The sequence below is a fragment of the Pantoea sp. C1E2 genome, from assembly GCF_056491465.1.
In genome coordinates this window covers 1,723,113-1,780,783 of record NZ_JBSZHT010000002.1, presented here as the reverse complement: position 1 = coordinate 1,780,783, position 57,671 = coordinate 1,723,113, and the positions used below count along the sequence as shown (strand labels likewise).

45 protein-coding genes (2 of these 45 cut by a window edge) are annotated in these 57,671 nt (G+C 53.8%); 16 read left to right on the top strand and 29 right to left on the bottom strand.

Annotated features, from left to right (window positions below; all coding sequences use genetic code 11):
- The 5 genes from ldtD to cmoM form a co-directional block, all read right to left on the bottom strand.
- Window positions 1-1,810 carry the 5' portion of a L,D-transpeptidase gene (ldtD, locus tag ACXI0A_RS08545; protein ID WP_476149376.1) on the bottom strand. Its footprint begins 5 nt before the window's first position, so 1,810 of the gene's 1,815 nt are visible here — the first part of the coding sequence; its start codon is at window positions 1,808-1,810; its stop codon lies off the left edge, out of view.
- A 156-nt stretch (window positions 1,811-1,966) separates the two neighbouring features.
- Entirely contained in the window at window positions 1,967-6,433 is a 4,467-nt protein-coding gene (gene mukB, locus ACXI0A_RS08540; protein WP_476149377.1) for a chromosome partition protein MukB, read from the bottom strand.
- On the bottom strand, window positions 6,430-7,164 hold the full coding sequence (gene mukE, locus ACXI0A_RS08535; RefSeq protein ID WP_476149379.1) for a chromosome partition protein MukE: 735 nt from the start codon (window positions 7,162-7,164) through the stop codon (window positions 6,430-6,432). Before mukE ends, mukB begins: the two co-directional genes overlap by 4 nt.
- Window positions 7,145-8,467 (bottom strand): chromosome partition protein MukF, encoded by a 1,323-nt coding sequence (mukF, locus tag ACXI0A_RS08530; RefSeq protein WP_224929529.1) that lies wholly within the window; start codon window positions 8,465-8,467, stop codon window positions 7,145-7,147. The genes mukE and mukF overlap by 20 nt, the downstream gene beginning before the upstream one ends.
- An 11-nt stretch (window positions 8,468-8,478) precedes the next feature.
- Complete coding sequence (gene cmoM / locus ACXI0A_RS08525) at window positions 8,479-9,252, bottom strand: tRNA uridine 5-oxyacetic acid(34) methyltransferase CmoM (protein WP_224929532.1); 774 nt, start codon at window positions 9,250-9,252, stop codon at window positions 8,479-8,481.
- 124 nt (window positions 9,253-9,376) lie between these two features.
- Here cmoM and elyC point away from each other — a divergent pair, with 124 nt between their 5' ends.
- Window positions 9,377-10,162, top strand: a complete 786-nt coding sequence (elyC, locus tag ACXI0A_RS08520; RefSeq protein ID WP_476149381.1) for an envelope biogenesis factor ElyC — start codon at window positions 9,377-9,379, stop codon at window positions 10,160-10,162.
- Here the strand turns inward: elyC and ACXI0A_RS08515 are convergent.
- The 12 genes from ACXI0A_RS08515 to serC all read right to left on the bottom strand — a co-directional run bounded on the left by ACXI0A_RS08515 (window position 10,142) and on the right by serC (window position 24,149).
- Window positions 10,142-11,035 (bottom strand): phosphotransferase, encoded by an 894-nt coding sequence (locus tag ACXI0A_RS08515; protein ID WP_476149383.1) that lies wholly within the window; start codon window positions 11,033-11,035, stop codon window positions 10,142-10,144. The genes elyC and ACXI0A_RS08515 overlap by 21 nt on opposite strands.
- A gap of 110 nt (window positions 11,036-11,145) precedes the next feature.
- The gene (gene kdsB, locus ACXI0A_RS08510; RefSeq protein ID WP_166936449.1) at window positions 11,146-11,895 is read right to left on the bottom strand and encodes a 3-deoxy-manno-octulosonate cytidylyltransferase; all 750 of its coding nucleotides are present in this window, start codon (window positions 11,893-11,895) and stop codon (window positions 11,146-11,148) included.
- Window positions 11,892-12,074 (bottom strand): Trm112 family protein, encoded by a 183-nt coding sequence (locus tag ACXI0A_RS08505; protein ID WP_007887424.1) that lies wholly within the window; start codon window positions 12,072-12,074, stop codon window positions 11,892-11,894. The genes kdsB and ACXI0A_RS08505 overlap by 4 nt, the downstream gene beginning before the upstream one ends.
- A 94-nt stretch (window positions 12,075-12,168) precedes the next feature.
- Window positions 12,169-13,386: a DNA glycosylase AlkZ-like family protein gene (locus tag ACXI0A_RS08500; RefSeq protein WP_476149385.1), complete on the bottom strand. Its 1,218-nt coding sequence runs from the start codon at window positions 13,384-13,386 to the stop codon at window positions 12,169-12,171.
- 23 nt (window positions 13,387-13,409) lie between these two features.
- Window positions 13,410-14,411 carry a tetraacyldisaccharide 4'-kinase gene (lpxK, locus tag ACXI0A_RS08495; protein ID WP_476149387.1) on the bottom strand — a complete coding sequence of 334 codons (1,002 nt, stop codon included), beginning with the start codon at window positions 14,409-14,411 and terminating at the stop codon, window positions 13,410-13,412.
- On the bottom strand, window positions 14,408-16,156 hold the full coding sequence (gene msbA, locus ACXI0A_RS08490) for a lipid A ABC transporter ATP-binding protein/permease MsbA (protein ID WP_476149389.1): 1,749 nt from the start codon (window positions 16,154-16,156) through the stop codon (window positions 14,408-14,410). Before msbA ends, lpxK begins: the two co-directional genes overlap by 4 nt.
- A gap of 34 nt (window positions 16,157-16,190) precedes the next feature.
- Window positions 16,191-18,449, bottom strand: coding sequence for a DNA internalization-related competence protein ComEC/Rec2 (locus tag ACXI0A_RS08485; protein WP_476149390.1), 2,259 nt, complete (start codon window positions 18,447-18,449; stop codon window positions 16,191-16,193).
- 201 nt (window positions 18,450-18,650) lie between these two features.
- Window positions 18,651-18,935, bottom strand: a complete 285-nt coding sequence (gene ihfB, locus ACXI0A_RS08480; RefSeq protein WP_003849360.1) for an integration host factor subunit beta — start codon at window positions 18,933-18,935, stop codon at window positions 18,651-18,653.
- Between the two features lie 86 nt (window positions 18,936-19,021).
- The gene (gene rpsA, locus ACXI0A_RS08475) at window positions 19,022-20,695 is read right to left on the bottom strand and encodes a 30S ribosomal protein S1 (protein ID WP_034820570.1); all 1,674 of its coding nucleotides are present in this window, start codon (window positions 20,693-20,695) and stop codon (window positions 19,022-19,024) included.
- 122 nt (window positions 20,696-20,817) lie between these two features.
- Window positions 20,818-21,498, bottom strand: a complete 681-nt coding sequence (gene cmk, locus ACXI0A_RS08470) for a (d)CMP kinase (protein WP_224929551.1) — start codon at window positions 21,496-21,498, stop codon at window positions 20,818-20,820.
- 197 nt (window positions 21,499-21,695) lie between these two features.
- Window positions 21,696-22,982, bottom strand: a complete 1,287-nt coding sequence (aroA, locus tag ACXI0A_RS08465; RefSeq protein WP_476149393.1) for a 3-phosphoshikimate 1-carboxyvinyltransferase — start codon at window positions 22,980-22,982, stop codon at window positions 21,696-21,698.
- A gap of 81 nt (window positions 22,983-23,063) precedes the next feature.
- Window positions 23,064-24,149, bottom strand: a complete 1,086-nt coding sequence (gene serC / locus ACXI0A_RS08460) for a 3-phosphoserine/phosphohydroxythreonine transaminase (protein ID WP_476149395.1) — start codon at window positions 24,147-24,149, stop codon at window positions 23,064-23,066.
- Window positions 24,150-24,462: 313 nt separating this feature from the next.
- On the opposite strand from serC, the gene ycaO reads away from it, so the two are divergent.
- The 4 genes from ycaO (at window position 24,463) to pflA (ending at window position 30,689) form a co-directional block, all read left to right on the top strand.
- Window positions 24,463-26,223 carry a 30S ribosomal protein S12 methylthiotransferase accessory factor YcaO gene (ycaO, locus tag ACXI0A_RS08455; protein ID WP_224929560.1) on the top strand — a complete coding sequence of 587 codons (1,761 nt, stop codon included), beginning with the start codon at window positions 24,463-24,465 and terminating at the stop codon, window positions 26,221-26,223.
- A 355-nt stretch (window positions 26,224-26,578) separates the two neighbouring features.
- Complete coding sequence (gene focA / locus ACXI0A_RS08450) at window positions 26,579-27,439, top strand: formate transporter FocA (protein ID WP_476149397.1); 861 nt, start codon at window positions 26,579-26,581, stop codon at window positions 27,437-27,439.
- A 67-nt stretch (window positions 27,440-27,506) separates the two neighbouring features.
- Window positions 27,507-29,789: a formate C-acetyltransferase gene (pflB, locus tag ACXI0A_RS08445; RefSeq protein WP_224929566.1), complete on the top strand. Its 2,283-nt coding sequence runs from the start codon at window positions 27,507-27,509 to the stop codon at window positions 29,787-29,789.
- A gap of 159 nt (window positions 29,790-29,948) precedes the next feature.
- Window positions 29,949-30,689, top strand: coding sequence for a pyruvate formate lyase 1-activating protein (gene pflA / locus ACXI0A_RS08440; RefSeq protein ID WP_224929568.1), 741 nt, complete (start codon window positions 29,949-29,951; stop codon window positions 30,687-30,689).
- A 53-nt stretch (window positions 30,690-30,742) separates the two neighbouring features.
- On the opposite strand, the gene ACXI0A_RS08435 is transcribed toward pflA, so the two are convergent.
- From ACXI0A_RS08435 to ACXI0A_RS08405, 7 genes are all read right to left on the bottom strand, one after another.
- Window positions 30,743-31,894, bottom strand: coding sequence for an MFS transporter (locus tag ACXI0A_RS08435; RefSeq protein ID WP_476149399.1), 1,152 nt, complete (start codon window positions 31,892-31,894; stop codon window positions 30,743-30,745).
- A 313-nt stretch (window positions 31,895-32,207) separates the two neighbouring features.
- Window positions 32,208-33,500, bottom strand: coding sequence for a serine--tRNA ligase (gene serS, locus ACXI0A_RS08430; RefSeq protein WP_476149401.1), 1,293 nt, complete (start codon window positions 33,498-33,500; stop codon window positions 32,208-32,210).
- Window positions 33,501-33,596: 96 nt separating this feature from the next.
- Window positions 33,597-34,943, bottom strand: a complete 1,347-nt coding sequence (locus tag ACXI0A_RS08425) for a replication-associated recombination protein A (RefSeq protein ID WP_224929579.1) — start codon at window positions 34,941-34,943, stop codon at window positions 33,597-33,599.
- A 7-nt stretch (window positions 34,944-34,950) separates the two neighbouring features.
- Entirely contained in the window at window positions 34,951-35,562 is a 612-nt protein-coding gene (lolA, locus tag ACXI0A_RS08420) for an outer membrane lipoprotein periplasmic chaperone LolA (RefSeq protein WP_034820613.1), read from the bottom strand.
- A 175-nt stretch (window positions 35,563-35,737) separates the two neighbouring features.
- Window positions 35,738-39,208, bottom strand: a complete 3,471-nt coding sequence (locus ACXI0A_RS08415) for a DNA translocase FtsK 4TM domain-containing protein (RefSeq protein WP_476149404.1) — start codon at window positions 39,206-39,208, stop codon at window positions 35,738-35,740.
- A gap of 119 nt (window positions 39,209-39,327) precedes the next feature.
- Window positions 39,328-39,822 (bottom strand): leucine-responsive transcriptional regulator Lrp, encoded by a 495-nt coding sequence (gene lrp / locus ACXI0A_RS08410; protein WP_006118610.1) that lies wholly within the window; start codon window positions 39,820-39,822, stop codon window positions 39,328-39,330.
- Window positions 39,823-40,088: 266 nt separating this feature from the next.
- Complete coding sequence (locus tag ACXI0A_RS08405; protein WP_200570762.1) at window positions 40,089-40,310, bottom strand: hypothetical protein; 222 nt, start codon at window positions 40,308-40,310, stop codon at window positions 40,089-40,091.
- 32 nt (window positions 40,311-40,342) lie between these two features.
- Here ACXI0A_RS08405 and trxB point away from each other — a divergent pair, with 32 nt between their 5' ends.
- From trxB to infA, 5 genes are all read left to right on the top strand, one after another.
- Window positions 40,343-41,308 (top strand): thioredoxin-disulfide reductase, encoded by a 966-nt coding sequence (gene trxB, locus ACXI0A_RS08400; protein ID WP_476149406.1) that lies wholly within the window; start codon window positions 40,343-40,345, stop codon window positions 41,306-41,308.
- 146 nt (window positions 41,309-41,454) lie between these two features.
- Window positions 41,455-43,224, top strand: a complete 1,770-nt coding sequence (gene cydD / locus ACXI0A_RS08395; RefSeq protein WP_476149407.1) for a heme ABC transporter permease/ATP-binding protein CydD — start codon at window positions 41,455-41,457, stop codon at window positions 43,222-43,224.
- Window positions 43,224-44,954 carry a heme ABC transporter ATP-binding protein/permease CydC gene (gene cydC, locus ACXI0A_RS08390; RefSeq protein WP_476149409.1) on the top strand — a complete coding sequence of 577 codons (1,731 nt, stop codon included), beginning with the start codon at window positions 43,224-43,226 and terminating at the stop codon, window positions 44,952-44,954. The genes cydD and cydC overlap by 1 nt, the downstream gene beginning before the upstream one ends.
- A 33-nt stretch (window positions 44,955-44,987) precedes the next feature.
- The gene (gene aat, locus ACXI0A_RS08385) at window positions 44,988-45,680 is read left to right on the top strand and encodes a leucyl/phenylalanyl-tRNA--protein transferase (protein WP_034820657.1); all 693 of its coding nucleotides are present in this window, start codon (window positions 44,988-44,990) and stop codon (window positions 45,678-45,680) included.
- Window positions 45,681-46,027: 347 nt separating this feature from the next.
- On the top strand, window positions 46,028-46,246 hold the full coding sequence (infA, locus tag ACXI0A_RS08380; protein ID WP_002211347.1) for a translation initiation factor IF-1: 219 nt from the start codon (window positions 46,028-46,030) through the stop codon (window positions 46,244-46,246).
- A 95-nt stretch (window positions 46,247-46,341) separates the two neighbouring features.
- Here infA and clpA read toward each other — a convergent pair whose 3' ends face one another.
- On the bottom strand, window positions 46,342-48,621 hold the full coding sequence (gene clpA / locus ACXI0A_RS08375; protein WP_100702570.1) for an ATP-dependent Clp protease ATP-binding subunit ClpA: 2,280 nt from the start codon (window positions 48,619-48,621) through the stop codon (window positions 46,342-46,344).
- Window positions 48,622-48,676: 55 nt separating this feature from the next.
- On the bottom strand, window positions 48,677-48,997 hold the full coding sequence (clpS, locus tag ACXI0A_RS08370; protein WP_039332380.1) for an ATP-dependent Clp protease adapter ClpS: 321 nt from the start codon (window positions 48,995-48,997) through the stop codon (window positions 48,677-48,679).
- A gap of 322 nt (window positions 48,998-49,319) precedes the next feature.
- On the opposite strand from clpS, the gene cspD reads away from it, so the two are divergent.
- Window positions 49,320-49,541 (top strand): cold shock-like protein CspD, encoded by a 222-nt coding sequence (gene cspD / locus ACXI0A_RS08365; RefSeq protein ID WP_100702568.1) that lies wholly within the window; start codon window positions 49,320-49,322, stop codon window positions 49,539-49,541.
- An 87-nt stretch (window positions 49,542-49,628) separates the two neighbouring features.
- On the opposite strand, the gene ACXI0A_RS08360 is transcribed toward cspD, so the two are convergent.
- Window positions 49,629-51,269 (bottom strand): DUF2813 domain-containing protein, encoded by a 1,641-nt coding sequence (locus tag ACXI0A_RS08360; protein WP_476151112.1) that lies wholly within the window; start codon window positions 51,267-51,269, stop codon window positions 49,629-49,631.
- Between the two features lie 135 nt (window positions 51,270-51,404).
- On the opposite strand from ACXI0A_RS08360, the gene ACXI0A_RS08355 reads away from it, so the two are divergent.
- The 3 genes from ACXI0A_RS08355 (at window position 51,405) to ltaE (ending at window position 55,201) form a co-directional block, all read left to right on the top strand.
- Complete coding sequence (locus tag ACXI0A_RS08355; protein WP_476149413.1) at window positions 51,405-52,301, top strand: LysO family transporter; 897 nt, start codon at window positions 51,405-51,407, stop codon at window positions 52,299-52,301.
- A gap of 110 nt (window positions 52,302-52,411) precedes the next feature.
- The gene (gene poxB, locus ACXI0A_RS08350; protein ID WP_224929599.1) at window positions 52,412-54,133 is read left to right on the top strand and encodes a ubiquinone-dependent pyruvate dehydrogenase; all 1,722 of its coding nucleotides are present in this window, start codon (window positions 52,412-52,414) and stop codon (window positions 54,131-54,133) included.
- 69 nt (window positions 54,134-54,202) lie between these two features.
- Window positions 54,203-55,201 carry a low-specificity L-threonine aldolase gene (gene ltaE, locus ACXI0A_RS08345; RefSeq protein WP_476149415.1) on the top strand — a complete coding sequence of 333 codons (999 nt, stop codon included), beginning with the start codon at window positions 54,203-54,205 and terminating at the stop codon, window positions 55,199-55,201.
- A 139-nt stretch (window positions 55,202-55,340) separates the two neighbouring features.
- Here ltaE and ACXI0A_RS08340 read toward each other — a convergent pair whose 3' ends face one another.
- Window positions 55,341-56,165, bottom strand: coding sequence for an N-acetylmuramoyl-L-alanine amidase (locus ACXI0A_RS08340; protein ID WP_476149416.1), 825 nt, complete (start codon window positions 56,163-56,165; stop codon window positions 55,341-55,343).
- Window positions 56,165-56,485: a heavy metal-binding domain-containing protein gene (locus ACXI0A_RS08335; RefSeq protein ID WP_476149418.1), complete on the bottom strand. Its 321-nt coding sequence runs from the start codon at window positions 56,483-56,485 to the stop codon at window positions 56,165-56,167. The genes ACXI0A_RS08340 and ACXI0A_RS08335 overlap by 1 nt, the downstream gene beginning before the upstream one ends.
- Before the next feature lie 233 nt (window positions 56,486-56,718).
- Between ACXI0A_RS08335 and ACXI0A_RS08330 the strand changes: the two genes are divergently transcribed.
- Window positions 56,719-57,258, top strand: coding sequence for a lipoprotein (locus ACXI0A_RS08330; protein ID WP_224929607.1), 540 nt, complete (start codon window positions 56,719-56,721; stop codon window positions 57,256-57,258).
- 239 nt (window positions 57,259-57,497) lie between these two features.
- Window positions 57,498-57,671: the 5' portion of an arginine ABC transporter ATP-binding protein ArtP gene (gene artP, locus ACXI0A_RS08325; protein WP_045834084.1), read on the top strand. 555 nt of this gene lie beyond the right edge of the window; 174 of the gene's 729 nt are visible here — the first part of the coding sequence; it begins with the start codon at window positions 57,498-57,500; its stop codon lies off the right edge, out of view.

The following is a 57,671-nucleotide window of genomic DNA, read 5'->3' as shown; positions in this document are numbered from 1 at the left end:
GGAGAAGTTTTCCTGCTTTTGACAACACCTGGCTGCCGGAGCGCGCAGGGTTATCATAATTGTAAATATCTGTACGATACTGCGGCTGCCCATCCGCAGCGACCCACGCGGTTAAATAATAGAGATTCACCGGGATACGGTGGCGAATCGGCACGTAGCGTGTGTCGCCCTGTTTCAACGTGTCGGTGATCCGGCTGTCATTCCAGCCCACATCCTGCAGCAGCAGATCGGCAAGTTCAGAAGCCTTGTTTACGCGCACACATCCTGAACTCAATGCACGAATATCACGCTGGAACAGGCCGTGGTTCGGCGTGTCGTGCAGGTAGATGGCATCTGAACTCGGCATGTTGAACTTATAACGCCCCAGCGAGTTCATCGCACCTGGCGCCTGACGAATGCGATACGGGAAACTGGCTGCCGACACCATATGCCAGTCGATCATTGAAGGATCGATGACTTCCGCATCCGCACTCCAGCCCGACAGCAAGGTATAGCCGTGCTTATACAGATATCCGGGATCTTGTTTCACCTTCGGCACGATATCCTGACGCACCAGCGTGGTGGGCACATTCCACGGTGGATTCAGCACCACATTATTCAGCGCACTGCGCATCAGTGGGGTTTTACGATCGGGACGACCGACAATCACCCGTGATGAAAGAATGGTGGCGCCGTTGTTGTAATAGGTGAGTGAATAGTTAGGAATGTTCACCATGATGCCGTTGTGCATATCATCCGGCAGCAGACGCAGGCGCTGGATATTGAGCGCCAGTAGCGACGCTCGCATTTGCGGTGACACATTCAGCCACTCACGCGTGCGGGGGCCAATTGCGCCATCATCCGCTAAGCCTTGCCAGTGCTGGAAGCGTTTGACCCCTTCCACCAGCGCGGCATCATAAACATTGTCACCAGCTGGCGTCGAACTCGCCACCACGTTGCCGGTTGGCGCAGGTGCCTGCGCGGATAAGTCATTGACGCTGGCCGCCGATGGGCTCACCGCAATCGGCTGGTTGCTCTGGCTGACCGGCACAGGTGCTGTCGGAACCGCGTCATCAGCTGGGGTCGGTGTGCTGCTGTGCGTCGCAGCAGTCAGCATGCCGGTGCGCTGCAAAATCTCTTTGAGCGCAGGTACATCATTGCTGATCTGGCCTGGCCGCAGCGTACCGCTGTCGCGCAGCTGCGGCCACGGACGGTTATCGGTCAGCAGTGCCTTGAGCGCACTGTGCATGGGTGCATATTGGGGATGCTGAGGCGCCAGCGACACAACAAACGCGCGGCTGCCGCCACCGTTCACCGCATTCTGCCACTGGTTAATGGCGGCAACGCCCGGCATCGTCAGCTTGTAAGGCACATTACTGTACAGCCAGGTTTCGCCCTGGGTCGGTACATTGGCGACAAACTGCAGGTAGCCTAGCATGGCATCGCTCAGCACGATGTCGCGCGCCATGCCAGTAACATTGGGATTGGTGAGTAATTCAACCCAGCGGGTAAACTGTGGCTGTACGCCAGAGAGCGCGACTTCTGCCAGCTGCTGCTGGAAAGCCTGCACCGCTAGCTGATCTTGCCAAAGTGGCGCCATATTACGCGCGGCGTAGATGCCGGCTAATCCGGGTAAATAGAAAGGTTGCTGACTGGGGCTAAAAGCCTGCTGAATCTGATGCTGACTCGCCGCCACAGACATGGCGCTATGCGACGTTCCGGGTAATGCGGCAATAATCGCGGCATGGCTGGTGGCCAGCGGCGACAATACCAGTGAAACACTGAGTGCGAATACCGCACGATTCATTCTGCTTCTTTTATTCAGCCACATCCCTGCCCCCTTCTCACCTAAGACACAGCGCCCTGTTATCGCCGTGTACAGCCTTACTCTTATTGTTGAGTATACAAATAAAAAACGGCATCTGCCTGAGTGTGCAGATGCCGCTTACAGATTAAACGGTGCGCTGTTTTTTAACCAGATTCAGCGTCAGGTATTTTCTGTTTCTAAATCGATATCGCTGGTCTCACGTTTCGCTGGTGCAGGGTCCGCCGAGAAACCACGCAGACCGACCACATGCACGTGTTCCGTGTTGTTAAACACTTTACGTACCAGTTTGTAAGTGGTGCCTTTTTCCGGGCTGATGTTTTCTGGTGCCGCGATCACCAGCTGCATTTCCAGACGCTCACACAGCTCGAACAAGGTGGCGATAGATCGGGCATCAAGACGCGCTGCTTCATCCAGGAACAGCAGTCGGCATGGCGAAATATCTTTGCCACGCAGACGACGTGATTCCTCTTCCCAGCTCTGCACCACCATCACCAAAATCGACATACCAGTACCGATCGCTTCACCGGTCGACAATGCGCCACTCTCTGCGCGCAGCCAGCCGTCAGAGCCACGGTTGACTTCCACTTCCATCTCCAGATAGTTGCGGTAGTCGAGCAGCTCTTCGCCGATGGTTTGCGGGGTGCGCTGTCCCATATCGATTTGCGGATTAAGGCGCTGATACAGTTTCGCCAGCGCTTCGGAGAAGGTCAGACGGTTACTGGTAAACAGATCCTGATGCGCTTCATGCTGTTCCGACAAGGTATCGAGCAGCGTGGAGTGCGCCTCACGAACATTGACGTTAAGACGCACACTGCGCACCTGACCAAAGCTCACGGCCTGCAAGCCTTGGTTCAGCTGACGAATACGGTTCTGTTCACGCTGAATGGTTTTGCGAATAATATTCGCCGCACTGCGTGAACTGATGGCCAGCGTCTGCTCGCGAGCAGTCAGCTCTTCCGTCAGACGATTCAGCTCAATTTCCATCTGTTCGATGGCTTCAACCGGATCGTCAGTACGAATGATGTCCTGACGAATACGCTCGCGCAGATGCTGATACACCGCGATAAAGAACTGCACTTTGCGCTCAGGACGTTTTGGATCTTCCGACATGCGCAGCACATCTCGCAGATGTTCGTTATCCGCCACCGCCAGACGCAATGCACCCAATGCCTTATCCGACATTGAACGCAGCTCGTCTCCGCCAAGATAGGCCATCTCACGACGATGCAGTCGACGCTCCATGCCGTTCTCTTTCACCAGACGCAGCACGGTGCACCAGCCCGCTTTGGCGCTGACCACTTGCTCACGGATCTGATGATAATCCCGCTCCAGCTTACGCAGTTTCTTCTGCAGGCTGTCCATTTCGGCTTCGCAGAACGTCAGCTGTTTCTCCAGCTGATTACGACGGGCACGGTTATGGCTTAATGCGGTATAGAGTTCATCGCGTCGTGCACGCGCGCGCTCTTCGGCGCTGGCATCGGCATGCACGCCGATATCCTGCATCTCCTGCTGCAACTCTTTCAGCATGTCGCGCTTGGCGTCATAGGAACTTTTCAGTGACGCCAGCACTTGTGAATATTGCGTCAACTGCGCCTGATGTTCGCGCAGACGTTCACGCGCACGGCTGCGTTCGCCTTCCGCTTGCTCCAGACGCTGACGCAGTTTCTCATTCAGATCGCTATTGCCCGTCAGCATGCCGGCAGAATCTTCATAGCTGAAGTGGGCGCGACGCTGCACCACTTCGGTCAGCGCAAAGGCCTGCTGACGCGCATCACGCTGTTGCTGCTGCGCTTGCTGGTAATCGCGTTCCAGCTGATCGTGCTGCTGAGGATCGCTCTGCAACACCGACACCAGCGGCTCCAGCTTGCTGATTTTCGCGCCATGCTGATGCAGGAAACGTGCAGCTTCCTGTGCTTCTTCAACACGTTCACGAATCTCTTCACAGCGATCGCCAAGGGAATCATCCAACAGCAAATTCACACGCGGCAATAAGCGGTTCAGCTGGCTAACGCCCTCTTTCGCCTGTTCAAACTGCGCACGCTGCTGCTGGTTATCGTTTTCATGCTGAGCCAGACCACGCTCCAGCTCGCCACGGCGGCTGTTCAACTGACGGATCAGCGCTTCCGGATCTTCATCAAAGGCCACCGCTAAGTGACTGCCGATAAAGCGGCTGAAGGATTGATGCAAACGCTGGGTTTTCTGCACATCAAACGACAAGGTGGCAAAACGCTCTGCCAGCTGGTCGCGTTCATTATTGAGCAGTTCCAACTGGTTTTCACGCGCGGCACGGCCAAACAGCGGCACTTTCGGGAAGCGGGAGTAGCGCCACTGGCGCTCAGCCACTTTCACCACCACGGCATTTTCCAGCTCATCGACGCTGAAGACGCTGTCATCAAACGCCTGCGGATCCCCTTCAATCAGATAGAGATCTTCCGGGCAATCATCAAGGCCATCCAGCAGGTCACGTACTAATGATAAATCCGGTACGACGATAGCGTGGCGTGATGGACCATACAGCGCCGAGAAGTACGGTGCGTCATCCAGCGTGACGTCATCATAGATTTCAGACAGCAGCACGCCGCCAAAACGTTCTGCCAGTTGCGTCAGCCGTGCATCTTCCGCGCCGCCAGGTTGACTTAAACGCTCGATCTGCTGCTCAACTTCACGTTTACGGGCCGCCACATTGTCACGTTCAACGGTGGTTTCGCGCTCACGTTCCAGCAACTGCTGCATGAACTCAGTGATCTGCTGGCTGTTGGTCAGCTCCTGCCCGGTCTGCTCGCTGAGCTGCGTCAGGATTTCCTGTGCGGCCAGCCAATGCGGTGCACGCGCCGTCAGCGCAGTAATACGTTCACGCAGTTGTTCCAGTTCCTGGCGCATCAGCATGCGACGCTCACCGGCATCGGACACGCTTTCGTTCAGCTGTTCAATCTGCGCTTCCAGCTCACGCTGCAGCCCTTCCAGCGCGTCGGCATCGTATTGCTGACCCTGACGTTTGCAGAAATCAGCCAACAGACGTTCGGCCTCGTGCTGCTCGCGCAGGCGGGTTTCCAGTTCATTGAGACGCAGACGCAGTGAGGAGAGTTGATCGGCATGATGGCGCTGGTTAGCGGCATCACGCAGTAAGTTGCGTCCTACCTGCCATGCATCCTGACGGCTCACTTCTCCAGCGATGCTGGTCACCAGCGCTAATGCCTGGTCAAACTGGCTATGCGCCGCTTCGGCCACACTCAGTTTCTGTTCCAGACGCAAAAGTTGCTCAGTGGATTCTTCTTCGCGTGCCTGGAAGGTTTCCTGCCATTCGGCGGCGTTAGCGATGGTGAGATCCGGCAACTGACACTGCGCACGCGCTTTTTCCAACGCCTGCAGCGCCTGCTGATATTGGATGGCACGGGTCTGCTGCACATCGAGCGCCTGCTGGAAATCGGCTAACTGGCTTTTCAGCTCATCGACTTCAATTTCAGCGGCTTCAGATCGCGCTTCGTTCTCTTCCTGCACTTCACGAGCTTCCGCCACCACTTCGTTCTGCTCTTCCAGACGATAGGTCAGCTCTTCGAGATCGGCATCGTAACGCTCGATCTTCTCCTGCTGACGCATGGCCGTCTGGACCAGATTCAAATGGTCACTGGCGCCCTGATAATCGGTTTCCAGATCGCTTTCAGCACCGTTGTGCTCAGAAAGTTCACGCGCCATTTCGATGTGACGATACTGCTCGGAAGCCAGCTGGTTACGACTGGTGAACAGTTCATTACGCAGTTGCAGCGAGCCGTCGAGATGAATGCGGCGCTCGTTGGCGTGACGCATATAATCTGCCGACACATAGCTGGTGGCTTCTGAGATCAAATGCTTGAACAGGTCGCGATCGGACTGCGTGACGCGAATCGCTTCCAGCGTCATGCGGTTTTCACGCAGCGCCGCTTCCATATCCTGGAAGGCTTTACGCACGCCGCCGTTTTCCGGCAACAGGTAATCGCGCAGTGAACGGGTAATGGCGCTGGAGATACCGCCGTACAGCGAAGCTTCAATCAGGCGATAGAACTTACTGCGATCGCTGGCGGTACGCAGACGACGCGGCACCACGCCCAGCTCAAACAGGACGGCGTGATAATCAGTGACCGAGTTGTACTGGCGGAACTGCACGCCTTCCTGCGCTTCAACGCGTTCTTTCACTTCCGCCAGCGGTAACACGCGCGCCTGACGGCTGTTAAAGATCTCGGTCAGCATATCCGTCGGCAGCGAATCGGTCGGCAGGCCATGAATACTGAAAGGTTTGATATCGACTTTCTTGTCGCGTCCTGCAACCTGTTGCAGACGTACGCCGACCACCACACGCTGATGGCGAGAGTTGACCACATCCAGCACCGCATAACAGACGCCCGCGCGCAGCTTGCCGTGCAGGCCTTTGTCGCGTGAGCCAGACGTCGCGCCCGCTTCCGTGGTGTTACGGAAGTGCAGCAGGGTTAAATCGGGGATCAACGCCGTGACGAAAGCCGCCATGGTGGTGGATTTACCGGCACCGTTACCACCGGAAAGTGTGGTCACCAACTCATCAAGATCAAAGGTACGCGCAAAGAAGCCGTTCCAGTTGATCAGCGTTAGCGAACGAAATTTACCGCGTTCAATCATTCCTGTTCATCCTCCGCGTTATCACTCGCATCGCTTTCAGCGTCATTGTCATTATCCGCCTCATCACTTTCATTAGCTGCGGGCTTAGTTTCTAGCGTCATCGCTTCACCATCGCGGATCAAACGCAGCTGTGCTTCACGGGCATCGTCACCACTTCGCACATCCGCGCCGAAGCGGAATACCGATTCCATAATGCGGAACTTGCTGCTGTCGTTGCCCATGTACCACACCATGCCTAAACGGCGCAGGCGACTGAGTGACGCACGCATTTTTTCCTGCAGCTTGGCGCGGTCCACATCAGAACCGGTTGAACGCTGATTCACCAGCTTGAGCAATTTACTTTCATCAGCCAGCGACAGCAGTTCATCGTAAAGCTCCTGCTGGGTGAAAATCCCTTCGTTGGCCAGACGCTCTGGGCTGAGATAGAGATAACAAAGGATTTTACCCACCATCATGTCCAGCTCAGACAGAACCGAGCGTGGAATCAAGGTGGTGGAACGCGGACGCAAATAAAAGAAACCTTCCGGCGCGCGCATCAGCTCAACGTTATAGCGAGCGTAAAATTCTTCCAGGTACTCTTGGTAGTCCATCAGAAAAGCGTGATTATCCAGCTCTTCGATACCAATATGTCGTCCCGCGCGTAACTGACTATCCAGCGCCGGAAAAATCGGATTTGCCAGTGCCAACGCCAGTTTGACGGGCATCACTTGTTCAATATTTGTCGATGACATGTGCCTGCACCTTGGCTCCGTAATCATTAATGGCCTGCCACTGCGAGGGCAGACCGGCTAAATCAGCTTCCGCCACACCGAGCCGCACGGCTTGATCGATGACGATTCTCGCCAGATCAAAGTGTCGTGCACGCGGGTATTGCGACAGGTAATCGCGCATTACCGTAGCGAGATGGAGCGGCTTTTGCTCCTGCTTATAAATCTGTAATGCTTCTTCGATCATCGCGGCAAGTTGCTCACGAATCTCATTGAACTCTTCATACTCCATCTCTGGCGGCAGTTCGCCCATCACCTCATCATTACGCAGCGTCATCTCTTCATCGCGCATATCGTAAAGACGGTCGGCATTGGCGTACGTTAGCGCCCAGGGTTGGTCAAAGTAGTTCTGCACCGACAGGCGTAAACGCTGCGCAAATACGCGGTTTTTATCCATGTCGATGGCGGTACGAATGAATTTATGGACGTGGCGATCGTAGCCAATCCACAGATCGATAGCCTGCTGGCCCCAACTGATGATGCGATCCAGTTTGTTTTGCAGGTCAAACACCAGCTTATCGACAAAACCCAGATCAGGGCTGCTCAGCGTGGCATCCTGGATGCGTAACAGGTTGGCCTGTAATTTATCACCTGCCGCTTCCAGCGTATCCTGCAACTCGCGCAACGTGCCGGACGTTTCAGACAGCAGCAGCTCACAGCTGGAGATTGCCGCACGCCAATCCTTATTCAGCAGGTCGGCAATATCGGTCTTCACCGCTTGCTGCTGCTCATCCATCAGGCGCTGGGTCATATCGATGCTGTCGAAAATCTCCGCCACCGAATACTTCAGCGGGGCAAAAACGTTGCGATGCCAGTGGAATTCATCACCGTCTTCTTCGGCGGCGTCTGCAGCGCGCTTCAACTCCTGCGCCACGATCGACAGCTGCATCGACAGGCGCAACGTGGAAAATTCACGCTGACGGATGTAGTAATCGGTAATGCCGATGGCGAGCGGCGTCAGGCGATAAATCGCATGGCCTTCGGTTAGCTCGCTGGTAAAACGGTTAAGCAGGCGCTGACGCACCATGTCATTGATGGCGTTATTGGCACGCACCTGAACGGTTTCGTGGGTTTGTTCAAACGCCTTACTGACATGACGAAAGGCATCGATCAGTTCACCTTCACTCATCTCACCGTCCATGCGCTCACCGTTGAGGGTGGCGATAGCCAGCAAAAAGGCCAGACGCTCTACCGGCAACGCAAGTGAAAAGTCATTCTTGCGCGCCCATGCCACCAATTCGGGGACCGTCTGGGAAAATTCGCTCATAGTTGATCCTTCTACCTGGGTTTGCGCGCGGTCACGTGGATATAGCGCCCTAAACTTAAAAAGGGCTCCTGACGACAGTAGCGCCGTTCCATCTCAATAATCTCTTCAACGCTTTTGACGACGCCGGGCGGAGGCGGTTTCATGTAATCAGAAAACACGCGGATCCCGGCTCGCTGCTCAATCTGGAAGCCAGCATTAATCAGCCAGCTGTTGACGTCCTGCGGATCGCGGGGAAAGTCTGGCGACAGCGTACGCTTTTTACGTTTCATCATATTGGCGCGCAGATAGCCGAAGTTACCAAGCTGAAGTGTGCGGAACGTCAGGCTATGCGCGTTATAAAACATCAACGACAGCACACCGCCAGGCTTGAGCGTTTGCCAAAGCGCACGCAACACCGCTTCGGGTTCAGCCACCCACTCCAGCACAGCGTGAAACAATACCAGATCAACCGGCTGATCCAAATGTTCGCCAACCTGCTGCGCGCTAATTTGTTTGAATTGCATGTTGTGGCTCACACCCTCAGTGTGCGCATGCGCTTCAGCCAGTTTAAGCATCTCAGCGGAAAGGTCGCACAACAATACCTGATGCCCTCGCGCGGCCAGGCCGCAGGAGATTTGTCCTACGCCGCCGCCAGCATCCAGTATGCTAAGGGGACCGTCCGGTAAGGTTGGCAACAGTGCATCCAGCTCGTCCCACAGGATCGCCTGGCGCACCAGCCCTTTGCGGGTGCCATAAATGTTCTGCGAAAATTTGTCCGCCAGATCGTCAAAGTTACGATCCTGCATGGTGATGGCTCCACTGTGCTGCATTCAACTTGTGCTATTTTGTCACAGGCTCAGCAAGAATGAACCTTTCACGCCACAGTAACTGTCTGGCTGCTGTTTTTTCGGACAAAAGGAGCAAATTCCCATGTTTTTTGCGTTAAAGAAATGGATTGGCGCGATGTTACTCCCTTTACCACTGCTGTTGTCGCTTATGGCGGTGGGACTTTTGCTAATCTGGTTTAGTCGCTGGCAAAAAAGCGGCAAAATCCTGATCTCTTTGAGTTGGCTGCTGCTCCTGTTGCTCAGCTTGCAACCTGTCGCCGATCGTCTGTTACGCCCCATTGAACAGCATTATTCCACCTGGAACGGTAGCGAACCCGTGGATTATATCGTGGTGCTCGGCGGTGGCTACACCTACAATCCGAATTGGGCACCAAGTTCCAATTTGCTCAATAACAGCCTGCCCCGTGTAACAGAAGGCGTGCGCCAGTGGCGCCGTAATCCGCAAGCAAAAATGATATTCACTGGCGCTGCCGCAGGATACAACCCTCGCAGCAACGCCAGCGTGGCGGCTGAGGTAGCCGAAAGCCTGGGCGTGCCGGGATCGGCGATTATCATGCTGGATCAACCGCATGATACCGGTGAAGAAGCGCTGGCCGTTAAACAGACTATCGGTAATCACCCTTTCCTGCTGGTCTCATCGGCAAACCATCTGCCGCGCGCGATGCATTTCTTCCAGAGCGCGGGCCTGAACCCCATAGCCGCACCGGCAAATCAGTTAGCCATTACCTCGCCGATCAGCGTCTGGGATCGCAGATTGCCTTCGCCAATGTGGATGGGACACAGCGAACGTGCGATTTATGAAACCCTGGGCCAGATCTGGCAACGGCTGCGTGGTGATGATTTGCTGTCATCCGAGCCAGGGAAGTAACTGCTCGCGGGCATGATCAAAGCGCGGACGGTCAAACTGTCCGCTGCTCACCAAGGTATCGACACAATCCCAAAGCTGATACAGCCAGCGCCGCCAGATAAAACCTTCAGAAACCGGTGCACGTTGCAGGTAGTGTTGCAGCAATGACGCCTCGGCACCGCTATCGGCCAGCCGGATTAACTCATATTCCCGTGGCGCCCAAAGAATATTGCCCGGCTGCATCATCGCCACCAGTTGGTCACTGCGCGCATCTTTCAGCATGCTGGATAAACGTAGGTTGCCGTGCATCAGCACACAGGGATCGTCAAAGTCTTTGAAGAGTTGGGTTAACTGCTGACGGCTGCGATACAAGATTTGTCGGTCTTCCAGAGTGAAAAATGGCGGTGACAGATAGCCCAGCGTGGCCCACAACACTTCGACGCGCTGGCGATACCAGGCTGGCCAATTGTTTTCCTGCACGCTATCAACCCGCCCTACCAATCCATGACTGTCGATACGGTGCCAGCCGAGCACGCCTTCGATAATCTGCTCACACAGCTGCTCCCACCGAATGGCAGTGCGGGCGGGAGCCTCAGCCGAAACGCCGTTAAAACGTGCCATCAGTAACATTTCATGTGCCGGCGGTTGCTGGCTGAGTACCAGACCAAAAACCGCGGGTACCGCCACGATGCCATCATGGCCTAACATGGTGAGTTTTTTGGCTTCAAGCGCTGCACGACCTTGATGACGAAAATACTTCGCCACCAGCGGCATCGGCTTACCGTCGTTGTCATAGAGTGCGTACAGCCGCGACTGCGCCTGTTCGCTAATGGTTTCGAGGCGGCTGATACCTTCACCCAATATCAACGCCAGTTCTGAACGGAGCTGTTCCATGCGTTATCCTCCGCAGTCGATTGACTTCACTATCCTGGAGGTCATGGTGGCGCGAAACTTAGCGCCAGATCAAACTTTATGGCCAGCGCGAGCGGCTGGCCGGTCGGGCTTTAACCCTGCATGGCCGCACGAACACGGACCAGATCCTCTGGCGTGTCCACGCCAACACTTGGCACAGTTTGCGCTACAGCAACGTGGATCTTCTCGCCGTACCACAGCACGCGCAGCTGTTCCAGCAGCTCAATATGCTCTAATGGGCAAGGTTCCCACGCAATATAACGACGGATAAAGCCGGCGCGATAGGCGTAAATGCCAATATGACGCAGCAAAGTGTCGCCAATTTGTTCGCGCGATTTCGCATAACGCTCGCGATCCCACGGAATGGTGGCGCGAGAGAAATAAAGCGCATAGCCTTTCGCATCCATCACCACTTTAACCGCATTGGGGTTAAACGCTTCTTCTGCATCGGTAATCGGCACGGCTAAAGTCGCCATTCCTGCATCAGCCTGCGCCAGATTGTCCGCAACCTGACGTACGATTTCTGCCGGAATCATCGGCTCGTCGCCCTGCACGTTGACGATAATGGTGTCATCGGCAAACTGATATTTCTCAATCACTTCTGCCAGGCGCTCGGTGCCCGACTGGTGGTCCGCGCGCGTCATGCACACTTCTCCACCGGCAGCCGTTACCGCAGCAGCCACTTCAGGATGATCGGTCGCCACAATCACGCGATCGGCACCTGACTCTCGTGCGCGCTCCATCACGTGTACGACCATTGGTTTACCGTGAATATCCACCAGCGGTTTGCCGGGCAGGCGCGTTGATGCATAACGCGCCGGAATGATGGCGACAAAACTCATGGATGGATCTCTTCAACTGACAGCGTACGCGCTTCCACTTCCAGCAATACCGGAATGCCGTCGCGCACCGGGTAAGCCAGGCCGTCTGGTTTACAAATCAGCTCCTGCTGCTCTTTGTTGAAATACAGTTTTCCGTTGCAAACCGGACAGGCAACAATCTCAAGTAAACGGTGATCCATAATTTTCTCCTTTCAGCACCGATTTGTCAGGCACCTAGCATACCATAGCGTACCCAAAGGGTAGCGCGCTGGACCTGGCATTATTGTGATGAAGTTAGTCGTTGATAGCCCAGCGAGGCGTCCAGGCAGCAAGCAGCTCAGCAGGCGCATTCTCAACCATCACCTCGCTGGCACCCTGCCACTGCGCAAAACGATTGATCGCTTTTTGCACATCGGTCAGGAAGGCTTGGGTGACACGCATGCCAGGCTCAAGCCAGAATGCACGAATGATCAGACGCTGCGCCTGGCGATCCATCTTTGCATCAATACGCGCTTTGAGTGCACCCCGGTGTAACACCGGCAGAACAAAGTATCCGTAGACGCGCTTCTCCGCCGGGGTATAGCACTCAATGCGGTAATCAAAGTTGAACAACTCCAGTGCACGCCGACGATCCCACACCACCGGGTCGAACGGTGATAACAGAGCCGTGTGTGTGGCGGTGGGCATTTTTTCTAACAATGGTAATAAGCTGGCGTGCAGCCACATCTCCCCGAGCTGTTCCACTTCAACGCGCACGATATCGCCCTGGGCTTCGGCATCCTTAATCCAGGCCTGTAATGGCGCACGCTTCAGACGGTAGTAATCGGCCAGCCAGCTGGCGCGAAAAATACCCAGACTGCGGGCACTGTGCCCCAGCATCGCCTGTACCGCATCCGCTTCACTGAGTGCATGTTGTTCATCATCCCAATCAGGCATCACTCGCGTTCGCAGATCGTACACCCGTTGGAAGTTACGGCGTTCTACCACCATCAACTCGCCCGCGCTGAACAGGTTTTCCAGATGCCGCTTGTGTGGCTTCCAGGCCCACCAACCGGGTTTGGTTTGCTTATCATTGGCGAAATCGGCCGCGCGCACCGGGCCATTTTCGGCGATATGATTCAGCAAGGCGGCTATGTCCTGCTGATGTTCTTCTACCCACTGCTCGTTGTATTTCCATCCCAGCCGCTGCGGTTCCAGCATGCGATGTCGCAATAGCGGGTAATCTTCGAAGGGGATAAAACAGGCTTCGTGCGCCCAGTACTCAAACAGCGCACCGGAAGCCAATGTCTCTTCCAGCCACTGTGTGGGATACGTGCCAAGGCGGCTGAACAGCACCAGATAAGGGCTGCGCGCAACGACATTGATGGTGTCAATTTGCAGCAGTGACATCTGACGCACGCAGGCATGGATATCGGCAAAGCGTGCACGGCAGCTCGGTGGGCGTAACAGCCCCTGAGCGGCCAGATGTAAGTGACGAGCAGTTTGTAACGAAAGGGACGATGTTAAGTTCATGACTCACTTCCCTTTGAGCAGGTTTAGCGCGTACGGGCGTCGCGCGCAGTGGTACAGAGTTGGGTCACATCGTCGAGCAACGCATCAAGTGATGCACCCGACAGGTCGGCGTCAACCGGCAAATACCACCAGTTATTTCGCGCAAAGCTACGGCACTTTACCGCATCTTTTTCGGTCATCAACAGGCACTGATGAGCTTGTGTCAAACGCTGCAGCTCTTCTTCGCTGTAAGCATGGTGATCGGCAAACGCGATTTCTGCCACAGGCTGGATGCCCTGCTGCTGCAACGTATTGAAGAAACGCGGCGGATGACCAATACCCGCCATCGCGACCATCTCTGGCAGTTGATCGAGGCTCGCAGTCTCTCCACTCACCAGATTGACCGCCTTGCCAGGCCGCAACGTCATGGCGATCTCACCAGCTTGCGCCTCACCACCATTGACGATGATGGCGTTGACGCTTTGCAGGCGAGAGGCCCGCTCCCGCATCGGACCTGCGGGTAGCCACCAACCATTGCCGAAGCGACGCACGCCATCCACCACCACAATTTCACGATCGCGCTGCAATGCGTAATGCTGCAGCCCGTCGTCAGTGATGATCACGTCCAGATCCTGTGCGGCCAGCAGCCCCTCTACCGCCATGCGGCGTTGAGGCGCGACCGCCACCGGCACCTGAGTACGTTGCGCGATCAACACCGGTTCGTCACCCGCCTGCGATGTTGGGGTATCGGCCGTCACCAGCAGCGGATAACGTTCTGCTTTACCGCCATAACCGCGTGACACTACGCCAACGCGCAGGCCACGCTGTTGCAGCGCCTGAACCAGCCAGATTACCACCGGCGTTTTACCGTTGCCGCCAGCCGTCAGATTACCCACCACCACTACCGGGCAAGACGCACGCCAGCTTTTACGCCAGCCACGCTGATAGCTAAGGCGAATCAAAGTGCTGATCGCCCCATACAGCAAACTCAGTGGCCACAGCAGTAGCCACAGTGGCGAGCGCCCGCTCCAGATGCGTTCAATCATTGACCAAACTGCAGTTTGTGGAGTTGGGCATAAGCGCCCTTCTCGGCCAGCAGCACGCTGTGCGTACCACGCTCAACAATACGGCCGTCTTCCACCACCACGATTTCATCGGCTTTTTCGATGGTCGACAGGCGGTGTGCAATCACCAGCGAAGTACGGTTTTTCTGCAGCTCATCCAGAGCGGCCTGAATTGCGCGCTCAGATTCGGTATCCAGTGCGGAGGTGGCTTCATCAAGAATCAGAATAGGGCAATCACGCAGCAGCGCACGCGCGATGGCGATACGTTGACGCTGGCCGCCTGAAAGCAGCACACCGTTCTCACCAATCACAGTATCCAGACCGTTATCCATCTTCTTGATGAAGTCCATGGCATGCGCCATGGTGGCCGCTTGTTCAATCTGCTCGCGGGTGTATTCACCATTGCGTGCATAAGCGATGTTATTGGCAATGGTGTCGTTGAACAGATGGACATTCTGAGAAACCAGCGCCACCTGATTACGTAGCGAACGCAGGGTGTATTCACGCAGATCGTGACCATCCAGCAGAATTTCACCGGAGTCGATATCGTAGAAACGAGTCAACAGGCTCGCCATGGTCGATTTACCCGATCCTGAACGTCCTACCAATGCCACGGTTTTGCCCTCGGGCAGTGACAGATTGATATCACGCAGCGCCGGGACTTCACGGCCAGGATAGGTAAAGGTCACATTGCGGAATTCCACATCACCTTTAGCACGCGTGATTTCACGCTTGCCGTTATCGACTTCCTGCTCGCTATCCAGAATCGAGAACAGTGTCTGACAGGCGGCCATGCCGCGCTGGAACTGGGCATTGACGTTAGTCAGTGACTTCAGTGGGCGCATCAATGCAATCATCGATGAGAACACCACGGTGATGGTGCCGGCGGTGAGGGTTTCCATCACACTCGGGAAGCTGGCGGCGTAGAGCACAAATGCCAGAGCCAGTGAGGCGATCAGCTGAATGACCGGGTCCGAGATAGAAGAGGCAGAAACCAGTTTCATGCCCTGCTGGCGCATTTTGTTGCTGACCTCAGCAAAACGACCGGCTTCCACATCCTGACCACCGAAAATCAGCACTTCTTTATGCCCTTTAAGCATCTGTTCAGCGCTGGTGGTAACTTGTCCCATGGTGTTCTGCATGTTTTTACTGATGCTGCGGAAACGTTTTGAAACCGTGCGAATCGCAAAGGAAACAATCGGCGCAAGGACAATCAGAATCAACGACAGCTGCCAGCTGTAGTAGAACATCATGATAAACAGGCCAATGATGGAGGCGCCTTCGCGTACTACCGTCACCAGTGCACTGGAGGAGGACGAAGCAACCTGCTCAGAATCATAGGTGATGCGTGACAGCAATGTGCCTGTTGATTGCTGGTCAAAGAACGCAACTGGCATGCCCATCATGTGGCCAAACAAGCGGCGACGCATATTCATCACCACGTTGCCAGACACCCATGAGATGCAGTAACTGGAGATGTAGCTGGTCACGCCACGCACCAGCATCAGGCCAATCACCACCAGTGGCATCCAAAGCATGACGGAGCGATCGGCCTTGCCGAAGCCATCATCCAGTAAAGGTTTCAACAGCGACAGCATTAAGGTATCGCCGGCCGCATTGAGAATCAGCGCCACCGCAGACACAAACAGTCCTGCTTTGTGCGGCGCAATCATCGGCCAGAGTCGGCGGAACGTCTGCCACGTTGAGAGATCTTTGTCTTGATGCATTATTTATTCACGCTGTTTGAAATAGCCGCTCATTCTACCTGGATTCACGTTTGACGCCAAACCACTGATGATACCAGCGAGGTTTTATTTGCTCTCTCAACCCCTTAATCTGCCATTCGCCCTGCCGAATGCCGATGTGAATTTGCCCGGATTGCGCCGTGTCATACCAGAGATAGCCCTGCTGGCGATAGCGATCCACTACCGCGGCGGCCGGCATACGCCAGGCGTTATAACGCGCCACCGACGCCACCGCCCCCTTTCCTGCAACACTACGTAGCAGTAATGGCCCCGAAGATGTACGACTACCATGATGGGGAACTTGCATTAATGTGCTGGAGAGTTGGGTTTTCTCCAATGCCACCAGTTTTCTTTCTGCTTCTGACTCAATATCCCCGGTGAGCAGCAGGCTGACAGCACCATCGTCTACGCGCACGACACAGGAGTCATTATTTTGCCCCTGCGTATTTCCTGCAGGCGGCCAGAGTGCCGTGAACGTCAGCTTGCCCCATTGCCATTGCTCTCCTCGCTGACAGGGAAAATGCCCCGCTTCACCCAACGCGCTGCGGATAACCATGTTGGGATTGGCCTGATGAAGTGAGTTCAGCCCACCCCGATGATCCAGATGCTTATGGCTCACAATCACCGTGTTTAAATGTCTTCCCTGATACAGTAACCATGGCAGAATCACGCGTGCGCCCGCATCATCCTCGTTCCAGCGTGGACCTGAATCGTACAACACTACTTCGTTGCCCTGCGTAATAGCAATTGCCAGGCCATGCCCCACATCTAGCACGTCAATCTGCCAGTCGTCGTGCTCAGACTGGTGACGCCACAACAGAAATGCCAGTGTGCAACCGCAGCAAGGTATCAATGTGTGATTCAGCAAACCACTGCGCCATAGAAACAAGCCTCCCCATAACACGGCCACTGCGGGCAAAGCATCATGTAGCGGCCACCAACCTGCGGGTAAGTATGCCAGGCCCTGCATAACCTGATTAACGGAAAAATCTGCCAGCCACCAAAGCGCCGTGGCTATGGGTTTCACCGGTAGCAAAAGCGCCATTAATATCAATGGAACGGTGATAAGTGATATCACCGGAACCGCGATGACATTAGCGACCAGCGCACTGAGGCTGATTCCCTGAAACAAAAAAATCTGCAGGGGAGCCATCAGTATCATCATGCCAACCTGCAAGTGCAGCAATCTCAGCGGCAACCAGCGTCGGGCCATGCGGTATCGTGCAGGTAAGGCAAACCATTGGAACCAAATGATTAGCATCGCGACGGCAAGTGCAGAGAGCCAGAAGCTTTCAGATAATACCGTGAGGGGATCAAGCCACAGCAGACCACCTATACACAGCGTCCAAATCTGCCAGCCCGTTAACTGCCAACCTGCAATCCTGATTGTCGTCCAGATCAGGAGTGCTACCAGCGCGCGCTGTGCAGGTGCATGGCTGCCTGATATCCAACAGTAGATAGCTGCGGTGATGATGCTACCAATAAGTGGCAATAGATAACCGATGGTGTTCGCAGGCAACAGCAACTGTAAACCACGCACGATTATCCAGCCAACGCTGGCCGCTAACGCAATATGCATGCCGGAAATCGCCATTAAGTGTGCTGTTCCGGTATCACGTAATAGTTGTCGTTGCGTTTTGGTCATGTTCTCACGCTCACCAAAAGCCAGCGCCTGCAAAATGGCAGGCTGTTGCAGGTGTTCGAAAAGAGGTTGATGGTGGCTCATGATCAGCGTTCGCAGACTACAAGCTGCTGATTCGGCCTGCTGGTTAATGATTTTTCCCTGCAAAGGCGTATGGTTCGCCAGCGCAAAGCGTTGGGTATCAAATCCGCCCTCATTCAAGCGACCATGCACCGCACGCAGGCGTAAAGTCATTTTCCAGCGCTGCCCTGCACAATAGCCTGGCTCACCTGACCCCGCATTTACACTGACAAACAACGGCGGGAACTGATATCGGTCACCCACACGAATAATCTGCGCTTTGAACTGCTGTTGCTTTTCTTTCACCTCAACAATACGCAGCGTTACTTCCGCTGGCGCCATCGAAAGCTGCTCAATCGCATTCAGCATCTGTCTCGCTTCCAGCAACGCCCATGCCAGTAGAAGGATGCCGATGCCGATAAGACGCAGTGCAGTCCACGGCAGGGATGCCACAATGAGTGCTAAAAGCACCATCATCGACATCATTTCAATTGTCGGTATTTGAGGTAGCAAACCTAATGGTAGCGCCGCCAGAATCATTATTCTGGCCACTGCAATCCCTGTTACACGCATCACTTCTCTCCCGTCATGCGCACCAGTTTGCGTGTAACGGGCAATAATTGCCTTCAGGAATAGAGAGGATTGGATTGCGAATGCCAACAAATCGGAGGGGTTTTCATCTCAGAGAAAGGTTTTGGAATCGGGTTCACAACCACAAATTTAGAGCAAAAAAAAACGACACCCGGAGGTGTCGCTTTATCGTTCGGTAACGGCTTAGCCGTAGATATTTGCACGGTCACGCAATTCTTTGCCCGGCTTGAAGTGGGGAACGTATTTACCTTCCAGATCCACTTTGTCACCCGTTTTCGGGTTACGACCAGTGCGCGGTGCGCGGTAGTGCAAAGAAAAGCTGCCGAATCCCCGGATTTCAATGCGCTCACCCTGTGCCAACGTTGTGGCCATGTGCTCGAGCATCTCTTTAACTGCATCCTCAACGACTTTCGCCGGAATATGAGTATGCTGTCCAGCAAGTCTTTCAATAAGTTCTGACTTGGTCATGTAACCTCCGGTTAATCCTTAATGGGAAAGGTATGACAGCTTTTACCGAAACCGGACGAATTGCATCGTCCGGTGCCTCGGGTCGATTACTCGCCTTTAGCCGCTTTGAACGCTTCAGCCATAGCGCTAGAGAAGTTGCTTTCTTCCTGTTTGGTGTTAACAGTGTTGATTGCTTCTTTCTCATCAGCCTGGTCTTTAGCACGAACAGACAGGCTTACAACGCGGTTCTTACGGTCAACGCCGGTGAATTTAGCTTCAACGTCGTCACCAACACTCAGAACCAGAGTTGCGTCTTCGATACGGTCCAATGAAGCTTCAGAAGCGCGCAGGTAACCTTCAACGCCATCAGCCAATTCAACTGTAGCACCTTTAGCGTCTACTGCAGTCACTTTACCGTTAACGATAGCGCCTTTCTTGTTCAGGGTGATGTAGTTGTTAAATGGATCTTCAGCCAACTGCTTCACGCCCAGAGAGATGCGCTCGCGCTCTGCATCAACCTGCAGTACAACAGCAGCGATTTCGTCGCCTTTTTTGTACTCACGAACGGCTTCTTCGCCAGTCGCGTTCCAGGAGATGTCTGACAGGTGAACCAGACCGTCGATGCCACCGTCCAGGCCGATGAAGATACCGAAGTCAGTGATTGACTTGATTTTACCTTCAACGCGATCGCCTTTGTTGTGGGTCTCAGCGAACTGCTGCCATGGGTTGTTTTTGCACTGCTTCAGACCCAGGGAGATACGACGACGTTCTTCATCGATGTCCAGAACCATAACTTCAACAACATCGCCCACGTTAACAACTTTAGATGGGTGAATGTTTTTGTTGGTCCAGTCCATTTCAGAAACGTGTACCAGGCCTTCAACGCCTTCTTCGATTTCAACGAAGCAGCCGTAATCGGTCAGGTTGGTTACACGGCCAGTCAGCTTGGTGCCTTCTGGGTAACGCTTAGCGATAGCAACCCATGGATCTTCGCCCAGCTGTTTCAGGCCGAGGGATACACGAGTACGCTCGCGGTCGAATTTCAGCACTTTAACAGTGATTTCGTCGCCCACGTTGACGATTTCGCTTGGATGCTTAACGCGCTTCCAGGCCATATCGGTGATGTGCAGCAGGCCGTCAACGCCACCCAGATCCACGAATGCGCCGTAGTCAGTGAGGTTCTTAACGATACCTTTAACTTCCATGCCTTCCTGCAGGTTTTCCAGCAGCTGATCGCGTTCAGCGCTGTTTTCAGATTCGATAACTGCGCGGCGAGAAACCACCACGTTGTTACGTTTCTGATCAAGCTTGATGACTTTGAACTCAAGCTCTTTGCCTTCCAGGTGCAGAGTATCGCGAACCGGACGAACGTCAACCAGTGAACCTGGCAGGAACGCACGAATACCGTTCAGCTCAACTGTGAAGCCACCTTTAACTTTGCCGTTGATAACACCGGTAACAGTTTCAGCTTCTTCGTAAGCTTTTTCCAGCGTGATCCAAGCTTCGTGACGCTTAGCTTTCTCACGGGACAGCAGGGTTTCACCGAAGCCGTCTTCAACTGCGTCAAGCGCAACGTCAACTTCGTCGCCAACCTGGATTTCCAGTTCGCCGGCTGCGTTCTTGAACTGCTCTGCAGGAATTGCAGACTCAGATTTCAGACCCGCATCAACCAGGACTACGTCTTTGTCGATAGAGACAACAACGCCACGAACGATGGAACCCGGACGGGTTTCGATTTCTTTCAGTGATTCTTCAAATAGTTGAGCAAAAGATTCAGTCATATTGATAATCTTAGGATTCTTCAATTTAACGTCCACCTGACGTCATTGTCGGATGGGGTTGTTTCACATGCCCAGCACCGGGTCCCTGGTACAGGGTTACAGCAATTCAATTACCGAATAGATTAAATGCCCAGCTTTTGGCGGGCATAATCAAGTGCCTTTTCAATCACTTGCTCAATGGACATACTGGTTGAATCCAGCACCAGAGCATCAGTGGCAGGCACTAAAGGCGCAATTGCACGATTACGATCGCGGTCGTCGCGTTCCTTTATCTCGGATAAAAGGCGATCAAAGTTAACATTAAAGCCCTTCTCCTGCAACTGTAGCATACGACGGTGAGCACGCTCTTCTGAACTTGCATCCAGGAAGATTTTTACCGGTGCATCGGGGAATACCACGGTGCCCATATCGCGGCCATCCGCAATTAAGCCCGGCTCTTCACGGAATGCTCGCTGACGACGCAGCAGTGCCTCACGTACGCGTGGGAAGGCAGCAACGCGCGAAGCCGTATTGCTCACTTCCTGCGTACGGATTTCACCCGTCACATCCTCACCTTCCAAAATGACCTGCATCTCGCCTTCAACAGACAAGAAACGCACGTCGAGGTGAGCAGCCATAGGGACTAATGCTTCCTCGGATTCAATATCCACCTGATGGTGAAGTGCAGCCAATGCGAGTACGCGATAAATGGCACCAGAATCCAGCAAATGCCACTGCAATGACTCCGCCATCGCTTTACACAAGGTCCCTTTACCTGCGCCACTTGGGCCATCAATGGTAATTACCGGGGCGATTGCCGTCATTGTTCTCTCCTGTTGCTGCGTGCTTATTATCAGCCTTCTTGGCTGTTTGATTGCGCGGCATTATACGCTGCCCGCGTCAGGTTAGTTACCCTTTAGCGTAGACAGCGCCAGAAATTTCGACAGATTCAGAAGAATTTCCGCCCAACAAGACCAGAAGAGAGCGAGGAAACCCGGCACAAGCGTACCGGGTAGCGTGATCAAGAGGTTTGGCTAATTTTCGCCAACTGCTGGAAGTAATCCGGGAACGTTTTAGCCGTGCAGCCAGGGTCAAGAATGGTGACAGGGGTGTCCGACAACGCCACCAGCGCAAAGCACATCGCCATGCGGTGATCGTTATAAGTGCCAATATCCGCATGCTGAAGCTGTGCCGGTGGGGTGACACGAATGAAATCGTGACCTTCTTCGACTTCCGCACCGACTTTGCGCAGTTCTGTCGCCATCGCCGCCAGACGATCGGTCTCTTTCACGCGCCAGTTGTAGATGTTACGCATCAAGGTGGTGCCTTCCGCGAACAACGCTGTAGTGGCGATGGTCATCGCCGCATCTGGAATATGGTTCATGTCCATATCAATCGCGGTCAGAGAACCACGTGTGCAGGCAATATAGTCATCACCCCACTCGATCACCGCACCCATTTTTTCCAGCACATCTGCAAAGCGGATGTCGCCCTGAACGCTATTACGGCCGATCCCGGTTACGCGAACCGTTCCACCTTTAATGGCAGCGGCGGCGAGGAAGTAAGAGGCAGAAGAGGCATCGCCTTCCACCAGATAATCGCCTGGAGATTGATACTGCTGCTGGCCTTTCACCACAAAGCGCTGGTAATTCTGATTATCAACGTCAACACCAAAGCAACGCATCAGGTGCAGAGTGATATCAATATACGGCTTGGAGACCAAATCACCTTTAATGGTAATGACGGTGTCATTAGGCGCCAGCGGAGCGGTCATTAATAGCGCCGTCAGGAACTGGCTGGAAACACTGCCGTCCACACTCACTTCGCCACCCACAAACCCACCGTTCAGACGCAGCGGTGGATAATCCGTTTGCTCCAGGTAATCAATATTGGCTCCGCCCTGACGCAGCGCATCAACCAGATGGCCAATTGGGCGCTCTTTCATGCGAGGTTCGCCAGTCAGCACAATCGACTGTTGGCCTAAGCACAATGCGGCTGCCAGCGGGCGCATTGCGGTACCCGCGTTGCCCAGAAAGAGTTCCAGGGCCTGGTCACTGTGCAGCGGGCCTGCATTTCCCACCACTTCGCACACGGTACGATCGGCAGAGAGCGTGTAATTGACGCCCAGCGCCTTCAGCGCATTCAGCATATGTTTAACGTCATCGCTGTCCAGCAAATTGGTCAGGCGAGTCGTGCCCTTTGCCAGCGCAGCCAGTAACAATGCGCGGTTAGAAACGCTTTTTGAACCCGGTAAGTTTACCGTGCCGTCAACGCGAGCAATCGGTTGTAGAGTCAGGGAGTCCTGCATGTGAAACCAAATCTCCAGAAAAGACAAAACCCCGTTATGTAACGGGGCCAGTGGCCAGCCAGGCTGGCCTATGATGAGTAATTAGCCGTGACGACGTTCGAAGTTAATCATGAACTCAGTCAGGGTTTTCACCCCTTCCAGCGGCATCGCATTGTAGATCGATGCACGCATACCGCCAACCACGCGGTGTCCTTTCAGTGCATGCAGGCCCGCCTGCAGAGACTCGTCCAGGAACACTTTATCCAGCGCGGCATCCGCCAGCTGGAACGGCACGTTCATACGTGAACGGTTCGCAGCAGCAACATCGTTACGGTAGAAGCTGCTGTTATCGATGACGCCATATAGCAGGTCTGCTTTCGCCTGATTGACCTTATCCATCTCAGCAACACCGCCCTTCTCTTTCAGCCATTTGAAGACCAGACCAGAGAGGTACCAGGCAAAAGTCGGCGGTGTGTTGAACATGGATTCATTTTCAGCCAGCACCTTGTAATCAAGGATAGACGGCACATAACGCTGCGCTTTGCCCAGCAGATCTTCACGCACCACCACCAGCGTTAATCCCGCTGGACCGATGTTTTTCTGTGCGCCTGCGTAGATCACACCGTAACGGCTGACATCGATTGGGCGGGACATAATGGTTGAAGAAAGGTCAGCCACCACCACTTTGTCACCAAAGTCAGGCTCTTCATCGATAGCGATGCCATCAATGGTTTCATTCGGGCAGAAATGCACATAGGCAGCATCATCGTTGAGCTGCCATTCACGCATCGGTAACAAAGCACGTTTACCGTCAAGCGTGGTTTTGACGTCGATGGTGTTTGGGGTGCAATACTTTTCCGCTTCTTTGATCGCGCTGTGTGCCCAGTAGCCGCCATCAATGTAGTCAGCGGATTTGGCATCACCCAGCAGGTTGCCTGGAATTGCTGCGAACTGCGCGCGCGCGCCACCATGGCAGAATAAAACTTTGTAGTTCGATGGGATCTTCAGCAGATCGCGAAAATCCTGTTCTGCTGCTTCAGCGACAGCAATAAACTCTTTACTGCGATGGCTGATCTCCATTACAGAGGTGCCTAATCCGTGCCAGTTTGTCAGTTCTTGTTCTGCACGACGGAGCACTTCTACCGGCAGCATCGCTGGGCCGGAGCTAAAATTATAAACCTGCGTCATTTCCCCTCACCACTGTCATATCGAACGGTTATGAATACCGTATCGGTTTTATCATTGCCTCCGAATGGCTGCAATCATTAATCCGATAGCGATCACATTTCCAGAGCAGGCTCCACCGCAGCTTATGTCATAAATGCAATAAGCCACGGAATTTTGTGAGGACGTTTCCTGATGCAAAATCAGAATGCTGCCAGACGATGAAATAGCCGTGACAATACCGCGATAAATTTAGGCCACTGAATAGCGAAGCAGGCGCAAAACCCGTATCATTGCGCGCTTTACGCCCACCCCATCGACTTGAGAGAGCGCCAACATGACGCAAACGTTTATTCCAGGAAAAGACGCCGCACTGGAAGACTCCATCGCACGCTTCCAGCAGAAACTGCAAGACCTGGGCTTCAATATTGAAGAAGCCTCCTGGCTGAACCCGGTTCCACACGTCTGGTCTGTGCACATCCGCGATCGTGACTGCCCGCTGTGCTTTACCAATGGTAAAGGTGCCAGTAAGAAAGCGGCACTGGCTTCCGCGTTAGGCGAATATTTTGAGCGTCTCTCAACTAACTACTTCTTCGCTGATTTCTGGCTGGGTCAGTCAATTGCCAATGGCGATTTCGTTCATTACCCGAATGAGAAATGGTTCCCACTGACCGACGATAACAGCTTGCCAGCTGGCATCCTGGATGCGCGTTTGCAGAAGTTCTACGATCCTGAAGACAGCCTGAACGCCTCCGACCTGATTGACCTGCAGTCAGGTAATGCTGACCGTGGTATCTGCGGCCTGCCATTTACCCGTCAGTCTGACCAGCAAACGGTTTACATTCCGATGAACATCATCGGCAACCTGTATGTTTCTAACGGCATGTCTGCCGGTAATACCGCGAACGAAGCGCGTGTACAGGGCCTATCTGAAGTTTTTGAGCGCCACATCAAAAACCGCATTATTGCCGAGTCGATTAGCCTGCCAGAAATCCCTGCAGAAGTGATGCAGCGTTATCCTGGCGTGATTGAGGCGATTGAACGCCTGGAAGCCGAAGGGTTCCCAATCTTCTCTTACGATGCCTCACTGGGCGGCAAGTATCCGGTTATCTGCGTGGTGTTGTTCAACCCGGCCAACGGCACCTGTTTCGCTTCATTTGGCGCGCACCCTGACTTTGGCGTAGCACTGGAACGTACCGTTACTGAGTTGCTTCAGGGCCGTGGTCTGAAAGATCTGGATGTCTTCACCCCACCGACCTTCGATGATGAAGAAGTGGCTGAACACGCCAACCTGGAAACCCACTTTATCGATTCGAGCGGCTTAATCTCCTGGGATATGTTCAAAGACGATGCGGATTATCCTTTCGTTGACTGGAGCTTCTCAGGTAGCACGCACGAAGAGTTCGATACGCTGATGGCCATCTTCCGCGCGGAAGATCAGGAAGTTTACATCGCGGATTATGAACATCTGAGCGTTTACGCTTGCCGCATCATCGTGCCGGGCATGTCGGATATCTATCCTGCAGAAGACCTGCTGTTAGCTAACAACAGCATGGGCGCGCCGCTGCGTGAAACACTGCTGGCGCTGCCAGACAGTGAGTGGGAACCGGAAGCGTATTTGAGCCTCATTGAGCAGTTGGATGAAGAAGGTCATGACGACTTCACTCGCGTCCGTGAGCTGCTGGGTCTGGCTTCAGGTAAAGACAATGGCTGGTATACCCTGCGTATTGGCGAGCTGAAAGCCATGCTGGCATTGGCGGGCGGAGATTTGGATCAGGCTCTGATCTGGACGGAGTGGACCATGGAGTTCAACCAGTCAATCTTCAGCGCCGAACGCGCCAACTATTACCGTTGCCTGCAGACCTTGCTGTTGCTGGCCATGGAAGACGAACGCGACCCGCTTCAATATCATCGTGCATTCGTGCGGATGTATGGCGAAGCGGCTGTTGATGCCGCTTCTGCAGCGATCAGCGGTGAAGCACCATTCTACGGCCTGCAAGCAGTAGATCTGGATCTGAAAGCCTTCCCGGCTCATCAGGCCCTGCTGGCCGCCTACGAAAAACTGCAGGCAGCAAAGCGCAACTATTGGTCGAAGTAATATTCACGAACGCTTAGCGCAATATTTTTGCTGACGTTGAGAATGGCACTGATTAATCCCGGTGCCATTTTTTTTGCGTCAGATTGTCATACTCAACATTGAATATTGATAATTAACAATTCAGTTCCATTGATTAAACTGAATTAACATTTACGCACCTCCAAAGGCTGCTCATTAAACTTATTTTGTATAAATTAAAAATTATTTATTTATTAAAATTCAATTAGTTACATATAAATTATCTGGCTTAGCGCTTCGCTTACCCCGTACCTCCCCGCCATTTATGATCCACATCAATTCCTGACCTATACTCCTTTGTTAGTATCTTTACAGACAATTTCAGGAGAGCGTTAGTGTGAAAGCTGACAACCCTTTTAATGCATTATTACCCGCGGCCATGGCGAAAGTTGCTGAAGATGCCGGTGTCTATAAAGCCACTAAACATCCTTTAACCACCTTCTTTTTAGCCATTACAGCTGGCGTATTTATCTCTATCGCATTTGTTTTCTACATTACCGCCACCACCGGCACTGGCGCGATGCCCTACGGAATCGCGAAACTGATTGGCGGTATCTGCTTCTCACTGGGTTTGATGCTGGTCGTGGTATGTGGTGCTGACCTGTTCACCTCGACAGTATTGATTGTGGTGGCGAAAGCCAGCGGTCGTATCACATGGATGCAACTGGGCCGTCACTGGTTATACGTTTATATCGGCAATCTATTTGGTGCGCTGTTCTTTGTCGCACTGATCTGGCTGGCGGGTGAACATATGGTCGCCAATGGCGCATGGGGTTTAAACGTACTCCAGACCGCTGACCATAAAATGCATCACACTTTTGTCGAAGCCGTGAGTCTGGGCATCCTCGCCAATCTGATGGTCTGTCTGGCCGTATGGATGAGTTACTCCGGTCGCAGCCTGTTCGACAAAATGTTTGCCATGATATTGCCTGTCGGGATGTTTGTTGCCAGCGGCTTCGAGCACAGCATCGCCAACATGTTTTTGGTCCCTATGGCTATCGTCATTCGCGATTTCGCCAGCCCGGAATTCTGGCAAATGGCCGGTTCCAGCGCCGCACAGTTCCCTTCTCTCAGCGTTGGCGATTTTATTGTTAACAACCTCATTCCAGTGACAATCGGCAACATTATCGGTGGCGGGTTGTTAGTCGGTTTGACCTACTGGGTCATCTATCTGCGCGGTGATGATCCGGTGCATTAAGAAATTAAAACGGGCGTGCCCGAGGGCACGTCATCGTCAGAGTCTCCCTAAATAAGGCAGGTATATCATGTCCGAACTTAACGAAAAAATGGCGTCAGCCTGGGAAGGATTTAGCGCCGGCGAATGGCAGAACGGTGTCAACGTCCGTGACTTTATCCAGAAAAACTACACCCCGTACGAAGGTGACGAATCTTTCCTCGCGGGCGCCACACCAGCCACCACTAAACTGTGGGACAGCGTGCTGGAAGGTATCAAGATTGAGAACCGCACCCATGCACCGGTTGATTTCGATACTGACCTGGCTTCTACCATCACTTCACACGATGCGGGTTACATCAATAAGTCACTTGAGACCATTGTGGGTCTGCAAACCGAAGCACCACTGAAACGCGCCATCATCCCATTTGGCGGCATCAAAATGGTCGAAGGCTCTTGCAAGGTTTATGGTCGCGAACTCGATCCTGGCCTGAAAAAAGTCTTCACCGACTATCGTAAAACTCACAACCAGGGTGTGTTCGATGTGTATACCCCTGACATCCTGCGCTGCCGTAAGTCTGGTGTATTAACCGGTTTGCCAGATGCCTATGGTCGTGGTCGTATCATCGGTGACTACCGCCGCGTGGCGCTATACGGCATCGATTATCTGATGAAAGATAAAGTGGCCCAATTCAATTCACTGCAAAGCGATATGGAAAACGGTGTCAATCTTGAAGACACTATTCGCCTGCGTGAAGAAATCTCTGAGCAACATCGTGCGCTTGGCCAGATTAAAGAAATGGCCGCCAAATACGGCTCAGATATTTCTCTGCCAGCCACCACGGCGCAAGAAGCTGTACAGTGGACTTACTATGGTTATCTGGCCGCTGTGAAATCACAGAACGGCGCCGCGATGTCATTTGGTCGCGTATCCACTTTCCTTGATGTCTATCTCGACCGTGATATTAAAGCGGGCAAACTGACTGAAGAAGGCGCGCAGGAGTTAATTGACCATCTGGTGATGAAACTGCGTATGGTGCGTTTCCTGCGTACCCCAGAATATGACGAACTGTTCTCTGGTGACCCAATCTGGGCAACCGAGTCTCTGGCCGGTATGGGCGTTGATGGCCGTACTTTAGTCACTAAAAGTACCTTCCGTTTCCTGAATACCTTGTACACCATGGGCCCGTCACCGGAACCCAACATGACCATCCTGTGGTCAGAAAAGCTGCCGGTTAACTTCAAAAAGTATGCAGCCAAGGTCTCCATCGATACGTCTTCACTGCAGTATGAGAATGACGATCTGATGCGCCCTGACTTTGATAACGATGACTACGCGATCGCTTGCTGTGTGAGCCCAATGATTGTCGGCAAACAGATGCAGTTCTTCGGCGCCCGTGCAAACCTGGCGAAAACACTGCTGTACGCAATCAACGGTGGCGTGGACGAAAAACTGAAAATGCAGGTTGGTCCGAAAGAAGCACCAATTACTGATGAGATTTTGGATTTCGACACCGTGATGGCCAGTATGGATCACTTTATGGATTGGCTGGCAAAACAGTATGTCACCTCTCTGAACATCATCCATTACATGCACGACAAGTACAGCTACGAAGCCTCGCTGATGGCGCTGCATGACCGTGATGTTTATCGCACCATGGCTTGTGGTATCGCAGGCTTGTCCGTGGCGGCAGATTCCCTCTCTGCTATCAAGTACGCCAAAGTGAAAACCGTACGTGATGCAGATGGCCTGGCGATTGATTTTGAAATCGAAGGTGAATATCCGCAATTTGGTAACAATGACTCTCGCGTTGATGATATGGCGTGTGACCTGGTTGAACGTTTCATGAAGAAAATTCAGAAACTGCAAACTTACCGTAATGCGGTGGCCACCCAGTCTGTACTGACCATCACCTCTAACGTGGTGTACGGTAAGAAAACCGGTAATACCCCTGACGGTCGTCGTGCCGGTGCACCGTTTGGCCCAGGTGCTAACCCAATGCACGGTCGCGATCAGAAAGGTGCCGTTGCCTCACTAACCTCGGTAGCCAAACTGCCGTTTGCTTACGCGAAAGATGGTATCTCTTACACCTTCTCCATCGTGCCAAATGCACTGGGTAAAGATGATAACGTGCGTAAAACTAACCTTGCGGGCTTGATGGATGGCTACTTCCACCATGAAGCCAATATCGAGGGCGGTCAGCACCTTAACGTCAACGTGATGAACCGTGAGATGCTGCTGGATGCGATGGAACACCCTGAGAAATATCCTCAGTTAACCATTCGCGTTTCCGGTTATGCTGTGCGCTTCAACTCGCTGACTAAAGAGCAGCAGCAGGATGTGATTACCCGTACTTTCACTCAGTCCCTGTAATCCTTCCAGAAATGTAAAGGCTCCTGCGGGAGCCTTTTCTCCACAAGTCTGTTTTGCCAGTTTGCTTTCGCTGGCAGCCTGGCAAAATCGACTTTAATCCAAGAGCACAACACAGATTGTGCTGCCTGATGTTGAGGCTAACCCGGAGAAAACATCGCAATGTCAACCATCGGTCGTATCCACTCATTCGAATCCTGCGGCACCGTTGACGGTCCCGGTATCCGTTTTATCACCTTCTTCCAGGGCTGCCTGATGCGCTGCCTCTACTGCCATAACCGCGATACCTGGGACACTCACGGAGGTAAAGAGGTTACGGTAGAAGATTTAATGAAGGATGCGTTGTCGTATCGCCACTTTATGAATGCCTCTGGCGGCGGTGTGACGGCATCGGGAGGGGAAGCGATCTTACAGGCCGAGTTTGTGCGCGATTGGTTCCGTGCATGCAAAGCGGAGGGCATTCATACCTGTCTGGATACCAACGGTTTTGTACGTCGTTACGATCCGGTCATCGATGAACTGCTGGATGCCACCGATCTGGTGATGCTCGATCTGAAACAAATTAATGATGATGTGCACCAGATTCTGGTTGGTGTCTCCAATCATCGCACCCTCGATTTCGCACGTTATCTGCAGAAGAAAGGCAAGCGCACCTGGATTCGCTTTGTGGTGGTGCCCGGCTATTCCGATGATGATGACTCTGCGCATCGCCTCGGCGAATTCACTAAGGATATGGAGAACGTCGAGAAGATTGAGCTACTGCCCTACCATGAATTGGGCAAGCACAAATGGATTGCCATGGGTGAAGAGTACAAACTGGATGGAGTCAAACCGCCGAGTAAAGAGACCATGGAACGGGTCAAAAATATCCTGGCGGGTTATGGTCACGAAGTGATGTACTGACAAAAAAGGGAGCTTACCGCTCCCTTTCTTTTTTTATTCAAAACATTCAGATATTAAGCATGTGCGATGGGGGTGGCGTGCTGATCGGCTTTACGCAGCAGCATCACCAGATAGACCAGCGCGACGGCCGCAATCATCACAAACAGCAAACGGTCAGAGTAGTTCTGCATCAGCATCGACGTCATCCCCGGCCCGACCAGACTGCCAATGGTATAGCTGAACAGCAGCGCCTGATTCATAGCAACCAGCTCATGATGCGCAACGGTTTCACAAGCCCAGGACATTGCCACGGGATACAGCGTGAAGCCAGCCAGACCGAGGACAAACAGCGCAGGCGCCATCGCGGTGTTACCCAACATGGCGATGGCACCCAAAATCACCACAAACACCTGAACGCGTAAAACCATTAAACGCCCGAAGCGGTCTGCAAGACGTCCCACCGGCCATTGACCAACAATGCCCGCACTGACCAGCAGCGCCATCCAGTAACCGACATTGGCATCGCTCATGCCCTGATGTGACAAATAGAGCGGCATCAGACCATAAAGTGAACCCAGTACGATGCCGGAGATCACGCAACCGTTAATCCCTAAACGTGAACTGCGGCGGCGTAGCATAGTCCAGATGTGTCCGGTTGAAGTTTCTTCGGTGGCTGCACTGGCATTAACACGCAGGAAGACCACGGGTAACACGGCACAGACGATCAGCGCGGTAACCCATGGGATCACATGCAGGAGTTCAGTCGAAACGCGACTCACCAGCAACTGGCCCGCTACTGTGCCGAGATAATAGATAATCATGTAGGCTGCCAACAGTTGGCCGCGATTACGCACGGTACCGCTGCACAGTAATGCACTCTCTACTACGACCCAGATCAGCGCACAACCCACACCGGCAACGAAACGCAGCGCGGTCCAGCAGTAGAAGCCCTCTAACAGCACCATTCCCATGGTTGCCACAGCAAACAGTGCGCTGGCCAGATAGAAACAGCGATTAAAGCCATAGCGGTTGATTAACCAGCCCGCCAGCAATGTCCCCAGTAGATTCCCGGTGTAATAGGCTGAGCTGGCCATACCCACCTGCCATGTCGGCAGTTGATCATGAGTAAGCCAAAGCGGTACCAGCGTATTAAGCACAGCAATAGACACCGTCATTAGCATTAAGCCGCAGAGCAGCAACACGACGGGGCGCGACCAGGTAGACATAGGGATTAAAAACCAAAGAAATGGAGATAATTGCGCGCAGTTTGCCATTCGCTATTTTAAAGTCAACGGGCAAAAAATCGCCACAGCACAATTTGCTGCTGAACAATTTATTATTTTTATCTTCAGCAGCTTAGAGGAGATATATCATCATCAGAACCTAACGCTATCTGCATGAATTTATGGATTTTCGTGTTTTGAGGGAGTCTGCTGACGATAACGTTTATTTCTGATTAATTCTTACTAAAAAATAATCGGCTGTGGCCAGAAATAACAAAACCCGGCATTGCCGGGTTTTGTTGTCAGAAAGCATCGATTAACCAATGATTTCCAGTCCGCCCATATAAGGACGCAGTACCTCAGGTACTTCGATGCGGCCATCAGCCTGCTGGTAGTTTTCCAGCACCGCCACCAATGTACGTCCAACTGCCAGGCCAGAACCGTTCAATGTATGCACTAGACGAGGCTTCTTGTCAGTTTTACTGCGGCAGCGAGCCTGCATGCGACGCGCCTGGAAATCCCACATATTGGAGCAAGAGGAGATCTCACGATAGGTATCCTGCGCTGGCAACCATACTTCCAGATCATAAGTCTTGGCAGAGCCAAAGCCCATATCACCGGTGCACAGCAGTACTTTGCGGTACGGCAGGTTCAGCAACTGCAGGACTTTCTCGGCGTGACCGACCAGCTCTTCCAGTGCATCCATGGAAGTCTCAGGCGCAACGATGTGCACCATCTCAACTTTATCGAACTGGTGCATACGGATCAGACCACGGGTGTCGCGTCCGTAAGAACCTGCTTCAGAGCGGAAGCACGGCGTGTGGGCAGTGAGTTTGATCGGCAGATTTTCTTCTTCCACGATCTCATCACGCACCAGGTTGGTCAGCGGCACTTCCGCCGTCGGAATCAGTGCATAGTTGCTGCTGCCCGCTTCTTCGCCCAAAGGCTTGGTGTGGAACAGGTCTTCACCAAACTTTGGCAACTGGCCCGTACCAAACAGCGTCTCATGGTTGACCAGATACGGCACGTAAGTTTCCAGATAACCATGCTGCTGAGTGTGCAGATCAATCATGAACTGGCTAAGCGCACGATGCAGGCGAGCGATCTGACCCTGCATCACGATGAAACGTGAACCGGTCAGTTTCACTGCAGCAGCAAAATCGAGGCCTTTGAGTGCTTCACCCAGCTCAACGTGATCTTTTACCGGGAAATCAAACTGACGCGGCTGACCCCAGCGGCTGACTTCCTGATTCTCGCTATCATCTTTACCCAGCGGCACTTCATCGACCGGCAGGTTTGGTAGCGAGAGGGCGAAATCGCGAATGGTGTTTTGCAATGTATCCAGCTCAACCTTCGCCGCATCAAGGCGTTCGCCCAGCACGTTCACTTCCTGACGCAGTGGCTCGATGTCTTCCCCACGCGCTTTGGCCTGACCGATGGATTTGGATCGGGAGTTACGCTCTGCCTGCAGATTTTCAGTTTCTACCTGCAGTACTTTACGACGCTCTTCAAGCGAGCGCAGCGTTTCCACATCCAGTTTGAATCCTCGGCGTGCCAGTTTTTCAGCGACTGCGTCTGGCTCATTACGCAGCAGATTGGGATCGAGCATGCTTATCCTGTGTAATTAAGGTTGGTTGAACGAATGAAGGGATGCATCCCACTGGAATGCATTGAAATACTTGCTCACCTTACCGTAAGGCGTTTATCAGCGGTAGCGTTTTATCGGGCTATTTTGATCCTGTTCAGCCAACCAGGCGAGTTTTTCGCCTATTTTCCCTTCAAGCCCCCGATTGGTGGGTTGATAGTAGCGCGTTTGCGCCATTTCAGGTGGGAAGAACACCTCTCCAGCCGCATAGGCATTGGGTTCGTCATGCGCATAGCGATACTCTTTGCCCAACCCCATCTCTTTCATCAATTTGGTGGGCGCATTGCGCAGATGTTCTGGCACATCGTAATCCGGGAATTCTCGCGCATCGCGCATGGCCGCTTTGAACGCGGTATAAACCGCATTACTTTTTGGCGCGCAGGCGAGATAAACGATGGCCTGTGCAATCGCGCGCTCGCCTTCTGCAGGTCCGACGCGGGTGAAACAATCCCATGCCGAAATAGCCACCTGCATGCCACGCGGATCGGCATTGCCCACATCTTCCGAAGCAATCGCCAGTAAGCGGCGTGCAACGTACAACGGGTCACCACCGGCCGTAATAATGCGGGCATACCAATAGAGCGCCGCATCCGGCGCTGAGCCGCGCACGGATTTATGCAGCGCCGAAATCAGATCGTAAAAACGGTCGCCTTTGTTATCAAAGCGCGCCGCTCTTTCGCCGGAAACTTCATTCAGCAACTGAGGCGTCAGTTCACGCTGTCCTTGCGCATTGCTCTCTGCCATATCCGCCATCATTTCCAGCGTATTCAGCGCACGGCGTGCATCGCCGTTCACCAGTTCAGCAATCATGCGCCGGGTGTTTTCTGGTAGCAGAATGTCGCTGTTACCGTACCCTCGCGCACTGTCCTGCATAGCCTGGGTCAACACCTGCTCGATATCTTCCGTGGTGAGCGATTTCAGCAGATAGACGCGCGCACGGGATAACAGTGCCGAGTTGAGTTCAAATGAGGGATTTTCGGTGGTCGCACCGATGAAGGTGATGGTGCCATCTTCAATATGGGGCAGAAAGGCATCCTGCTGGCTTTTGTTAAAGCGGTGTACCTCGTCCACAAACAGAATGGTACGACGACCCAGTTGACGATTCTGCCGGGCGCGCTCGATGGCTTCGCGGATCTCTTTCACACCGGACGTCACGGCAGAAATACGCTCAACATCTGCTTTGCCGTAGTGCGCAATGATCTCTGCCAGCGTTGTTTTGCCTGTTCCTGGTGGCCCCCACAAAATCATTGAATGCAGATGCCCGGCCTCAATCGCACGAGGCAACGGTTTTCCCGCCGCCAATAAGTGTTGTTGGCCGATATACTGCTGCAATGTGGCTGGCCGCATGCGCGCGGCCAGGGGCTGGAACTCATTTGAAGAGGCGAAATCCAGGGACAGGTTACTCACCGCGACCTCACTGACGTTGATCGTCCACCGTTACCCCTTTAGGCGGTGTAAAGGTGAACTTATCTGGGCTAATCGCACCGTTTTTCTGGCTCTTCAGCTGATAATCACTGTGCTGACCATCTTGCTCAATCGCACTGAATTTATTGATGGTGCCTGATGCAGAGACATTAATGGTGAATTGCTTCAGGTTGCCATCGCTGCTTTTCGGCGTCAGTTCGAAATTGTCGCCTTGCTGTTTGATGTTGTACTGCTGCCAGTCGCTGGGCTGGTTACGCGCAATCAGCATAAACGGCGTATTGCTGGTGGCGTTCTGCAGCAGGCTAACGCTGGCCTGTTCTACAAACGGATTATAGAACCACAGGTTTTTGCCATCGGAGATAATCACGCTTTCGTCTGGCGCGGTCATGTGCCAGTTAAACAAGCTCGGACGCTTAACCCACAGCTCACCTTCACCATCCTGCACATTTGCACCGCTGCCATCTGTCACTTTCTGGCTAAAGCTGGCATGGAAGCTGTTCACTTTGTTCAGACGCTGCTGCAAATCGCTCGATGCATCCGCCAGTACCGACGAAGAAACAAAACCGGCCAGCAGGCCGCAGGCAATAACGCGTAATTTCATCTGATTCGATTCCTTATTGATGGTTTCCCGACACTTACTGCATTAAACGTAGTTGCCGCTCTGTCTGTTCGACAGAAGAAAAAGCCGAAAGCTCCCAAAGATATGGGGATCGTTCTGCAGATAAACAACGGGCCAGTGTTAACTGGCCCAGAAGTAAGTCATGGCGTGCGCTAAATTACATCTCGTGTGGCGGCGGCGATAGCACTTCGCGGTTACCGTTGTGGCCCGGTTCAGAAACAATACCCTGCGCTTCCATCTGTTCAATGATGCGCGCGGCTCGGTTGTAACCAATACGGAACTGACGCTGCACACCGGAGATTGAAGCGCGGCGTTTCTCCACCACAAATGAGACTGCCTGATCGAACAGCGGATCAAGCTCTTCATCACCGTCGAGACCACCCGCTGCGCTCTCGCTCTCTTCACCGGCAGTAATACTTTCGATGTATTGCGGACGTCCACGCGCTTTCCAGTCCTGCACCACCGCGTGCACTTCCTGATCGCGCACGAAGGCACCGTGGACACGCACTGGCATTGAGGAGTTAGGCGGCATGTATAGCATGTCACCCATGCCTAGCAGCGATTCCGCGCCACCCTGGTCGAGAATAGTACGTGAGTCAATTTTACTGGAAACCGTAAAGGCGATACGCGTAGGGATGTTGGCTTTGATCAAGCCGGTAATCACATCCACCGACGGACGCTGCGTCGCCAGCACCAGGTGAATACCCGCTGCACGCGCTTTCTGCGCCAGGCGAGCAATCAACTCTTCGACTTTCTTACCTACCGCCATCATCAGGTCGGCGAACTCATCCACCAACACCACGATATACGGCAGTTTTTCCAGCACAGGCGGCGTGGTATCCATGCTGTCACCCGGCTTCCAGAATGGGTCTGGAATTGGGCGCCCCATGGCAGCTGCCTGCTCAATTTTCTCGTTGTAACCGGCAAGGTTACGCACGCCTAGCGCAGACATCAGCTTGTAGCGACGCTCCATCTCACCGACACTCCAGCGCAGCGCATTCGCCGCATCTTTCATATCGGTGACCACTTCAGTCAGCAAATGCGGAATGCCTTCGTAGACGGACAGCTCCAGCATTTTCGGGTCGATCATGATAAAGCGCACTTCTTCCGGCGTGGCTTTATACAGCATGCTGATGATCATGGTGTTCACACCGACCGACTTACCGGAACCGGTGGTACCGGCAACCAGCAGGTGCGGCATCTTCGCCAGATCGGCTACCACCGGTTGACCCGAAATATCTTTACCCAGCACCACCGCCAGCGGTGACGGGTTATCGCGGAACTTGTCGCAGTCCAGCACTTCACGCAGATACACGGTTTGGCGATGTTTGTTCGGTAATTCCAGCCCGACATACGGCTTGCCTGGAATCACTTCCACCACACGAACCGCAACGGCTGAAAGCGAACGAGCCAAATCGCGCGACAGGTTAGAGATACGGGCGGCTTTCACGCCAGGCGCAAGATCAAGCTCAAAGCGGGTAATCACCGGGCCAGGCGAGATGCCCACCACCTCGGCTTTCACACGATAATCGGCCAGACGCGCTTCCACCAGACGTGCCGTTTGCTCAAGCGCGAACATATCCACCGGCTCTTCTTCCGAAGGCGGCGAGGTCAGCAGATCGAGTGTCGGCAGCGGCGTGGAAGGCCTCTCCAGCGGACGTTCATGGCGCACCAGGAACGGATGGAACAGGCTGTCTTGCGCAGGAGCAACCGGTTGAGGCGCTTCTGCTGGCGCAGAATAACTCTCTGACTCGGATGATGACCACGGGCTGTTGTGTTCATTCAGCGAAGGCATGGCTTCCGGCTGAGGTGCAGCAGGCTGTTGCCATTGCGCAGGCGCTTCAGGCTGCGGTGTGGCTGGTTGCTGCCACTGTGCAGGTGCTTGAGGCTGTGGTGCAGCAGGTTGTTGCCACTGCGCAGGAGCTTCCGGCTCAGGCGTCGCAGCAATGGTAAACAACGGCTCGCTGGGGCTGTCATCGACCAGGTCTTTCATTGGCGAAAAATCAAAGGCCGATGAGGTATCCAGGTTAAATGCCGGGCCTTCATTGGCTTCAGGTTGCTGATAGCGCTGTTGCTGCTGAGCCGCAAACTGATTGGCCAACTGAGCCTGATGCAGATCCTCTTCATCATCTTCGACTTGATGCTGTCCGGTCTCTGCATAGCGCTGCTGTTGCTGGGACGCAAACGCTTCGCGCAGTTGGGCTTCCTGCAACGCAGTATCCTCTTCATGATCCTGTAGAGGTTCATGATAGGTCGCCGTCATTTCAGGCAGTTGCTGTTCGGCTTCTTCTCGCGCTTTGTCTTCCGCCATACGCTGTGACGGCAACTTAATGCCGTAAGAAGCCAGCTCACGACGGGTAGGCAGTTTAACTTTGTTCGGACGCGGTAATTCAGGGCCAATACCCTGCTTCACCTGAGGATTATAATCGCGCTCAGGCACCACATCGAATGCCGGCATATAAGCTGAAGCCGTTTTCGCTGCTGCTGCACCCAACGCTGCGGCTGCCGCTGTGTTCAGAGAAGCGGATGATTGAGCGGCGTCCTGCCAGTTCCCCATGCGCGGCCCTTCATCATCATCCACCGGTGAGAACGTTGAAGGCGCAGGTTCGCTCGGGACTTCAAAGCGATAGAGCGGCGGCGCGGGTTGGATAACCGGTTCAGGCGCAGATGGCGGTGCTGCAACAGGCTGTGCTAGCGCAGCCTCATCAGCGCTGTGATGCATAGGAGCCGGCTCGGCTGCTGCGTTGACCACCGGGGGCTGCACAACGGGAGCCTGGTGTGCAGCTTCAGCGGTCACCGCAATGGCCGCTGCAGTTGCTGCACTGGCTTTGGCTAACAGAGGATCATCCGGCAACTGTTCGGCGATAGGCTCGGCCACTTTACGCGGTTTAGCCAGCAGAACGTCATCATCTTCCTCATGCGATTGCGCAGCACGAAGCGGAAGCGCAGCCTGTTCTGCATGCTCTTCCTCTTCTTCGTACTCATCTTCTTCCTGCCAGGGTTCGTCATGACGTGAGCGGTTGCTGGCAAAGGTCAGCACGCCCATCACCACGCTACCGATTTTTTCGGCGATGGTTAGCCACGACCACCCGGTATACAAGGTAATACCTGCCGCCCAGACACAGATCAGCGTCAAAGTACCGCCTGCAGAACTGAACCAGGGTGCCATAGCATTGCTGACGAGGCTGCCAATCACACCGCCCGAAGCAAAGTACCAGATGTCATCGACGTTCAGCGCGGCTAAACCGCAAGTGGTCACCACCAGCGCCAGCACGCCAATCAGGCGCAAGCCCACCGCAAAGTAATCGATGTAATCCTGGCGATCGCGCTGACGGAATGTAATCCAGCACAAGCCAATGATCACCGGAGGAATGGCATACGCCATCACGCCGAAAATGAATAAGAGGGTATCCGCCAGCCATGCGCCAACACTGCCGCCCAAATTATGGATCGGTTCATGCCAGGCGGTCTGCGACCAGCTTGGATCGGAAGGATTGAAGCTAACCAGCGACACCATCAAATAGATGGCGAACAGGGCCACAAGGATGAGCAACGCTTCCAGCAGCCTGCGTCCACTGCTCAGCGGTTGTAACGAAACGTCTTTATCTTCTGTATATTCCTGGCTCAAGAGAACTCTCCAGGTGCCTGTAAATTAAGAAGGCAACAGCGCCGGGCAAGCCCGACGCTGTTCCTGTATGAATTCACAGGAGTGTACCGAATTCCTGCAAGTTATGCACCTGCCCTGCATCAACGGGTTTTGATCACCAGACGATTGCTCTGTTTGACCTCTTCCATTACCACGTATGTACGAGTGTCGTTTACACCCGGCAGGCGCAGCAAGGTTTCACCCAAAAGCTTACGATAGGCGGACATGTCCGGCACGCGAGTTTTCAACAGGTAGTCAAAGTCACCGGAAACGAGGTGACACTCTTGAGTTTCCTCAAGTTTTTGCACAGCGGCGTTAAATTGCTCAAACACATCTGGCGCACCACGATTCAGAGTAATCTCAACGAATACCAGCAGTGAAGCATCCAGATAATGTGGATTCAGCTGTGCGGTGTAACCCAGAATGAAGCCCTGACGCTCCAGGCGACGCACACGCTCAAGACACGGCGTAGGTGATAAGCCAACACGTTTTGAAAGCTCAACATTGGAAATACGACCGTCTTTCTGCAATTCATTCAGAATGTTTCTGTCGATACGATCCAGGTCTTTACCGGGGCGTTTCTTATTGTCTACCATTATTATTGTCTCTCTTAATTCCTTCCCTTTACCTGCCACACCCTGAAAACGCTCATTGTTCAGGGCCTTACTGAAGTGAAGACGATAAGTCTGTGCAGTAACGCATCCATCCGTATGAAGCATGTTGTCTGTCCACATCATGCGTCATTACCAATGTCAGACTGAGTTTATCCGGCAAAAATGTGCAAAACAGAAATGAAATTCTGTTTTGAACCGCTAAATATTCTCCGCTTCTGGTAATGTTTTCGCAAAACAGCAGGCGATTGTCAAAGTAAAACATCCAAATTCAGTACAAGATGCCAGATAGAGTTCTGGGTTGCTGTTTTTAAATGAGAATTTTTATGCTGCTGCACCAGAATTTGCCGAGCATTGCCCCCTTTTGGCGCAATCGGCGTGCAAATTTCACACTCATCGACTACGCCGCTTGCAGCGATTGTTATCAAAATTGCTGAAACCTTTTTTTGCTGCGCTAATTTCCCTACAATCAAAAACTATGTTGTCGAAAAAAACTGAGGAACGCATGAGTACGGCCAAACACAGTAAGCTGCTCATTTTAGGCTCCGGCCCTGCCGGATATACCGCGGCAGTCTATGCCGCCCGCGCTAACCTGAATCCGGTATTGATTACCGGGCTAGAAAAAGGCGGTCAGCTCACTACCACAACTGAAGTTGAGAACTGGCCAGGCGATCCGAACGATCTGACCGGACCCGCGTTGATGGAACGTATGCAAGAGCATGCAGAAAAATTCAACACCGAAATTATTTTCGACCATATTCATAAGGTTGATTTGCAAAATCGCCCCTTCCGTTTAACGGGTGACAGTGGTGAATACACCGCTGACGCACTGATTATTGCAACCGGCGCTTCCGCACGTTATCTCGGCCTGCCTTCTGAGGAAGCATTCAAGGGCAAAGGCGTTTCCGCCTGTGCGACCTGTGACGGTTTCTTCTATCGTAATCAGGAAGTCGCGGTCATCGGTGGCGGTAATACTGCGGTGGAAGAAGCACTTTACCTGGCAAATATCGCAGCGAAAGTGCACTTGATTCACCGTCGCGATAGCTTCCGTGCTGAAAAAATCCTGATCGATCGGCTGATGGAAAAAGTGCGCAACGGCAATATCGTGCTGCACACTGACCGCACGCTGGAAGAAGTGGTCGGCGATCAGATGGGCGTGACCGGCGTAAAACTGCTGTCAACAAAGGGTGAAGAGCCTGAATTGCTTGAAGTCGCAGGTCTATTCGTCGCTATCGGCCACAGCCCGAACACTGCAATTTTCGATGGCCAGTTGGCGCTGGAAAACGGCTATATCAAAGTCCAGTCCGGCCTGCAGGGCAATGCGACGCAAACCAGCATTGCTGGCGTCTTTGCGGCAGGTGATGTGATGGACCATATTTATCGCCAGGCGATCACCTCTGCCGGTACCGGCTGTATGGCGGCGCTGGATGCAGAACGCTACCTGGATGGGCTTGTTAAAACCGATCTGTAACTTGTTAATAAGCTGATCATAATTGCTAAGAGGCGACCTGTTTTGGTCGCCTTTTTTATTGCCTGCATGCTAAAGTTCATGCGCTTAATATTTCCGGACACTTTATCCGGTTTTGCCTCTCTCCATCAGTGATCAAACGGCTTCGCATGGAAAAATCACGGCAGCAACATCTTCTTCGCTGGCTTCGTCAGCAACGTCTTCATGGCGCACGCAGTTTACGTGCCGCATCGTTATTTGGTTTTGCCGGCGCGCTGGTGATTATTGCTCAGGCCTGGCTGCTGGCCTCGCTACTGCAAAATCTCATCGTGGCGCAACAACCGCGCGGTGCCCTGCTGACTGATTTCATCCTGCTACTGCTTTGCTTTGTCCTCCGCGCAGGTCTGCACTATGCGCGTGAAATGGCGGGTTACCGTGCTGGGGTCGCCATCCGTCGTGCTCTGCGTAAACAGGTGCTGGATAAGCTGAACGATCTCGGTCCGGCCTGGGTTCAGGGCAAACCGGCGGGAAGCTGGGCAACGCTGCTTCTTGAGCAAATTGAAGAGATGCAGGAGTATTACGCGCGATATTTGCCTCAAATGTCGCTGGCCGTCTTTATCCCCTTTGCCATCCTGATCGCTATCTTCCCAATTAACTGGGCAGCGGGATTGATTCTGCTCGCGACAGCGCCGCTGATTCCGATTTTTATGGCGATGGTCGGCATGGGTGCCGCTGATGCAAACCGTCGCAACTTCCTGGCGCTGACGCGCCTGAGCGGCGATTTTTATGACCGACTCCGCGGGCGTGAAACATTGCGTCTGTTCCATCGGGCTGAAGCTGAACAGCATGCGATCGCTGAAAGCACTACGGATTTTCGTCAGCGCACCATGGAAGTGCTACGTCTTGCCTTTCTCTCTTCCGCGGTATTGGAATTCTTTGCCTCACTGGCGATTGCTGTGGTCGCGGTCTATTTCGGCTTTTCCTATCTTGGCGAACTCAATTTCGGTCATTACGGCACTGGCGTGACCTTGTTTGCCGGATTCCTGGCGCTGATCCTGGCGCCCGAGTTTTTTCAGCCGCTGCGCGATCTCGGAACTTTTTACCACGCTAAAGCGCAAGCCGTTGGAGGCGCCGATGCACTGGATCGTTTCCTCAACGAGAGTCCGGAAATCACGCCTGCGACCTCCAGCCTGTCAGTTGATTTTGTAACCGCATTAAGCCTTGAAGCGCAGGATTTGGTGGTGATGACAGCCAAAGGTGAAAGGTTGTCACAGCCGCTGAATTTTACCCTAGAAGCGGGTAAACGCGTAGCGCTGGTGGGCCAAAGTGGCGCAGGAAAATCAGCGCTGATGAACGTGCTGCTCGGTTTTCTGCCCTATCAGGGATCGCTGCAGGTCAATGGGTATGAACTACGGGATATCAGCCGTGAGAACTGGCAGCAGCATCTGGCATGGGTGGGTCAAAATCCGCATCTGCCCGCGCCGACGTTGCGCGAAAATCTGTCGCTTAACAGCAGCATTGATGAAGTAACCCTGCGCAGCGTTTTACAACAGGCGGGCGTGGATGAATTTCTCGCTCGTTTACCGCAGGGCCTCGACACGCCGCTCGGTGATGGCGGCATGGGCCTGTCTGTCGGCCAGGCGCAACGCGTCGCCGTGGCGCGTGCGCTGTTAAAACCTGCACAACTCCTGTTGCTGGATGAGCCCGGTTCAGGGCTTGATAGCCAGAGTGAACAGCATGTAATGCGTGCATTAAACCAGGCCGCCACACAGCAAACCACCCTGATGATTACCCATCAACTTCACGATCTCGCCCATTGGGATGAAGTCTGGGTGATGCAATCCGGGCAACTGGTACAGCAGGGGAATTGGCAGCAGTTGATGGCTCAGGATGGGCCGTTGCGCGCCATGGTACAGCATCGCCAGCAGGAGATTGTCTGATGAATCCATTATTGCCGTTTCTGCGCCTGTTTCGTCGTCATCCATGGCGTTTAGGCCTGGGCATCATTTTGGCTATTGCGACTTTGCTTGCCAGTATCGGCTTGCTCACCCTATCTGGCTGGTTCCTCGCAGCCTCATCGCTGGCGGGTGTAGCTGGCCTGTACAGTTTTAACTATATGTTGCCCGCAGCGGGCGTGCGCGGTGCGGCAATTATCCGCACCGCTTCGCGTTACTTCGAGCGCTTAGTCAGCCACGATGCCACCTTCAGGGTGCTGCAGCATTTGCGTGTGTTCACCTTTAGCAGGCTGATGGCGCTGGCACCTGAACAACTGGCGCGTTTCAGACAAGGAGAACTGCTGAACCGCTTTGTCAGTGATGTCGATACGTTAGATCATCTCTATCTGCGTGTGATTTCACCGCTGGTCGGTGCCGCGGTGGTGATTATTGTCGTCACTTGCGGTCTGGCGATGTTAGATGTGCCACTGGCGCTGCTGCTGGGCGCAATCATGCTGCTGACGCTGCTCCTGATGCCACCGCTGTTCTGGCGATTAGGTATTTCAGCCGGGCATCGCATTGCTCAGCATCAAGCCAGTTGGCGCTTGCAATTGACGCAATGGGTAACCGGGCTCGCTGAATTAAAAATTTATGGCGCAGCGGGTTTGTGGCGTAACAAACTGGATGCCGAAGAGATCAGCTGGCAGCAGGCGCAGCGCGGTCAGCATAGCCTGCAGGCGCTGGCGCAGAGCCTGTTACTGTTAATCAGCGGCTCAACAGTGGTCTTGCTTTTGTGGGTCTCTGCAGCGGGCGTGGGCGGCGATAGCGCACCCGGCGCATTCATCGCGCTTTTCGTGTTCTGCGGTCTGGCGGCATTTGAAGCGCTGGCACCGGTTGCGGGCGCCTTCTTGCCGCTGTCGCAGGTCACTGGTGCGGCACAACGCGTACAGGAGATCATTGAGCAGGAGCCCCTAATTCGTTTTCCTTCTTCGACTGCGCACTCTGATCCGGGCATCAGCCTGATGCTGGAAAATATCACTTTCAACTATCCACAGCGCTCGGAACCAGTACTTAACCAATTCTCACTTGCGCTGCGAACCGGCGAGCATCTGGCACTGCTCGGCCCCACCGGCTGCGGTAAATCCAGTTTGCTGGCGTTGATTACCCGTGGCTGGCAGGCGCAGCAGGGCAAGATTCGACTGAATAACATCCCCCTTGCCGAATGGGATGAGGCCAGCCTGCGTCAACGCATTAGCGTGGTCACGCAGCGCGTACATCTGTTTAGCCAGACGCTGCGCGATAATTTACTGCTGGCAAACCCTGTCGCCAGCGATGAACAACTCAATGCGGTGCTGCACCAGGTCGGACTTACTCATTTGGCGGAGCATGATGAAGGGCTCAACGCGTGGATGGGAGAAGGTGGCCGCCCGCTGTCGGGGGGCGAGCTGCGCCGGCTGGCGATTGCACGCGCCCTGCTGCACAACGGCGATCTCTGGTTGCTTGATGAACCCACCGAAGGGCTTGATGCCACCACTGAGCAGCAGATCCTGACGTTACTGCGTCAGGTAAGCCACGGCAAGACCGTGATCATGGTGACTCATCGTCTCAGTGGCCTGACAACAATGGATCGTATTTGCGTGATGGATCAGGGGCAGATTATTGAGTCAGGGACGCACGACGAATTAATCTCAAAAGCAGGACGCTACTGGCGTTTCCACCAGCGCTTTGCGCTATAGTCTTAGCGAACAGCCCGAAGGGTAATTGACGCAATGAGACTGGTACAACTTTCACGGGATTCATTAAATTTTCCTCCGCCGGAGATGGCGCTGCGCGAGCCGAATGGATTACTGGCGATGGGCGGCGATCTCTCCCCTGCCCGGCTGATGAATGCCTATCAGCGCGGAATTTTCCCATGGTTTTCGCCCGGCGATCCGATTTTATGGTGGTCGCCCGATCCGCGTGCCGTGATGCTACCTGAATCTTTTCATCTCAGCCGCAGCATGGCGCGTTTTCACCGCCGTTCGCCCTTTCGCGTCACCATGAATCATGCCTTTCCGCAGGTACTGGAAGGCTGTGCCAGCGGCAGACAAGAAGGTACCTGGATCACTTTCGAAGTGAAACGCGCCTGGCTGCGCTTGTATGAATTGGGTCATGCCCATTCGATTGAAGTCTGGAGTGATAATCGCCTGGTGGGCGGCATGTATGGACTGGCGCTTGGGCAGATTTTTTGTGGTGAGTCGATGTTTAGCCGTCAGGAAAATGCTTCAAAAACAGCGCTGTGGGTATTCTCGCAACATTTCCTCGCTCATCAGGGACGTTTGATTGATTGCCAGGTGCTTAACCCGCATACCGCTTCATTAGGCGCAGTTGAAATCCCACGCGTCGATTATTTACAGTATGTGCAAACACTGGCGTGGCAGCCTGTTTTAAGCGGTTGCTGGCAAACACAAACCCTTTTTTGACCCTGCGCGCAGATGTTTTGCACACAATTCCCGACAAAAGTGATACAATAAGCGAGTTTGGTATGTCGTCCGCGCTTCGCTGTGGCGAGCCGGAATTGCCAGGTTGGGAATCTCATCCATTTCCCGAAGCTGTTACCGTTGTGCACTTGATGCCGATTGCGACAACTTCTTAGCCCGCTAATCCCCCGCAGACGTCAAAAAACACCCGAATTTTTCCGTAATGCACGCGCAAAGGCGCGACGCACGGCGAAGCGTTGGCAAAATCGCCAACGGTTCTTTACATAAATCATGGAATTCGGCATTATCTTGCCGGTTCAACAGTTTGGTAGTTCACCCCAGAGGATTCGATGGCCAAAGAAGACAATATTGAAATGCAAGGTACCGTACTGGATACGTTACCTAACACCATGTTCCGCGTAGAACTTGAAAACGGGCACGTGGTTACCGCTCATATCTCCGGTAAAATGCGCAAAAACTACATCCGCATCCTGACGGGCGACAAAGTGACTGTCGAGTTGACCCCGTACGACCTGAGCAAAGGCCGCATTGTCTTCCGTAGTCGCTAAGTTGTTGTCCACATCTCGCGTTTGTGGCAAGTAACTGAGCGCGAAAAAAAAGGCCGGATTTGCATCCGGCCTTTTCTTATTTACGACTCAGCACATCAGTGCACGGTCCCTTCGGTTTTACGTTTTTCCGCACTCAGGAAGTGGTAAGTCAGCTGGTTTTTCTCTTTATCCAGCGCCACCGAAACTGAACCGCCATCCACCAATGAACCAAACAGCAGTTCGTTAGCCAGCGGTTTCTTCAGATTTTCCTGCACTGCACGTGCCATAGGACGTGCGCCCATCGCTTTGTCATAGCCTTTATCGGCCAGCCAGTCACGCGCATCATCACTGACTTCCAGTGACACACCTTTCGCATCCAACTGGGCCTGCAACTCAACGATGAACTTATCGACTACCTGATGGATCACCGTGGTATCCAGATGACGGAACCAGATAATGTTGTCGAGGCGGTTGCGGAACTCTGGCGTAAAGATCTTTTTGATCTCCTCCATCGCATCCGTACTGTTGTCCTGATGAATCAGACCAATCGATTTACGCTCAGTTTCACGCACACCGGCGTTGGTGGTCATCACCACCACCACATTGCGGAAGTCCGCTTTACGGCCGTTGTTATCGGTCAGCATACCGTTGTCCATCACCTGCAGCAGCAGGTTAAAGACGTCCGGGTGCGCTTTCTCGATTTCATCCAGCAGCACCACCGCATGCGGATGCTTGATTACCGCATCGGTCAGCAGACCGCCCTGGTCGAAGCCTACATAGCCTGGAGGTGCACCAATCAGACGACTAACGGTGTGACGCTCCATATATTCGGACATATCAAAACGCAGCAGTTCAATGCCCAGGGCTTTCGCCAGCTGCACCGTGACTTCCGTTTTACCGACACCGGTTGGACCGGCAAACAGGAATGAACCCACAGGTTTGCGATCCTGACCCAGACCAGCACGGCTCATCTTGATCGCTTCAGTCAGCGCTTCAATCGCATTGTCCTGTCCGAACACCAGCATTTTCAAACGGTCGCCGAGATTCTTCAGCGTATCGCGATCGGTTGCCGACACACTCTGCTCTGGGATACGCGCAATTCGCGCCACCACAGTCTCGATATCAGACACATTGACGGTTTTCTTACGCTTGCTGACCGGCACCAGACGCGCACGCGCGCCGGCTTCATCAATCACGTCAATCGCCTTATCAGGCAGATGACGGTCGTTGATGTATTTCACCGCCAGCTCTACAGCTGCACGCACCGCTTTAGCGGTATAACGCACATCATGGTGAGCTTCATATTTCGGTTTCAGGCCGTTAAGAATCTGAACGGTCTCTTCCACAGAAGGTTCGGTAATGTCGATCTTCTGGAAACGACGCGCCAGCGCACGATCCTTCTCAAAGATGTTGCTGAACTCCTGATAGGTGGTTGAACCCATCACGCGGATTTTCCCGCCGGAGAGCAACGGCTTGATCAGGTTAGCCGCATCCACCTGACCACCGGACGCGGCACCCGCACCAATGATGGTGTGAATTTCGTCGATGAACAGAATACTGCTGGTGTCTTGTTCCAGCTGTTTCAGTAGCGCTTTAAACCGTTTTTCAAAATCACCACGGTACTTGGTACCCGCGAGCAGCGAGCCAATATCCAGTGAGTAGATGGTGCAATCTTTCATCACTTCTGGAACATCGCCCTGCACTATGCGCCAGGCCAGCCCTTCCGCGATGGCGGTTTTACCCACGCCAGATTCACCCACCAACAGCGGGTTGTTCTTACGACGACGGCACAATACCTGAATGGCACGCTCCAGCTCTTTATCGCGGCCGATCAGCGGATCGATTCCGCCGACACGAGCAAGCTGATTAAGATTGGTGGTGAAGTTTTCCATACGTTCCTCCCCGCCTGCTTGCTCTTCGTTAACCGGATTCTCCGCGTTGTTCTGCGGCTGGCCCGGTTCGTCTTTACGCGTACCATGGGAGATGAAGTTCACCACATCGAGGCGGCTCACTTCGTGTTTGCGCAGCAGGTAAGCCGCTTGCGACTCCTGCTCGCTGAAGATGGCGACCAGCACGTTCGCACCAGCCACTTCGCTGCGACCGGATGACTGGACATGGAATACCGCACGTTGCAGCACGCGCTGGAAGCTGAGCGTCGGTTGTGTATCGCGCTCTTCTTCACTGGCTGGTAGCACCGGTGTGGTTTGTTCGATGAAGGCTTCGAGTTCCTGACGCAGAGCCACGATATCCACCGTACAGGCTTCCAGTGCCTCTCTGGCCGACGGGTTACTGAGCAATGCCAGCAACAGATGCTCGACGGTCATAAACTCATGACGGTGCTCGCGCGCTCTGGCGAAAGCCATGTTTAAACTGAGTTCCAGTTCTTGATTGAGCATTTGGCACCTCCCCCAATTATCGCTCTGACAACCTTTCCCCTATATGGAGACGGGCTCAGGCTTTTTCTAGCGTACACAGCAACGGATGTTCATTCTCTCGTGCGTAGTTGTTCACCTGGGCGACTTTGGTTTCCGCCACTTCTGCAGTGAATACACCACAAATCGCCTTTCCGTGGTAGTGAACTTTCAACATCAGTTGCGTTGCACGTTCAACATCATAAGAAAAGAACTTTTGGACTACGTCAATAACAAATTCCATAGGTGTATAATCGTCATTATTCAGAATGACTTTATACATTGAAGGCGGCTTTAACCCTTCGCGTACTTTATCTTCGGCTAGATGTTCGAAATTAAGCCAGTCGTTTGTGTTTGCCATAATGTTCCGTCGAAATTCTGCGTTACGATTGTGCACATTGCTGTGCCCATTCCTAAGTTTAACATGTCTGTCAAGCCACCCTATCCCGAAGAAAAAACGGCACTAAAAGCCCATGCGCGACCTGTATCACAAAATTTGCAATAGCGTTAACTGCCTCAAATTTTGATGAATTTCTCCCCATCCGCCAGGGCCGTTTGCTTGACGATAAGGTCCGTTTCTCTACATTCTACTTACACAAGCTGATTGAGTTTTAAACAAACTCGACTCACAGCTTCAATGACCTCACCTACTGTTCAAAATGTCTTGCGAGGGAAGTAAAAGCATGGAGACGGGTACTGTTAAATGGTTCAACAACGCCAAAGGCTTCGGCTTTATCTGTCCGATCGGCGGCGGCGAGGATATCTTCGCGCACTACTCCACGATTCAGATGGAGGGATACAGAACGCTGAAGGCCGGCCAGCAGGTTCAGTTCGATGTCCATGAAGGGCCAAAAGGCAATCACGCCAGCTTGATTGTGCCCTGTGAAGTCGCGCAAGTCGCCTGACGCGCGCCTCTTCATTCATTCTGACCACTCCCGAAAAAAAATGCCAGCCGCAGATGCTGGCATTTTTATTTTGCGATTTACCCCACCTCAATCCGCCCGCCCGCGTGCCAGCCACATCACGCGCGCAAACAGCTGATCCAACAGCGACGGGATCGCCGCCGGTCCACGCTCAGCCGCAGCCATCGCCACCGCTATTGCCAGTTCAGGCTTCGAACTGTGTTGAATCGCTTTACTGATAATACGCCGGGCATTCATCGGCACGTTTAACGGCAGGTGCGCCATCTGATGATAAATATCGCGGAAACCCTGCTTATAGAGAAAATGCTCAATATCCGGTGCCGGGAATTGCGTGAGGTGGTCCGCCTCTTGTTCGTGATCCTGCAATTGGCTGCGTGCGCTGGACGCATATTTAATTCCCGCTTCGTCGCCGTCAGTCAACACATGCCAGGCAATACCCATGCGCCGGGCAAACTTCAACAGCGGTTTAAGACCGGATTGAGCAAATTCGATGACTTTGACCCCTTCGGCTGCAAAATGGTAGCCGCGCTGCCGCGCCAGTTCGTTAATGATCCACACTTCCGTTTCCCCCTCCACCAGCAACCAGCAGCGGGCAAACAGCGCTGAGGGGCGATTAACGCGGATATGAAACCCAATACGACGGCTCTCCTCTGCGCTTAATCCTTCAGGACCAATACGCCATGCCGCGACACGGGTGGGCTCACGCACCAGCCGGCAAATATTCTCCAGCGGCACCTGCGACAACAACTCTCCCGAGTTGGTGGTGGTGATTTTTTGCAGCGGCATCAAATCCAGCAAGTTCCACGCCACCGACAACATAATCGGATGCAGTCGCGTTTCCGGATCCTCCACCAGCAGCAGTGGATGGGCACCCGGCGGAAGCGCTTCATTGCCGTGCGCCTGAATCAGCAAAGAGAACATGCGCAATAGGATCACCTGACGACTGCGTGATTCCGTTCCCGCAATCAGATGGTTAAGCTTGTCGAGTGAACGCCAGCCTTGTGAACCGTCGCGCAATTCTGGTGCGACCCGCGCCGCGCTGCTGCCCGGTTGCTGCACAAGGAAGTAGTGCTCCAGCAATTGCTGCATGGTGTGCAAGCCCTGGCGCAATAAATCGTCGCTCAGATTCTGCGGCTGCACCACCAAATCCCGGGTTAATTTCTCGACTTCCTGTGACAACTCACTCAGCGTCGTAGCCCGGCGGTCTGCATCGATGTTGCTGTGTCGTCCGCGCCGGCCAAAGCGCGCATCGCGCAGTCTTAGCACTGGATAGAAGGCGCGCAAATGCGACAGCGCCGCCTCAGTGCCTTCCATCGCCAACACATCGCCATTGTGGTCGATAAAGCGCCAGGTGGTTTTCACGCCATGCTCATTGCGGCGCGCGCGAGTGCTGAAGCTGATAAAGCGCCCGTTTTCATCACGCTGCCAGAAGGGCTGGAACACGGCCTCGTCATCGCCCGCTTGTGCACGGAAGCGAAACACCAGTTGCAGCTGACGCAGACGCGCCTCTACATCGCCCGGCGGGAAGTGAAAATCGTGTTCGGTAAATTGATAGGGTTCAGCCGCGGGCGCCAATAATAACGTCAGCGCATCCAGCAGGCTGGATTTACCCCATGCATTTTCACCAATCAGCAGATTGGTATCAGTGAGTGGCAACGACAGCCGATTGATGCCACGAAAACCACGAATATCGATATGTTCCAGAAACATCATGCCATCCCTTGAGTGCTTTGCCTGAGCATGGTCTGCGGCGTTAAGTTGGTCAAGTTAACGCGCCGGTAAAAGGTTTACACTTCAACTGTTTTCCGCTAGGTTGCGGCCCTCACCCACGGATGGAAACGCTCTATGTATGGCTTGATCATCATTCTGCTGCCATTGATTGCTGGCTATTTACTTCATGTGACTCGTGCCAATCTGCTGCGCGGCGTCGCCCGTATGCTGAGCGCGCTGGTGTACATCATCCTGTTTTTTATGGGCACCAGCCTGGCCTTCCTCGATAATCTCAGTAGCAATTTGCTCATCATTTTTCACACCGCGTTGATCAGTATGCTGTGCATTCTCGCTTGCTCCTTGCTGGCTTTCTGGCTGCTGGAGAAGCGTGTGCCATGGCATCATCCGCATAAACAGCAAGCCCTGCCCTCGCGCCTGCACATGGCGCTGGAGTCCCTCAAGCTTTGCGGCTCAGTACTGGGTGGATTTCTGCTGGGATTAAGCCAGTGGTCCATTCTGCGTCACGCATCGACCATCAGTGAATATGCTCTGATGCTGATGCTGTTCCTGGTCGGCATTCAGCTGCGCAGCAGCGGCATGACCTTGCGCCAAATCACGCTCAACCGTCGCGGCATGCTGGTGGCGGTGGTGTCACTCTGTAGCGCCTTAATCGGCGGGATGCTGGCGGCAGTGTGGCTCGATTTGCCGATCAAAACCGGCCTGGCGCTTGCCAGCGGCTTCGGCTGGTACTCTCTTTCCGGCATTCTGATGACGGAATCGTTTGGTCCGGTGATTGGTAGTGCGGCCTTCTTTAACGACCTGCTGCGTGAGCTAATCACCATCATGTTAATTCCGCTACTGATCAGCCGTCAGCGCAGCATGACGCTGGGATTGAGTGGTGCCACCTCAATGGATTTCACCCTGCCGATTCTGCAACGCACTGGCGGTATGGAGATTGTTCCAGCGGCGATTGTGCACGGTTTTATCATGAGCTTATTAGCGCCGATTCTTATCGCGTTGTTCTCCGCCTGACCGCAGAGCGCATTTTTTCACGGCTGCGCGCCGTCTCCATCGTCTACGCTTTCTGACTGACACGTTTCCGCCATCGGGATGGATGGCCAAACACCAGAAAGGAGCGAACGATGAAGCAAACTGTGGCGGCACTGCTGGCCAAAACCCTGGAGAACGCGGGCGTAAAGCGCATCTGGGGCGTGACGGGCGATTCGCTCAACGGCCTGAGCGACAGCCTTAACCGCATGGGCACCATTGAATGGATGCCCACGCGCCATGAAGAAGTGGCGGCTTTTGCTGCCGGTGCTGAGGCACAAATCAGCGGCGAACTGGCAGTATGTGCCGGTTCCTGTGGCCCAGGAAACCTCCATCTAATTAACGGACTGTTCGATTGTCATCGCAATCACGTTCCGGTACTGGCGATTGCCGCACATATCCCTTCCAGCGAAATCGGCAGCGGCTATTTTCAGGAGACGCATCCGCAGGAGCTATTCCGCGAATGCAGCCATTACTGCGAGTTAGTCTCTAACCCTGAGCAGTTGCCGCAAGTGCTGGGGATTGCGATGCGCAAAGCTATCCTTAATCGTGGCGTATCCGTGATTGTCATTCCCGGCGATGTGGCGCTGAAACCGGCACCGGAAGGCGCACGCAGTGAATGGTATCCACCGCAGTTGCCGCATATTGTGCCCAACGCCAGCGAGATTGCCCGCCTGGCTGAAACGCTGAACGGCGCAGAAAATATTACGTTGATGTGCGGCAGCGGCTGTGCCGGCGCGCACGCAGAAGTGGTGAAGCTGGCAGAAACGCTGAAAGCGCCGGTGGTGCATGCCATGCGCGGCAAAGAGCACATCGAGTACGATAATCCTTACGACGTCGGCATGACCGGCTTAATCGGCTTTTCATCTGGTTATCACGCCATGATGAATGCCGACACGCTGGTGCTACTGGGCACACAGTTCCCTTATCGTCCGTTTTATCCGGCGGATGCCAATATCATCCAGATTGATATCAATCCTGCCAGTCTCGGCGCACACAGCCATGTCAATATGGCGCTGATTGGGGATATCAAAGCCACATTGCAGGCGCTGCAGCCGCAGCTCAACAGCAAAAACGATCGTCATCATCTCGACAGCGCGTTGGAACACTATGTGGATGCGCGTAAAGGCCTGGATGACCTCGCCACCGCCAATGATAAACAGGCGATTCATCCACAATATCTGGCGCAGCAAATCAGCCATTACGCGGCTGAAGATGCCATTTTTACCTGTGATGTCGGCACGCCCACCGTTTGGGCCGCGCGTTACCTGAAGATGAACGGCAAGCGCCGTTTGCTGGGATCGTTCAACCACGGTTCGATGGCTAACGCGATGCCACAGGCGCTCGGCGCTCAGGCAATCGATAAGCAGCGTCAGGTCGTGGCGCTGTGCGGTGATGGCGGCTTCAGTATGTTGATGGGCGACTTTATTTCGGTGGCACAACTGAAACTGCCAGTGAAGCTGGTGATCTTCAATAACAGCGTACTGGGCTTCGTGGCGATGGAGATGAAAGCGGGCGGTTACCTTACCGATGGTACCGATCTGGAAAACCCCGATTTTGCTGCCATTGCCACCGCCTGCGGCATTAAGGGCATTCGCGTCGAGAAAGCCTCTGAACTCAACAGTGCGCTGGAACAGGCCTTTGCGCATGACGGCCCGGTGCTGATCGATGCGATCACCGCGAAGGAAGAGCTGTCGATGCCGCCGCAAATTAAAGCCGAGCAGGCCAAAGGGTTCAGCCTGTATATGCTACGCGCGATTCTGAATGGGCGTGGCGATGAGATCGTTGAACTGGCGAAAACCAACTGGCTGAGGTAAAACGGATAATCAGGCCAGATAACTCACAACGCGGGCGCTTAGCCCGCTTTTTTGTTTCAGGAGAGCGATGTGATCGATTTACGCAGTGATACCGTAACCCGCCCAAGTGCCGCCATGCTGGATGCGATGATGGCCGCCGAAACTGGAGATGATGTCTATCGTGACGATCCCACCGTCAATGCGCTGGAAATCGAGGCCGCCCGCCTGAGTGGCAAAGCCGCAGCGCTATTTTTCCCGACCGGCACGCAAGCCAACCTGGTGGCGCTGCTGTGTCACTGCCAGCGCGGTGATGAATACATCGTCGGCCAACAGGCACATAACTACAAATACGAAGCGGGCGGCGCAGCAGTGCTGGGCAGCATTCAGCCACAACCGATCTCGCACGCCGAAGATGGATCGCTGCCGCTGGCGGATATCGTTGCGGCTATCAAACCGGATGATATCCACTTTGCGCGCACGCGCCTGCTGAGCCTGGAAAACACTCATCACGGTAAAGTACTGTCGCAGAGCTATCTGGAACAAGCGTGGAAGTTAACGCGCGAACACAAGCTGGCGCTGCACATTGATGGTGCTCGCATCTTCAACGCCGTGGTGGCACAAAATGTTGAGCTGAAAGAGATCGCGCGTTATTGCGACACGCTCACCATCTGTCTGTCCAAAGGACTCGGCACCCCGGTGGGTTCTCTGCTGTGTGGTGATGAAGCCTACATAGAGCAGGCACGTCGCTGGCGTAAAATGACCGGCGGCGGCATGCGCCAGGCAGGCATCCTTGCGGCGGCGGGTCTGTACGCGCTGAAGCACAACGTCGCGCGCCTGAAAGAAGATCATGACAATGCCGCCTGGCTGGCTGAGCAACTCAGCGCCATTGGCATAGAGGTACTGAATCAGCACACTAATATGCTGTTTGTGAAAGTACCGGCGGATCAGGTTGACGCACTGAAAAGCTGGATGCACTCCGGCGATGTGCTAATGAGCGTGGGTCCGGTCACGCGCATTGCCACCCACCTCGATGTCAGCCGTCAGGATCTACAACGTCTGGTTGCCCACTGGCAGGCGTTTCTAGCGTAACAGAGCGCAGGTTGCCTTGCAGGGACGGCCTTCGGGCCGTCCATAAGCTCACCAACGCGAGCCCCCTGCTTCAGCCGCAGCCAGCAGTGCTTGGGCTATCACCAGCGTCTCTGCATCGACGATGTCATACACCGTCTCTTCACTGCGCCGCGCCGTATTTCGCCAGCAGCGCCTGAGCTATCGCCAGCGTTTCTGCATCGGCGATGCCTCGATAATCCCGCGCACGGAAGTGCATCTGAAACGCCGCAATCAGCTTACGCTGCATTGGCGGGGTATTCGCTGAATTGACGTCATAACCATAACGCTGCAGCGCATCCAGCAGTTCGGCCTGATCGATGGGCGCATCCGCTGCATGCCCATTGAGATAGCGCTGCACGGTGGCGCGATCGGGCCATGCGCCCAACCCCTGCTCCGCCAACTGCTGCCACGGGAACAGAGGGCCAGGATCCTGTTTTCGCTGCGGCGCGATATCGCTGTGCCCCACCAGATTTTCAGGCGTGATGGCATAACGCTGCGTGATATCTTTCACCAGCGCCACCAGCACGCTGATTTGCGCTGGCGTAAAAGGCTGCCACTCCACGCCGGTTAATGTCCGCGTGTAGCCACGATTGACGATCTCAATACCAATCGACGTGTCATTGATACGGGTCGCTCCGCGCCAGAAACTCGGCCCGGCATGCCATGCCAGTTCGCGCTCCGGCACCAGTTGCCAGATGACGCCCTGGCCGCCTTTTTGCGCCGGCTGCTGTGGGATCAAATAGTGGGCACTGACTTCTCGATCGGTCAACGTGGCCAGCGAGGATGGCAAATCTTCGGCGGTATAATGGATCACCACCACTTTAATGCGAGGCCGCGCGCCCTGGGCCGGATGCGCGGTATCCACCCAGTAGCCGTGGCGCGGCTCAACAGATGACTGACAGGCACTCAATAAAAACGCCAGCACCAAGAGAACAGCAATGCGCATCAGCGAATAATCACGGCGGTACCGGTCACGCTGACCATCAGCATGCTGCTGTCTTTGCCCACGGTTTCATAATCAATATCAATGCCGACGATCGCATTCGCACCCAGCGCTTTTGCCTGCTCTTCCAGCTCTTCAAACGCAATCTGCCGCGCTTTGCGCAGCTCTTTTTCATAAGCACCGGAACGGCCACCGACGATATCGCGAATTCCGGCAAAGAAGTCGCGGAAAATGTTGGCCCCGAGAATCGCTTCACCGGTAACCACACCGCAATATTCGCTGATGCTGTGCCCTTCTAACGTGGGCGTGGTGGAAAATTTCATCGCTGTCTCCTTGTTTGAGTGAGTTCAATTTATACCCTAAATAATTCATGAGGCAGGAAGGCGGCAAACAAGAGAGTCCCGATGAGCTTACTCACGTAAGTGATTCGGGCGAATGCGTGCAGCCAACGCACCTGTCTGGTGAAGTATGACGGGTACAGCGCTAACGGCTTAAAAGCGAGACTATACTCTATGCTAAAAATGACGCTTTGCCAGTGAACAATAAGGAAATCGAGATGAGAAACAATGCCTTTGCGCTGCTTGTTCCCGCTGCGTTACTGCTCAGTGCCTGTACCACCGTTGAACCTGTGATCAAGGATAACGGACCGCGTACTGCCAGCTGTGTCGACGGTGGCCCAGATAGCGTCGCCCAGCAGTTTTACGATTTACGCATCAGTCAGCCCAACCAGGGTCTGCCCGATAGCACCACGCTGGCGAAATATCGCCCTTATCTGAGCGATCGCCTGTATCACAAACTGCTGAGCGCCAGCACGCTAAGCAGCAAACCTGCCTCATGGAGCCAGGGCGATCTGTTCTCCAGCCTCGCGCAGGGGCCAACGTCAGCCGATGTTGCCAGCGCTTCAACCATTCCCAATCGCGATGCACGTAACATCCCTCTGCGTGTCGATTTGAGCCGTGATGGCAAAAGCTGGCATGACGAGGTATTGATGATTCATGAAGGAAGCTGCTGGGCGGTGGATGATATTCGTTACGTCGGCGACTGGCCGCACGCAGGCGGCGGATCGCTTAGCCAACTGCTGGAAGAGAAGAAATAGCTGTTTAATTTTACAGCACTCAGTTCTAAACATAAGCGCGCCGCATCATTGCGGCGTTTTTTGTTAATTTTTCATCAATAATTTGCAGCCACCGATCCCTTCCCGGCGTTGACCTGCGCGATATTGTGCTACGCTTTTGGGACTTCACTGCTGTTTAATAAATTTTAACCCACCACAATTGCATAACTATTCTGGTGACGTTAAGATTCGCGGCACTAATTACTATTCATATTTTGCGCATGAGTATTCAACTAAACGCCATTAACTGTTTTTACGGTGCCCATCAGGCACTGTTCGATATCAACCTGGCTTGTCCGCAGGGAGAGACGCTGGTGTTGCTCGGGCCAAGTGGCGCGGGTAAAAGTTCGCTCCTGCGCGTCCTCAATTTGCTGGAGCAGCCGCGTTCCGGCAGC

Coding starts and splice junctions, on each gene's coding strand:
- mukB (WP_476149377.1), bottom strand. CDS start 6,433: ATGATTGAACGCGGTAAATTTCGTTCGCTAACGCTGATCAACTGGAAC.
- mukE (WP_476149379.1), bottom strand. CDS start 7,164: ATGTCATCGACAAATATTGAACAAGTGATGCCCGTCAAACTGGCGTTG.
- mukF (WP_224929529.1), bottom strand. CDS start 8,467: ATGAGCGAATTTTCCCAGACGGTCCCCGAATTGGTGGCATGGGCGCGC.
- cmoM (WP_224929532.1), bottom strand. CDS start 9,252: ATGCAGGATCGTAACTTTGACGATCTGGCGGACAAATTTTCGCAGAAC.
- elyC (WP_476149381.1), top strand. CDS start 9,377: ATGTTTTTTGCGTTAAAGAAATGGATTGGCGCGATGTTACTCCCTTTA.
- ACXI0A_RS08515 (WP_476149383.1), bottom strand. CDS start 11,035: ATGGAACAGCTCCGTTCAGAACTGGCGTTGATATTGGGTGAAGGTATC.
- kdsB (WP_166936449.1), bottom strand. CDS start 11,895: ATGAGTTTTGTCGCCATCATTCCGGCGCGTTATGCATCAACGCGCCTG.
- ACXI0A_RS08505 (WP_007887424.1), bottom strand. CDS start 12,074: ATGGATCACCGTTTACTTGAGATTGTTGCCTGTCCGGTTTGCAACGGA.
- ACXI0A_RS08500 (WP_476149385.1), bottom strand. CDS start 13,386: ATGAACTTAACATCGTCCCTTTCGTTACAAACTGCTCGTCACTTACAT.
- lpxK (WP_476149387.1), bottom strand. CDS start 14,411: ATGATTGAACGCATCTGGAGCGGGCGCTCGCCACTGTGGCTACTGCTG.
- msbA (WP_476149389.1), bottom strand. CDS start 16,156: ATGCATCAAGACAAAGATCTCTCAACGTGGCAGACGTTCCGCCGACTC.
- ACXI0A_RS08485 (WP_476149390.1), bottom strand. CDS start 18,449: ATGCGTGTAACAGGGATTGCAGTGGCCAGAATAATGATTCTGGCGGCG.
- ihfB (WP_003849360.1), bottom strand. CDS start 18,935: ATGACCAAGTCAGAACTTATTGAAAGACTTGCTGGACAGCATACTCAT.
- rpsA (WP_034820570.1), bottom strand. CDS start 20,695: ATGACTGAATCTTTTGCTCAACTATTTGAAGAATCACTGAAAGAAATC.
- cmk (WP_224929551.1), bottom strand. CDS start 21,498: ATGACGGCAATCGCCCCGGTAATTACCATTGATGGCCCAAGTGGCGCA.
- aroA (WP_476149393.1), bottom strand. CDS start 22,982: ATGCAGGACTCCCTGACTCTACAACCGATTGCTCGCGTTGACGGCACG.
- serC (WP_476149395.1), bottom strand. CDS start 24,149: ATGACGCAGGTTTATAATTTTAGCTCCGGCCCAGCGATGCTGCCGGTA.
- ycaO (WP_224929560.1), top strand. CDS start 24,463: ATGACGCAAACGTTTATTCCAGGAAAAGACGCCGCACTGGAAGACTCC.
- pflB (WP_224929566.1), top strand. CDS start 27,507: ATGTCCGAACTTAACGAAAAAATGGCGTCAGCCTGGGAAGGATTTAGC.
- pflA (WP_224929568.1), top strand. CDS start 29,949: ATGTCAACCATCGGTCGTATCCACTCATTCGAATCCTGCGGCACCGTT.
- ACXI0A_RS08435 (WP_476149399.1), bottom strand. CDS start 31,894: ATGTCTACCTGGTCGCGCCCCGTCGTGTTGCTGCTCTGCGGCTTAATG.
- serS (WP_476149401.1), bottom strand. CDS start 33,500: ATGCTCGATCCCAATCTGCTGCGTAATGAGCCAGACGCAGTCGCTGAA.
- lolA (WP_034820613.1), bottom strand. CDS start 35,562: ATGAAATTACGCGTTATTGCCTGCGGCCTGCTGGCCGGTTTTGTTTCT.
- lrp (WP_006118610.1), bottom strand. CDS start 39,822: ATGGTAGACAATAAGAAACGCCCCGGTAAAGACCTGGATCGTATCGAC.
- trxB (WP_476149406.1), top strand. CDS start 40,343: ATGAGTACGGCCAAACACAGTAAGCTGCTCATTTTAGGCTCCGGCCCT.
- cydD (WP_476149407.1), top strand. CDS start 41,455: ATGGAAAAATCACGGCAGCAACATCTTCTTCGCTGGCTTCGTCAGCAA.
- cydC (WP_476149409.1), top strand. CDS start 43,224: ATGAATCCATTATTGCCGTTTCTGCGCCTGTTTCGTCGTCATCCATGG.
- aat (WP_034820657.1), top strand. CDS start 44,988: ATGAGACTGGTACAACTTTCACGGGATTCATTAAATTTTCCTCCGCCG.
- infA (WP_002211347.1), top strand. CDS start 46,028: ATGGCCAAAGAAGACAATATTGAAATGCAAGGTACCGTACTGGATACG.
- clpA (WP_100702570.1), bottom strand. CDS start 48,621: ATGCTCAATCAAGAACTGGAACTCAGTTTAAACATGGCTTTCGCCAGA.
- clpS (WP_039332380.1), bottom strand. CDS start 48,997: ATGGCAAACACAAACGACTGGCTTAATTTCGAACATCTAGCCGAAGAT.
- cspD (WP_100702568.1), top strand. CDS start 49,320: ATGGAGACGGGTACTGTTAAATGGTTCAACAACGCCAAAGGCTTCGGC.
- ACXI0A_RS08360 (WP_476151112.1), bottom strand. CDS start 51,269: ATGTTTCTGGAACATATCGATATTCGTGGTTTTCGTGGCATCAATCGG.
- ACXI0A_RS08355 (WP_476149413.1), top strand. CDS start 51,405: ATGTATGGCTTGATCATCATTCTGCTGCCATTGATTGCTGGCTATTTA.
- poxB (WP_224929599.1), top strand. CDS start 52,412: ATGAAGCAAACTGTGGCGGCACTGCTGGCCAAAACCCTGGAGAACGCG.
- ACXI0A_RS08340 (WP_476149416.1), bottom strand. CDS start 56,165: ATGCGCATTGCTGTTCTCTTGGTGCTGGCGTTTTTATTGAGTGCCTGT.
- ACXI0A_RS08335 (WP_476149418.1), bottom strand. CDS start 56,485: ATGAAATTTTCCACCACGCCCACGTTAGAAGGGCACAGCATCAGCGAA.
- ACXI0A_RS08330 (WP_224929607.1), top strand. CDS start 56,719: ATGAGAAACAATGCCTTTGCGCTGCTTGTTCCCGCTGCGTTACTGCTC.